Source organism: Pseudomonas sp. PAMC 26793, from assembly GCF_000313235.1.
GTDB lineage: Bacteria > Pseudomonadota > Gammaproteobacteria > Pseudomonadales > Pseudomonadaceae > Aquipseudomonas > Aquipseudomonas yamanorum.
Genome location: NZ_AMXG01000036.1, coordinates 227920 through 284679 on the forward strand (window position 1 = coordinate 227920; position 56760 = coordinate 284679).

General features: G+C 60.3%; 57 protein-coding genes (1 of these 57 only partly in view). 27 read left to right on the forward strand and 30 right to left on the reverse strand.

Annotation, left to right across the window (positions count from 1 at the left end; genetic code table 11):
- Positions 1–154, reverse strand: the start of a protein-coding gene (gene pgeF / locus D109_RS0116140; protein ID WP_017477794.1) for a peptidoglycan editing factor PgeF. Its footprint begins 572 nt before the window's first position; 154 of the gene's 726 nt are visible here — the first part of the coding sequence; it begins with the start codon at positions 152–154; its stop codon lies beyond the left edge, outside the window.
- Positions 151–1113, reverse strand: a complete 963-nt coding sequence (gene rluD / locus D109_RS0116145) for a 23S rRNA pseudouridine(1911/1915/1917) synthase RluD (RefSeq protein ID WP_003215899.1) — start codon at positions 1111–1113, stop codon at positions 151–153. The genes pgeF and rluD overlap by 4 nt, the downstream gene beginning before the upstream one ends.
- Positions 1114–1262: 149 nt before the next feature.
- On the opposite strand from rluD, the gene D109_RS0116150 reads away from it, so the two are divergent.
- Both D109_RS0116150 and D109_RS1000000132895 read left to right on the forward strand, forming a co-directional pair.
- Positions 1263–2288, forward strand: coding sequence for an outer membrane protein assembly factor BamD (locus D109_RS0116150; protein WP_017477796.1), 1026 nt, complete (start codon positions 1263–1265; stop codon positions 2286–2288).
- 124 nt (positions 2289–2412) lie between these two features.
- Positions 2413–2646, forward strand: a complete 234-nt coding sequence (locus D109_RS1000000132895; protein WP_026078011.1) for a PP0621 family protein — start codon at positions 2413–2415, stop codon at positions 2644–2646.
- Here the strand turns inward: D109_RS1000000132895 and thiO are convergent.
- The 5 genes from thiO to pilV all read right to left on the reverse strand — a co-directional run bounded on the left by thiO (position 2633) and on the right by pilV (position 5934).
- Positions 2633–3742, reverse strand: a complete 1110-nt coding sequence (gene thiO, locus D109_RS0116160; RefSeq protein ID WP_017477797.1) for a glycine oxidase ThiO — start codon at positions 3740–3742, stop codon at positions 2633–2635. The genes D109_RS1000000132895 and thiO overlap by 14 nt on opposite strands.
- A gap of 62 nt (positions 3743–3804) precedes the next feature.
- Positions 3805–4206 (reverse strand): type IV pilin protein, encoded by a 402-nt coding sequence (locus D109_RS0116165; RefSeq protein WP_017477798.1) that lies wholly within the window; start codon positions 4204–4206, stop codon positions 3805–3807.
- A 12-nt stretch (positions 4207–4218) separates the two neighbouring features.
- The gene (locus D109_RS0116170; RefSeq protein ID WP_017477799.1) at positions 4219–4746 is read right to left on the reverse strand and encodes a PilX N-terminal domain-containing pilus assembly protein; all 528 of its coding nucleotides are present in this window, start codon (positions 4744–4746) and stop codon (positions 4219–4221) included.
- A 7-nt stretch (positions 4747–4753) separates the two neighbouring features.
- Positions 4754–5461, reverse strand: a complete 708-nt coding sequence (locus D109_RS0116175; RefSeq protein WP_017477800.1) for a PilW family protein — start codon at positions 5459–5461, stop codon at positions 4754–4756.
- Positions 5458–5934, reverse strand: coding sequence for a type IV pilus modification protein PilV (pilV, locus tag D109_RS0116180; RefSeq protein WP_026078012.1), 477 nt, complete (start codon positions 5932–5934; stop codon positions 5458–5460). The genes D109_RS0116175 and pilV overlap by 4 nt, the downstream gene beginning before the upstream one ends.
- Positions 5935–6154: 220 nt before the next feature.
- Here pilV and D109_RS0116185 point away from each other — a divergent pair, with 220 nt between their 5' ends.
- A complete protein-coding gene (locus D109_RS0116185) occupies positions 6155–6736 on the forward strand; it encodes a GspH/FimT family pseudopilin (protein WP_017477802.1) in 582 nt (193 codons plus the stop codon).
- Here the strand turns inward: D109_RS0116185 and ispH are convergent.
- The 6 genes from ispH to murJ form a co-directional block, all read right to left on the reverse strand.
- Entirely contained in the window at positions 6690–7637 is a 948-nt protein-coding gene (gene ispH, locus D109_RS0116190; RefSeq protein ID WP_017477803.1) for a 4-hydroxy-3-methylbut-2-enyl diphosphate reductase, read from the reverse strand. The two genes, D109_RS0116185 and ispH, sit on opposite strands and share 47 nt — an antisense overlap.
- Positions 7638–7841: 204 nt before the next feature.
- Positions 7842–8279: an FKBP-type peptidyl-prolyl cis-trans isomerase gene (gene fkpB / locus D109_RS0116195; RefSeq protein ID WP_177325526.1), complete on the reverse strand. Its 438-nt coding sequence runs from the start codon at positions 8277–8279 to the stop codon at positions 7842–7844.
- Positions 8280–8286: 7 nt separating this feature from the next.
- On the reverse strand, positions 8287–8796 hold the full coding sequence (gene lspA, locus D109_RS0116200) for a signal peptidase II (RefSeq protein WP_003215877.1): 510 nt from the start codon (positions 8794–8796) through the stop codon (positions 8287–8289).
- Positions 8789–11620 carry an isoleucine--tRNA ligase gene (gene ileS / locus D109_RS0116205; RefSeq protein WP_017477805.1) on the reverse strand — a complete coding sequence of 944 codons (2832 nt, stop codon included), beginning with the start codon at positions 11618–11620 and terminating at the stop codon, positions 8789–8791. The genes lspA and ileS overlap by 8 nt, the downstream gene beginning before the upstream one ends.
- A 13-nt stretch (positions 11621–11633) precedes the next feature.
- A complete protein-coding gene (gene ribF, locus D109_RS0116210) occupies positions 11634–12572 on the reverse strand; it encodes a bifunctional riboflavin kinase/FAD synthetase (RefSeq protein WP_017477806.1) in 939 nt (312 codons plus the stop codon).
- A gap of 118 nt (positions 12573–12690) precedes the next feature.
- The gene (gene murJ, locus D109_RS0116215) at positions 12691–14229 is read right to left on the reverse strand and encodes a murein biosynthesis integral membrane protein MurJ (protein WP_017477807.1); all 1539 of its coding nucleotides are present in this window, start codon (positions 14227–14229) and stop codon (positions 12691–12693) included.
- Positions 14230–14483: 254 nt separating this feature from the next.
- On the opposite strand from murJ, the gene rpsT reads away from it, so the two are divergent.
- Complete coding sequence (rpsT, locus tag D109_RS0116220; protein ID WP_003215870.1) at positions 14484–14762, forward strand: 30S ribosomal protein S20; 279 nt, start codon at positions 14484–14486, stop codon at positions 14760–14762.
- Between the two features lie 100 nt (positions 14763–14862).
- Here the strand turns inward: rpsT and D109_RS0116225 are convergent, their stop codons facing one another.
- The 5 genes from D109_RS0116225 to rplU form a co-directional block, all read right to left on the reverse strand.
- Entirely contained in the window at positions 14863–15327 is a 465-nt protein-coding gene (locus tag D109_RS0116225) for a CreA family protein (RefSeq protein ID WP_017477808.1), read from the reverse strand.
- Positions 15328–15344: 17 nt separating this feature from the next.
- Positions 15345–16463, reverse strand: coding sequence for a glutamate 5-kinase (gene proB / locus D109_RS0116230; protein ID WP_017477809.1), 1119 nt, complete (start codon positions 16461–16463; stop codon positions 15345–15347).
- A 123-nt stretch (positions 16464–16586) separates the two neighbouring features.
- Positions 16587–17810, reverse strand: a complete 1224-nt coding sequence (gene cgtA / locus D109_RS0116235; protein WP_003215864.1) for an Obg family GTPase CgtA — start codon at positions 17808–17810, stop codon at positions 16587–16589.
- 193 nt (positions 17811–18003) lie between these two features.
- Positions 18004–18279 carry a 50S ribosomal protein L27 gene (gene rpmA / locus D109_RS0116240; RefSeq protein WP_003215862.1) on the reverse strand — a complete coding sequence of 92 codons (276 nt, stop codon included), beginning with the start codon at positions 18277–18279 and terminating at the stop codon, positions 18004–18006.
- A gap of 34 nt (positions 18280–18313) precedes the next feature.
- Positions 18314–18628, reverse strand: a complete 315-nt coding sequence (gene rplU / locus D109_RS0116245) for a 50S ribosomal protein L21 (protein WP_003176051.1) — start codon at positions 18626–18628, stop codon at positions 18314–18316.
- A 239-nt stretch (positions 18629–18867) separates the two neighbouring features.
- On the opposite strand from rplU, the gene D109_RS0116250 reads away from it, so the two are divergent.
- The 3 genes from D109_RS0116250 to D109_RS0116260 all read left to right on the forward strand — a co-directional run bounded on the left by D109_RS0116250 (position 18868) and on the right by D109_RS0116260 (position 20821).
- A complete protein-coding gene (locus D109_RS0116250) occupies positions 18868–19836 on the forward strand; it encodes a polyprenyl synthetase family protein (RefSeq protein ID WP_003215860.1) in 969 nt (322 codons plus the stop codon).
- 187 nt (positions 19837–20023) lie between these two features.
- Positions 20024–20365 carry a zinc ribbon domain-containing protein YjdM gene (locus tag D109_RS0116255; RefSeq protein WP_017477810.1) on the forward strand — a complete coding sequence of 114 codons (342 nt, stop codon included), beginning with the start codon at positions 20024–20026 and terminating at the stop codon, positions 20363–20365.
- A 198-nt stretch (positions 20366–20563) separates the two neighbouring features.
- Positions 20564–20821 carry a hypothetical protein gene (locus D109_RS0116260; protein ID WP_003215856.1) on the forward strand — a complete coding sequence of 86 codons (258 nt, stop codon included), beginning with the start codon at positions 20564–20566 and terminating at the stop codon, positions 20819–20821.
- A 54-nt stretch (positions 20822–20875) separates the two neighbouring features.
- Here D109_RS0116260 and D109_RS0116265 read toward each other — a convergent pair whose 3' ends face one another.
- On the reverse strand, positions 20876–21493 hold the full coding sequence (locus D109_RS0116265) for an FKBP-type peptidyl-prolyl cis-trans isomerase (RefSeq protein WP_017477811.1): 618 nt from the start codon (positions 21491–21493) through the stop codon (positions 20876–20878).
- Between the two features lie 121 nt (positions 21494–21614).
- Positions 21615–22103, reverse strand: a complete 489-nt coding sequence (locus tag D109_RS0116270) for a TIGR00645 family protein (RefSeq protein ID WP_003215853.1) — start codon at positions 22101–22103, stop codon at positions 21615–21617.
- Between the two features lie 166 nt (positions 22104–22269).
- Between D109_RS0116270 and D109_RS0116275 the strand changes: the two genes are divergently transcribed.
- The gene (locus D109_RS0116275) at positions 22270–24105 is read left to right on the forward strand and encodes a hypothetical protein (RefSeq protein ID WP_017477812.1); all 1836 of its coding nucleotides are present in this window, start codon (positions 22270–22272) and stop codon (positions 24103–24105) included.
- Position 24106: 1 nt separating this feature from the next.
- Here the strand turns inward: D109_RS0116275 and D109_RS0116280 are convergent, their stop codons facing one another.
- Both D109_RS0116280 and D109_RS0116285 read right to left on the reverse strand, forming a co-directional pair.
- The gene (locus D109_RS0116280; RefSeq protein WP_017477813.1) at positions 24107–24436 is read right to left on the reverse strand and encodes a hypothetical protein; all 330 of its coding nucleotides are present in this window, start codon (positions 24434–24436) and stop codon (positions 24107–24109) included.
- Positions 24437–24636: 200 nt separating this feature from the next.
- The gene (locus D109_RS0116285) at positions 24637–27075 is read right to left on the reverse strand and encodes a Lon protease family protein (RefSeq protein ID WP_017477814.1); all 2439 of its coding nucleotides are present in this window, start codon (positions 27073–27075) and stop codon (positions 24637–24639) included.
- Between the two features lie 267 nt (positions 27076–27342).
- Here D109_RS0116285 and D109_RS0116290 point away from each other — a divergent pair, with 267 nt between their 5' ends.
- From D109_RS0116290 to D109_RS0116310, 5 genes are all read left to right on the forward strand, one after another.
- Complete coding sequence (locus D109_RS0116290) at positions 27343–27831, forward strand: DUF3015 domain-containing protein (RefSeq protein ID WP_017477815.1); 489 nt, start codon at positions 27343–27345, stop codon at positions 27829–27831.
- A gap of 93 nt (positions 27832–27924) precedes the next feature.
- Positions 27925–29778: a DUF4105 domain-containing protein gene (locus tag D109_RS0116295; RefSeq protein WP_017477816.1), complete on the forward strand. Its 1854-nt coding sequence runs from the start codon at positions 27925–27927 to the stop codon at positions 29776–29778.
- 149 nt (positions 29779–29927) lie between these two features.
- Positions 29928–30224 (forward strand): chorismate mutase, encoded by a 297-nt coding sequence (locus D109_RS0116300; protein WP_017477817.1) that lies wholly within the window; start codon positions 29928–29930, stop codon positions 30222–30224.
- Positions 30225–30453: 229 nt separating this feature from the next.
- On the forward strand, positions 30454–30810 hold the full coding sequence (locus D109_RS0116305) for a hypothetical protein (protein WP_017477818.1): 357 nt from the start codon (positions 30454–30456) through the stop codon (positions 30808–30810).
- A gap of 70 nt (positions 30811–30880) precedes the next feature.
- Positions 30881–31378: a GreA/GreB family elongation factor gene (locus tag D109_RS0116310; protein ID WP_017477819.1), complete on the forward strand. Its 498-nt coding sequence runs from the start codon at positions 30881–30883 to the stop codon at positions 31376–31378.
- On the opposite strand, the gene gdhA is transcribed toward D109_RS0116310, so the two are convergent.
- The 3 genes from gdhA to D109_RS0116325 all read right to left on the reverse strand — a co-directional run bounded on the left by gdhA (position 31375) and on the right by D109_RS0116325 (position 36042).
- Complete coding sequence (gdhA, locus tag D109_RS0116315) at positions 31375–32712, reverse strand: NADP-specific glutamate dehydrogenase (RefSeq protein ID WP_017477820.1); 1338 nt, start codon at positions 32710–32712, stop codon at positions 31375–31377. The two genes, D109_RS0116310 and gdhA, sit on opposite strands and share 4 nt — an antisense overlap.
- 349 nt (positions 32713–33061) lie before the next feature.
- The gene (gene ettA, locus D109_RS0116320) at positions 33062–34726 is read right to left on the reverse strand and encodes an energy-dependent translational throttle protein EttA (protein ID WP_026078014.1); all 1665 of its coding nucleotides are present in this window, start codon (positions 34724–34726) and stop codon (positions 33062–33064) included.
- A 119-nt stretch (positions 34727–34845) separates the two neighbouring features.
- Entirely contained in the window at positions 34846–36042 is a 1197-nt protein-coding gene (locus D109_RS0116325) for a benzoate/H(+) symporter BenE family transporter (RefSeq protein WP_050555071.1), read from the reverse strand.
- 121 nt (positions 36043–36163) lie between these two features.
- On the opposite strand from D109_RS0116325, the gene D109_RS0116330 reads away from it, so the two are divergent.
- From D109_RS0116330 to glyA, 13 genes are all read left to right on the forward strand, one after another.
- Complete coding sequence (locus D109_RS0116330; RefSeq protein WP_371103572.1) at positions 36164–36841, forward strand: GntR family transcriptional regulator; 678 nt, start codon at positions 36164–36166, stop codon at positions 36839–36841.
- 30 nt (positions 36842–36871) lie between these two features.
- Complete coding sequence (locus D109_RS0116335) at positions 36872–37858, forward strand: trans-aconitate 2-methyltransferase (RefSeq protein ID WP_017477824.1); 987 nt, start codon at positions 36872–36874, stop codon at positions 37856–37858.
- 63 nt (positions 37859–37921) lie between these two features.
- Positions 37922–38722, forward strand: coding sequence for a hypothetical protein (locus D109_RS0116340; protein ID WP_017477825.1), 801 nt, complete (start codon positions 37922–37924; stop codon positions 38720–38722).
- A gap of 56 nt (positions 38723–38778) precedes the next feature.
- The gene (locus D109_RS0116345; RefSeq protein ID WP_017477826.1) at positions 38779–39009 is read left to right on the forward strand and encodes an acyl carrier protein; all 231 of its coding nucleotides are present in this window, start codon (positions 38779–38781) and stop codon (positions 39007–39009) included.
- Between the two features lie 10 nt (positions 39010–39019).
- The gene (locus tag D109_RS0116350; RefSeq protein ID WP_017477827.1) at positions 39020–39868 is read left to right on the forward strand and encodes an alpha/beta fold hydrolase; all 849 of its coding nucleotides are present in this window, start codon (positions 39020–39022) and stop codon (positions 39866–39868) included.
- Entirely contained in the window at positions 39865–41634 is a 1770-nt protein-coding gene (locus D109_RS0116355) for a non-ribosomal peptide synthetase (protein WP_017477828.1), read from the forward strand. The genes D109_RS0116350 and D109_RS0116355 overlap by 4 nt, the downstream gene beginning before the upstream one ends.
- Positions 41635–41642: 8 nt before the next feature.
- Positions 41643–42572: a chlorinating enzyme gene (locus D109_RS0116360; protein WP_017477829.1), complete on the forward strand. Its 930-nt coding sequence runs from the start codon at positions 41643–41645 to the stop codon at positions 42570–42572.
- Positions 42573–42581: 9 nt separating this feature from the next.
- Positions 42582–43004, forward strand: a complete 423-nt coding sequence (locus tag D109_RS0116365) for a VOC family protein (protein ID WP_017477830.1) — start codon at positions 42582–42584, stop codon at positions 43002–43004.
- Between the two features lie 9 nt (positions 43005–43013).
- Positions 43014–43775: a thioesterase II family protein gene (locus D109_RS0116370; protein WP_017477831.1), complete on the forward strand. Its 762-nt coding sequence runs from the start codon at positions 43014–43016 to the stop codon at positions 43773–43775.
- A gap of 5 nt (positions 43776–43780) precedes the next feature.
- The gene (locus tag D109_RS0116375; protein ID WP_017477832.1) at positions 43781–44419 is read left to right on the forward strand and encodes an alanyl-tRNA editing protein; all 639 of its coding nucleotides are present in this window, start codon (positions 43781–43783) and stop codon (positions 44417–44419) included.
- Positions 44420–44451: 32 nt separating this feature from the next.
- Positions 44452–45063, forward strand: coding sequence for a LysE family translocator (locus D109_RS0116380; protein WP_017477833.1), 612 nt, complete (start codon positions 44452–44454; stop codon positions 45061–45063).
- 115 nt (positions 45064–45178) lie between these two features.
- On the forward strand, positions 45179–49030 hold the full coding sequence (locus D109_RS0116385; RefSeq protein WP_026078016.1) for a bifunctional diguanylate cyclase/phosphodiesterase: 3852 nt from the start codon (positions 45179–45181) through the stop codon (positions 49028–49030).
- A gap of 241 nt (positions 49031–49271) precedes the next feature.
- Positions 49272–50525: a serine hydroxymethyltransferase gene (gene glyA / locus D109_RS0116390; protein ID WP_008432824.1), complete on the forward strand. Its 1254-nt coding sequence runs from the start codon at positions 49272–49274 to the stop codon at positions 50523–50525.
- Between the two features lie 197 nt (positions 50526–50722).
- Here glyA and yjiA read toward each other — a convergent pair whose 3' ends face one another.
- The 3 genes from yjiA to D109_RS0116405 all read right to left on the reverse strand — a co-directional run bounded on the left by yjiA (position 50723) and on the right by D109_RS0116405 (position 54118).
- On the reverse strand, positions 50723–51682 hold the full coding sequence (yjiA, locus tag D109_RS0116395) for a GTPase (RefSeq protein WP_017477835.1): 960 nt from the start codon (positions 51680–51682) through the stop codon (positions 50723–50725).
- Between the two features lie 156 nt (positions 51683–51838).
- Entirely contained in the window at positions 51839–52036 is a 198-nt protein-coding gene (locus D109_RS0116400) for a YbdD/YjiX family protein (RefSeq protein WP_003176208.1), read from the reverse strand.
- Between the two features lie 15 nt (positions 52037–52051).
- Positions 52052–54118, reverse strand: coding sequence for a carbon starvation CstA family protein (locus D109_RS0116405; RefSeq protein ID WP_017477836.1), 2067 nt, complete (start codon positions 54116–54118; stop codon positions 52052–52054).
- Between the two features lie 173 nt (positions 54119–54291).
- Between D109_RS0116405 and D109_RS0116410 the strand changes: the two genes are divergently transcribed.
- Complete coding sequence (locus D109_RS0116410; RefSeq protein WP_017477837.1) at positions 54292–54660, forward strand: PilZ domain-containing protein; 369 nt, start codon at positions 54292–54294, stop codon at positions 54658–54660.
- A 115-nt stretch (positions 54661–54775) separates the two neighbouring features.
- Here the strand turns inward: D109_RS0116410 and radA are convergent, their stop codons facing one another.
- Both radA and D109_RS0116420 read right to left on the reverse strand, forming a co-directional pair.
- Complete coding sequence (radA, locus tag D109_RS0116415) at positions 54776–56143, reverse strand: DNA repair protein RadA (RefSeq protein ID WP_003215821.1); 1368 nt, start codon at positions 56141–56143, stop codon at positions 54776–54778.
- 35 nt (positions 56144–56178) lie between these two features.
- Entirely contained in the window at positions 56179–56718 is a 540-nt protein-coding gene (locus tag D109_RS0116420; RefSeq protein ID WP_017477838.1) for an ankyrin repeat domain-containing protein, read from the reverse strand.
- Between the last annotated feature and the right edge of the window lie 42 nt (positions 56719–56760).

Genomic DNA, 56760 nt, shown 5'->3' on the forward strand with positions numbered 1-56760 from the left:
GACGATTTTCGAGAACGGCTTCGAGGCTGTCCTCGACATGATCGCCGAGATTGAGGCTGTCGAACGGCGCCAGACTGACGCCGCCCGCACGGGTGGTAACGCAGGCTTTCACTCCGGCCGGCGCGGGCCAGTCAGGAATCAGCCAGTCACTCATCCGATAAACGCCTCGCGATCCTGCTTGAGCAGCGACAACAACCAGACAAAATCGTCTGGAAGTGGCGATTCCCAGCTCATCCGCTTACCGCTCGTCGGATGGTCCAGTTCCAGGAAGCGTGCGTGCAGCGCCTGGCGCGGGAAGGTTTTCAGCGAATCAACCATGGTTGCACTGGCCGCTGGCGGAATACGGAAGCGACCACCGTAGGCCGGATCTCCGACCAACGGGAAGTTGATGTGCGCCATATGCACCCGAATCTGGTGGGTACGGCCGGTTTCCAGCTTGACCCGCACGTGGGTGTGGGAGCGGAAACGCTCGAGCACACGGTAGTGGCTGACCGCTTGTTTGCCGCCTTCCATTACCGCCATGCGCTGGCGCTGCTGGCCGTGGCGACCGATCGGGGCATTGATTTTGCCACCGGCGGTTACCACGCCGATCACGATACATTCATAGATCCGACTGACGCTGCGGCTCTGCAGTTGTGTGACCAACTGCGTCTGCGCCTGAATGGTCTTGGCCACCACCATGAGGCCGGTCGTGTCCTTGTCCAAGCGGTGCACGATGCCGCAACGCGGGACATTGATGATGTCCGGCACGTGGTGCAACAAGGCGTTGAGCAGGGTGCCATCAGCGTGCCCGGCGGCCGGGTGCACCACCAGGCCTGCGGGTTTATTGATCACCAGGATGTCGTCGTCTTCATAGACGATGTCCAGTTCAATGTCCTGGGCGATCCATTCTCCCTGGGCTTCCTGCTCGGCAGTCAGCTCAAGAATCGCACCACCATGAACTATGTCTCGCGGGCGGATAACCGCTCCATCCACAGTCAGGCGGCCGTCTTTGATCCAGGCGGAAAGGCGCGAGCGCGAGTGCTCAGCGAATAATTGTGCGGCGACTTGATCGAGGCGTTGGCCGCCCAATTCGGACGGCACCTCTGCGCGAAGTTCAATTTTATCGGACATGCTCAGACTAGGCGTGGCACAGCCTTTGGTTTCGGCTGCGCGCTTGTGGTTAAATACGGCGTCTTTTGCCCCGAGGCTTTCCAAGGGGCGCTCATCATAACAGGACGGCCCCGCCCAAGACAGCGGCCGTCATAGGGACGCAAGCCGCCATGCAAGTGAAACACCTGCTGCTGATCGCCATCCTCGCCATGACTGCTGCTTGCTCGTCAACAAAGGAAGTCGTCGACGAAAACCTGAGCGAGGTCGAGCTGTACCAACAAGCTCAGACCGACCTGAACAACCACAGCTACACCAGCGCCACGGCAAAGCTGAAGGCACTGGAGTCGCGGTATCCGTTCGGGCGCTACGCCGACCAGGCCCAGCTCGAGCTGATCTACGCCAACTACAAGAACGCCGAGCCGGAAGCTGCCAAGTCCGCCGCCGAGCGTTTTATCCGCCTGCACCCTCAGCACCCGAACGTCGACTACGCCTACTACCTCAAGGGCCTGACCTCGTTTGACCAGGACGTTGGCCTGTTGGCGCGCTTCCTGCCGCTGGACATGACCAAGCGTGACCCGGGCGCTGCCCGCGACTCCTACAACGAGTTCGCCCAGCTGACCAGCCGCTACCCCAACAGCCGCTACGCGCCGGACGCCAAGCAGCGCATGATCTACCTGCGCAACCTGCTGGCTTCCTACGAGATCCACGTAGCCCACTACTACCTGACCCGTCAGGCCTATGTCGCTGCCGCCAACCGTGGCCGCTACGTAGTGGAAAACTTCCAGGAAACCCCATCGGTGGGTGACGGCCTGGCCGTGATGACCGAGGCTTACCAGCGCCTGCACCTGGACGCCCTGGCGGCCACCAGCCTGGAAACCCTGAAGCTCAACTACCCGGACCACCCAAGCCTGAAGGACGGCCAGTTCGTGCCACAGGTTGCCGAAGCCGACAACCGTTCGTGGTTGAGCAAGTACACCCTGGGCCTGATCGAGTCCCGTCCACCGCTGCCGCCGGGCGAAACCCGCGCCAACCAGGACATCATCAAGCAATACCAGGACGCCAAGGATTCGATTCCATCGGACCTCAAGCCTCGTGACGAAAACGGCGACGTGATCGAAGAGCAAGGGCCTCAAGCCCTGGGCAACAACGAAGATCGCTCGTGGTTCAGCTACATGACTTTCGGTATCTTTGACTGATTGTTTAGCGCGATGCAAAAAGGGAGCTCTTGAGCTCCCTTTTTTATTGCGCTGCATAATTGCGCTGTGCGCCTGTCACGTCCTTGGCTAAACTGCCGAATCCCTTGTCGAGAAGCTGCCCACCATGGTTCGTCTACTGTTCTGGATCGCCGTTATTGCTGCCGCGGTATGGTTTTGGCGCAAATTCAAAAGTCCGGCCGCCAAACAGCAGCGGCCCAGCGAACAAGGCCCTATCCAGATGGTTCGTTGCGCCCACTGCGGCCTTCACCTACCACAGGATCGAGCCTTGAGCCTGCGCCAGGAATGGTATTGCACCCAGGCGCATCTGGAGCAAGGACCGAAATCTATCCAGCGTTGATCCGGCCTGCTGGCGCGTAAGGCGCCGGATCAATAATCGGCTTACGCCCCAGCAACAAATCGGCAAACAATTGGCAGGACGCCGGCGCCAGCACCAGACCGTTGCGATAATGCCCGCAGTTGAGCCATAGCCCGTCAAACTCTGGCACCTTGCCAATATAGGGAATGCCTTCCGGCGACCCGGGCCGCAAGCCGGCCCAATGCCCCACCACCTCGGCGTCGGCCAGTGCCGGGATCAATTCGGCGGCAGAGGCTTTCAGGCTTTCCAGGGCTGAATCGGTGGGGGTCTTGTCGAACCCCTCATGCTCCAGGGTGCTACCGATCAGAATGTGTCCGTCTCGCCGCGGAATCGCATACCGGCCCTTGGCCAGGACCATGCACGACAAAAAGTCCGACGCGCATTTGTACAAGATCATCTGTCCCTTGACCGGCTCCACGGGCAATACCAGCCCGAGGCTACCCAGCAACTCACCGCTCCAGGCTCCGGCAGCAAGCACTACCTGATCGCCACGGATCGGCCCGAGCACCGTACTCACCCCGACAACCTTACCGCCCTCTTGAATAAACCCGTCAACCGCGCACTGCTCGTGAATCGTCACGGCCGGCAGGGCCAACAAGGCTGCCTTGAGGGATTTGACCAAACGGGGATTACGCACATTGGCCACATCCGCCATATAGATCGCCCGGGAAAACCCGGCACCCAGCACCGGCACCGCGTCATGGGCAGCGCAAACATCCACCTTGCTCAGCGGGCGCCCTTCGCGGGCTGCCCAGGCAAGCGCCTCCGCCTCATCGTCCAGGTCCAGCCAATACAGGCCGGTGGTGTGGACTTCCGGGTCAACGCCAGTAGCCGCGAACAGACGCGCGGCCAGTTGCGGGTAAAAATCCTGGGACCAGTGCGCCAGGGCTGTCACCGCCGGGCTATAGCGCCATGGGTACAGCGGGGAAACAATACCGCCGCCAGCCCAGGAAGACTCCTGCCCGACCTCAGAGCGATCCAGCAACACAACCGCTTGCCCCTGGGACGCCAGATTGAACGCCGTCAACAAGCCAATTACCCCACCACCCACAACCACTACTTGCTGTTGCTTAGCCATTGTTCGATCCAGCCGATAAAAAGAAAAAGGCACGCCCGGAGCCCAATCATCCAGCTTCCTCATCATTGCCCCCAGCACGCCTTGCGCGTCATGTCAGGCGCGGCTCCCGGATTGCTTCGCGCACCGGCACTGGTGAGGCTGAAGGCTGCACAGGGATCGCCCGCCATCACCGAGTCAACTGCGGGCGTGGCAAGCAGAACGAAATCCTGAGGGTTCAATGCAGGGGTGATTCTATAGCGATCATTGCCGGCGATGACGCCAGTCGCATCAATAAAAGTGCCGTTCCTCGCGTAATAACGCTCCAGGTGCTGAGCTTGCTCGGTCAGCAACCCGGCAATTTCGGCGCGATAGACCTTTTTCATATGGCTCGTATAGCCGGGATAGGCGACGCTGACCAGAAGGCCGATGATCGCCACGGCGATCAATAATTCGATCAGGGTGAAACCAGTGCAATCCTTGCTCATCGTGCCGCTCACCTATTGAAGTTGTCGCCACATGATTCTTCGAAAACGCTCATCGGCGCCGCTGCCCACGCGCGCATACACCGTCTCCAGGACGGAACGCGAATGACCGCTGAGTCCCACCGACGTTACTCGATAAAGGGTGGCCTGGGTCTCTGCTGGGAGATGAGCCAAGCCCATCCCCGGCCCCAGGTTTTGAATTCCGTAAACGCCATCTGTCATCCCCACCCAAGTGACAGCCGACACGGGGTTCGTCCCTGGCCCCACTACCGAAGCCGACTCGGGAGGTGGCGCACACGCAGCAGTCGAGTGGCAAGGACGCAGGGCAAAACCAGGCGCCTGCACCACAGACTCTCCAAGCCTGAGGCCGCTTTCGGCCAGTTGAAACGACTGGTTGCGCTGTCGAACGCTGCCGGTCATTTTTTCTTGCGAGATGGCCCCCTGCATCGAAGACAATCCGAGGAGCGCCAACAACAGCAGGAATACCAGGCTGATCAGCAAAACCATACCTGCCTGCCTCGAACGAGAGCGGTAATAATCCATGGGCGAGCTACTCCAGACGATTACGTAGCGCTGCAACAACGCTGTAGGTCTGGTCTTTCACGAGCCCATTTGGGTCCTGAAGCGTCAGCAGAACCCGCACACTGCGTATAAGCGACTCGTCGCCGGGGCTGGGGCTGTATCGGGTGACAACCGTTGATCCCGCCTTCCCGGCCACCCCGAAACTGATATCGAAAGCCCCCACGTTATCCACCAGTACCGCCTTGCTCGGGGCTGCCAGTGTGCTGAGCTTCAATTGCCCGCCTTCAAAGGTGTAAGTCAGCTTGCGCAGTGGAAAGCGGATTTGCCCGGGCGCTGGTGTCGGTGGACTTCCCCCAAAAGCGTGGGCAGAACTGGTGCAATCGGAAAGCACCGTCCAGTCAGGTTTGCTGCCACCCTCTCCGACGTCAGCGGTCACCAGCGTCAGGGACCGGGAGTTGCCGCTGGCACTCCAGCCGATGGGGCGGTCGAACCCTGCGGGAGCGTTGCTGATTGATGCGGTGGACAGGCAACCAAACATGCCTGCCTGGCGTATTTCCTGAATCAGTTTGCCCAGGACAAACCGTGCATCATCCTGCAACAACGAGGCCGCACGCTGGCTGGCGTGAGTGTTTCGGGAGCTGAGCGCGATCTGGGTCACCCCCATGATCAGCAGCAGGCCGAGGGCCAATGCAAGCAGCAACTCCACCAGGCTGAAACCTCGAGCAACGCCGGTCATGGCAACCCCCTCGGGTCGACGGCGACCCGGCTGGTCAGGGTGAACGTTTCCCGGGCGCCTTGAGCCTTGGCTCCACGGGAGTCGTCCCAACTGATACTGATCGTCACTTCTCGCTGATTGACCGCAACCGAACCCTTGGCGCTCTCCCCCGCAAATCCTGCGATGTTGGCTTCAAAATCGTGCAGGTCCAGATCGCGGACACTCGCGACTGAAGTACTGGAAGGCGCACGCTCGCTCTGCCCCCAGGAGTAATCAGCGCCAGAGTTGGCGCGGATCCGGTCGAGCATGTCGTACGCGATGAAACTGGCCTGGCTGGTCATCCTGGAACTGTCGGTGTATTTCAGCGCATTGAGCTGAATCACCGCAGCCCCCAGCAGGCCGACGGCGAGGATCAGCACGGATACCAGGACCTCGATCAGGGTCATCCCGGCTTGGGTCGGTTGGGGGCCAAGTGTTACGGGGCAAGCGTTCATTACCATCGTCATCCGTGTCGAAGGTCATCAAAAGGCAGCGGAAAATCTGCAGTGCGAGGCAAGACTAGCGCCGGTCTCGCCTGAGCGCTGCACCCCGGAACAATGGGAAATACTTTGGACAGAGTGGCCATCATTCAACGCCCCGGCCTGGGCGCTATAACTATGTCTGCCATCCGGCACTGACTGAAAAAATCACACCGCGTCCACGGAGGGACGGCATATGAAACAACGAGGTTTCTCGCTGATTGAGCTAATTCTGGGCCTGTTCCTGAGCGGCATCCTGGCCAATCTGGCAGTGCCGAGCCTCAAGGGGTTGCTTGAGTCGCAACGGCGACAGAACGCCGCCGAATCCCTCGCCGGAGGGGTGCGTTACGCCCGCACGGAAGCCATCGCGCGCAATCGCACGGTGGTTATCCATGCACTGGATGATGACTGGAGCCGGGGATGGAGGGTAATACTGGACCTGAACGGTCGCGGCCATCTCGACGATCAGAACCCAGTGCTGCTGGAGCGCCAGGACAGTGGCCAGATACCGATTGTGGGGAATACGCCGGTGAGAACCCAGATACGCTTCAGCGGCCTGGGTGAACCATTGCTATCAGCAGGGGCTTTCAGCGCCGGCACCGTTCACGTGTGTGCGACGGACCAGCAACTGAGCCTGTATCAAATAGTGCTGGCGGCCAGCGGGCGCATCAGCCTGCGCAGTAACAAAACCGAGCAGGCGCTGTGCCGGGGCTACGCCGGCCCCTTGGGACTCAGAGCAGCGAACGAACCCGCAGCTCCTTGGGCATGGAGAAAGTGATGTTTTCTTCACGGCCGGCCAGTTCATCAGCGCCCTTGGCGCCCCAGGCCTGCAGTTGCTGAATAACCCCACGCACCAGCACTTCCGGGGCCGAGGCACCCGCCGTGATGCCGATGCGCTCGACGCCATCGAACCAGCCGCGCTGCATGTCTTCGGCACCATCGATCAGGTAAGCCGGGGTGGCCATGCGCTCGGCCAGTTCCCGCAGACGGTTGGAGTTGGAGCTGTTTGGGCTTCCCACCACCAGCACCACGTCGCATTCGTCGGCCAATTGCTTGACCGCATCCTGGCGGTTTTGCGTGGCGTAGCAGATGTCGTCCTTGCGCGGCCCGCCAATCGCGGGGAAGCGGGTACGCAACGCATCGATGACACGGCTGGTGTCATCCATCGACAGGGTGGTCTGGGTAACGAAGGCCAGCTTCTCCGGGTTGTGCACCTGCAACGCGGCGACGTCTTTTTCGTCTTCCACCAGGTAGATCGCGCCGCCATTGCTGGCGTCGTACTGGCCCATGGTGCCTTCGACTTCCGGGTGACCGGCGTGGCCGATCAGGATGCATTCACGACCATCACGGCTGTAGCGCGCGACCTCGATATGCACCTTGGTCACCAGCGGGCAGGTAGCATCGAACACCTTCAGGCCACGGCCAGCAGCTTCGGTGCGTACAGCCTGGGAAACACCGTGGGCGCTGAAAATGACGATAACGTCGTCCGGCACCTGGTCCAATTCTTCAACAAAGATGGCGCCGCGACTGCGCAGGTCTTCGACCACGAACTTGTTGTGGACGACTTCATGGCGCACGTAAATCGGCGGCCCGAAGACTTCCAGGGCGCGGTTGACGATTTCAATCGCCCGGTCCACGCCGGCGCAGAAGCCACGGGGGTTGGCGAGTTTGATTTGCATGCTGTGCCTCGTGTCTTGCCCTGTAGGAGCGAGCTTGTATGGCGAGGGAGCTTGCTCCCGCTGGGTTGCGAAGCAGCCCCAACCTGGGCAATCGAGACACATCAGGTGTATCTCGATGAACAGTTTGGGAGTGCTACGCACTCCAACGGGAGCAAGCTCCCTCGCCACAACAAGCTCGCCCCTACAGTAGGCCGATTTCGTTAGTTACAGCGCTTTAACGTCGATGATTTCGACATCAAAGGTCAAGGTTTTCCCGGCCAACGGGTGGTTGAAATCGATGGTCACTTGCGCGTCATCAAAGGCCTTCACCACACCCGGCAGTTCGGTATTCGCCGCATCGTTGAAGATCACCAGCAGGCCTTCCGACAGTTCCATGTCCTGGAACTGCGAACGCGGGATGATCTGCACGTTTTGCGGGTTGGGCTGGCCAAAGGCGCTTTCCGGCAGGATCTGCAGGTCGCGCTTATCGCCGGCCTTGAAACCGAACAGTGCCGCTTCGAAACCCGGCAGCAGGTTGCCGTCGCCGACCTTGAAGGTCGCCGGGGCCTTGTCGAACGTGCTGTCGACCGTGTCGCCATTCTCCAGGCGCAATGCGAAATGCAAGGTGACTTCCGTGTTCTGGCCGATGCGTTGCTCAGCCAATACCTGTTCAGTCATGAACGGTCTCTCCGGTTTTCTTACTTTTGAACATATCCAACGCCAGCATGATTGCACCGACGGTGATGGCGCTGTCGGCAAAGTTGAATGCCGGGAAGTACCAGCGGTTCTGCCAATGCACCAGAATAAAGTCGATCACATGGCCCAAGGCAATGCGGTCGTACAAGTTGCCCAATGCGCCACCCAGCACCAGCGCCAAAGCGACGGCCAGCCAGGTGTCATTGCGCCCCAGGCGCTTGAGCCAGACCACCAGCACGGCACTGACCACCACGGCGATCAGGGCAAACAGCCAGCGCTGCCAGCCGGAACTGTCAGCCAGGAAGCTGAACGCAGCGCCGGTGTTGTAGGCCAGGGTCCAGCTGAAATAGTCAGGAATCACCACGATCTGCTGGTACATCTCCAGGGCGCCTTCGAAGTGAGCCTTGCTGAGCTGGTCAATGACCAGCACCAGCACGCTCAACACGAGCAAGCCCAGGCGTCCAAAACGACTGGCTTCAGGCATAGTGACGAACCTCGCCAGCGCCAGAGATGTTGTCGACGCAACGACCGCAGATTTCCGGATGCTCAGGGTTCACGCCAACATCTTCACGGCAGTGCCAGCAACGGGCGCACTTGGCAAAGGAGGACTTGACCACTTTGAGCTTGAGGCCAGGGACTTCGGTCGCGACGGCATCCGCAGGCGCTTGGGCAAACGGCGCCAGGCTGGCGGTCGAGGTGATCAAGACAAAGCGCAGTTCGTTACTCAGCTTGGCCAGGTCGGCGGTCAGGCCTTCCTCGGCAAACAGCGTGACTTCGGCCTGCAGGTTGCCGCCTACGGCCTTCGCCGCGCGCTGCACTTCCAGTTCCTTGTTCACGGCAACCTTGACGGCCATCACGCCTTCCCAGTACTCGCGGCCCAGTTCGAAGTCAGCCGGCAATTCGGTCAGGCCTTCGTACCAGGTGTTGAGCATCACGGACTCGTTACGCTCGCCCGGCAGGTATTCCCACAGCTCATCGGCGGTGAACGCCAGGATCGGCGCGATCCAGCGCACCAGCGCCTCAGAGATGTGGTACAGCGCGGTTTGCGCCGAACGGCGGGCCTTGCTGTTGGCACCCGTGGTGTACTGGCGGTCCTTGATGATGTCGAGGTAGAAACCACCCAGCTCCTGCACGCAGAAGTTGTGGATCTTCGAGTAAACGTTCCAGAAGCGGTATTCGCCGTAGTGCTCTTGCAGCTCGCGCTGCAGCAACAGGGTACGGTCCACGGCCCAACGGTCCAGGGCGAGCATTTCCTCGGCCGGCAGGATGTCGGTGGCCGGGTTGAAACCGGTCAGGTTCGAGAGCATGAAACGTGCGGTATTTCGGATCCGGCGATAGGCATCGGCGCTGCGCTGCAGAATCTGCTCGGACACGGCCATCTCGCCCGAATAATCGGTAGAGGCAACCCACAGGCGCATGATGTCGGCGCCCAGGGTGTCGTTGACCTTTTGCGGCGCGATCACGTTGCCCAGGGACTTGGACATCTTGCGACCGTTCTCGTCGACGGTGAAACCGTGGGTCAGCAGCTCGCGGTAAGGGGCGTGATCGTCGATCGCGCAGCCGGTCAGCAACGAGGAGTGAAACCAGCCACGGTGCTGGTCGGAACCTTCCAGGTACAGATCGGCACGCGGGCCGGTCTCGTGGCCCATCGGGTGCGAACCACGCAATACGTGCCAGTGAGTGGTGCCGGAGTCGAACCACACGTCGAGGGTGTCGCTGATCTTGTCGTACAGTGGCGCTTCGTCGCCCAGCAGCTCGGCGGCGTCCAGCTTGAACCAGGCTTCGATGCCCTCTTGCTCAACACGCTGGGCAACCACTTCCATCAGCTCGACGGTACGTGGATGCAGCTCGCCGCTTTCCTTGTTCAGGAAGAACGGGATCGGCACGCCCCAGTTACGCTGGCGGGAGATGCACCAGTCCGGACGGTTGGCGATCATCGAGTGCAGGCGCGCCTGACCCCAGGCCGGAACGAAATTGGTGTCTTCGATCGCCTTGATCGCACGCTTGCGCAGGGTTTCGCCGCTGGTCGGCTCTTTGTCCATACCGATAAACCACTGCGCGGTGGCGCGGTAGATCAGCGGGGTCTTGTGACGCCAGCAGTGCATGTAGCTGTGGGTGATGGTTTCGGTGTGCAGCAGCGCACCGACCTCAGCCAGCTTGTCGACGATCGCCGGGTTGGCCTTGAAGATGAACTGGCCACCGAAGAATTCCAGGGACGGCGCGTACACGCCATTGCTTTGCACTGGATTGATGATGTCGTCGTTGACTAGGCCGTACTGCTTGCAGATCACGAAGTCGTCTACGCCATAGGCAGGCGAGCAGTGAACCACGCCGGTGCCAGCGCCCAGTTCAACGTACTCAGCCAGGTAGATTGGCGACAGACGGTCGTAAAACGGGTGACGGAAGTTGATCAGTTCCAGCGCGGAGCCGGTGGTGGTCGCGATCACCGAGCCTTGCAGGTTGTAGCGGGCAAGGCACGACTCGACCAGCTCTTCAGCCAGCACCAGCAGTTTGTCACCGACGTCCACCAGGGCGTAGGTGAATTCCGGGTGCACGTTCAGCGCCTGGTTGGCCGGGATGGTCCACGGAGTGGTGGTCCAGATCACGATGGAGGCTGGCTTGGCCAGGCTCGCCAGACCGAAGGCTTCAGCCAGTTTGGCTTCGTCGGCGATCGGGAAGGCGACGTCGATGGTCGAGGACTTTTTGTCTTCGTACTCGACTTCTGCTTCAGCCAGGGCCGAGCCGCAATCGAAGCACCAGTTCACGGGCTTGAGGCCCTTGAATACGAAACCGCCCTTGACGATTTCCGCCAAGGCGCGGATTTCACCGGCCTCGTTCTTGAAGTCCATGGTCTTGTACGGGTTGGCCCAGTCGCCCAATACACCCAGGCGGATGAATTCGGACTTCTGCCCTTCGATCTGCTCGGTGGCGTAGGCACGGCACAGTTCGCGGGTTTTGTCCGCGCCCAGGTTCTTGCCGTAGGTCACTTCGACTTTGTGTTCGATCGGCAGGCCGTGGCAGTCCCAGCCCGGCACATAAGGCGCGTCGAAGCCCGAAAGGGTTTTCGAGCGAACGATCATGTCCTTGAGAATCTTGTTCAGCGCATGACCGATATGAATCGTACCGTTGGCATAAGGAGGGCCGTCGTGCAGGACGAATTTCGGACGATCCTTGCCAATCTCGCGCAACTTTCCGTACAGGCCAATACTGTCCCAGCGCTGCAGGATCTGCGGTTCGCGCTGTGGCAGGCCGGCCTTCATTGGGAAGGCGGTGTCCGGAAGGTTTAGCGTGGCTTTATAGTCGGTCATTTAAGGCTCTTCATTAGCGATGGGCGCTAGGTGCGGCTAGTGCACGGGCGACGGCGACATCCGCATTGATCGCCGTTTTCAACGCCTCCAGGGAGGCGAAACGCTGCTCTTCACGCAGCTTTTGGTGGAAAGCCACCGTCAAACGCCGGTCATACAAATCACCGGCAAAATCCAAAAGGTGAACTTCCAGGTGGGCTTTGCCATCACCTGCAACCGTGGGCCTGACGCCTATATTGGCGACTCCGGGCCACGATTGGCCGTCGATGTCGACACTCACCAGGTAAACCCCGGTCAGCGGCACACGACGGCGCTTGAGCTGCACGTTGGCGGTTGGCGTGCCCAATTGGCGCGCCAGCTTCTGGCCATGCAGGACCCGCCCGGCAATCCGGAACGGGCGACCGAGCAAACGCTCGGCCAAGGCGAAGTCGGCAGCGGCCAGGGCGTTACGCACCTGGGTACTGCTCACGCGCAGGCCGTCCAGTTCGACGGTTTGCGCGGCTTCGACGGTAAAACCCTGGGTGACGCCGGCCTGTTGCAGGAAGTCGAAGTCCCCAACCCGGTCGCAACCGAAACGGAAGTCATCGCCGACCTCCAGGTGCTGCACGCCCAGGCCGTCCACCAGGATACGGTCGACAAACTCGGCGGCGCTGAGGCTGCGCAAGCGCTGGTTGAAAGCCAGGCAGAGGACACGGTCCACGCCTTCTTCAGCCAGCAATTGCAGCTTGTCCCGCAGTCGGGCCAGACGCGCCGGCGCCGTCTCCGGGGTAAAGAATTCACGGGGCTGTGGTTCAAAAATCACCACGCAGCTGGGCACGCCCAACTCAACCGCACGCTCACGCAGGCGGGCCAGGATAGCCTGGTGGCCACGGTGAACACCGTCAAAGTTGCCAATAGTGGCGACGCAGCCCCGATGCTGGGGGCGCAGGTTGTGGAGACCTCGAACCAGCTGCATAACGCGCTTCTTGCTCATAAAGTGGTCGATTATAACCACACCCGGCCCCGGACGACAGGCAACAGCGCAGGCCATTTGCGCGAATCGATAAAACAACCGCCTTATCGACGAAAAGTCTCTAGCTCAGCGACTTGCGATTGAAATCCCGTAAACGGAAGCCCATCAGCAGCAACATGCCGAAGTACACCACCACACCAGCGACCACCAATGCACCGAGGCGCATGAACCGCTCCAGCATATGGCCTTGATCCCAGGCGGGCAGGAAGTGCATCAGCCCCAGTAACACCGCAGCCATCGTACCCACCGCCACCACCAACTTGAGCCCAAACGAGCCCCAGCCTGCCTGAGGCTGGAACATTTTCTGTTTGCGCAGTTGATAAAACAGCAGCCCGGCATTGATGCAGGCACCCACACTAATTGCCAGCGCCAGCCCCGCGTGCTTCAGCGGACCGATAAACGCCAGGTTGAGCAGTTGTGTAACCACCAGGGTAAAGATCGCGATCTTTACCGGCGTACGAATGTTTTGCTGAGCATAAAAGCCGGGGGCCAGCACCTTGATCACGATAATGCCCAGCAGGCCGACGGAATAGGCGATCAGCGCACGTTGGGTCATCGAGGCGTCAAACGCGGTGAACTGGCCGTACTGGAACAGCGCAACCGTCAGCGGCTCGGCGAGCAAACCCAGGGCCACGGCGCACGGCAGCACCAGCACGAAGCACAGGCGCAGGCCCCAGTCGAGAATCCGCGAATATTCGTGGCGATCTTTGCTGGCATAGGTGCGCGACAGCGTTGGCAGCAGGATGGTGCCGAGTGCCACGCCGAGCACGCCGGATGGCAATTCCATCAGACGGTCAGCGTAGTACATCCACGACACCGAACCCGAGACCAGCAGCGAGGCGAAGGCGGTGTTGATGATCAGGGAAATCTGGCTGACGGAAACCCCGAGGATGGCCGGCAGCATGTTGCGCATCACCCGCCAGACGCCGGTGTCCTTGAGATTCAAACGCGGCAGCACGAGCATGCCGATTTTCTTCAAGTGCGGCAGCTGGTACAGCAGTTGTGCCAGGCCACCCGCCAAGACCGCCCAGCCGAGGGCCATCACAGGCGGATCGAAATACGGTGTCAGGAACAGCGCGAAAATAATCATGCTGACGTTAAGCAGGGTCGGCACGAAGGCCGGCACCGAGAAACGGTTCCAGGTATTGAGGATCGCCCCGGCCAGGGACGACAGGGAAATCAGCAATATATAAGGAAAGGTCACCCGCAACAGATCAGTGGTCAGGGCGAATTTTTCCGGTGTATTGGCAAAACCGGGGGCCGTGGCCCAGATCACCCAGGGCGCGGCGAGCATCCCGGCGATCGTCACCAGCGTCAGCACCAAGGTCAGTAAACCCGAGACATAGGCAATAAAGGTGCGGGTCGCCTCCTCGCCTTGCTGGGCCTTGTACTCCGCCAGAATCGGCACGAAGGCCTGGGAAAAAGCCCCCTCGGCGAAGATCCGCCGCAGCAGATTGGGCAGTTTAAAGGCAATAAAGAAGGCATCCGTGGCCATGCTGGCGCCAAAAATGCGTGCCAGCAGCGTGTCACGCACAAACCCCAGAACCCGGGAAATCATGGTGATAGAGCTGACAGCGGCCAACGATTTGAGCAGGTTCATTGAAAGAGTTTTTGCCTATAGATAAAGAGCAGGCGAACAAACGGCCCACATATGCGATACTCCGCGCCTGCAACAAGCACAGAGCCAAAGCTCGCGAGTTTACAGGTCAAGCGCCGGAAATAAATCACCCGCCTCTTAAGATCGACCACTCAGCAGTTCGCATCACACGCCCTTGACAAGACTTCAACTCATCGGCATGATTCGCGGCCTATTTTGTTTGCTATTTCCTAAAAAGTCTTTCGAGGAGCTCGACGGTGGCCAACACACCTTCCGCCAAAAAACGTGCAAAACAGGCTGAGAAGCGTCGCAGCCACAACGCCAGCCTGCGTTCCATGGTTCGTACCTACATCAAGAATGTAGTTAAAGCCATTGACGCAAAAGACGCTGAAAAAGCTCAAGCTGCTTACGTTCTGGCTGTGCCAGTTATCGACCGTATGGCCGATAAAGGCATCATCCACAAGAACAAGGCTGCTCGCCATAAAGGTCGTCTGAATGGCCACATCAAGGCTCTGAACCTTGCTGCTGCAGCCTAAGCGATAAGCTTGTTAAAAAACCGACCCCAGGGTCGGTTTTTTATTGCCTGCGATTTGGGAAAGCCAAAAAAAGAGCCGGCATGCCGGCTCTACTTCAGATTTATTGCGCTGCAGGCCACGGCAAGATCGGAATCGCCGTCACCGCATTCTGCGGGCTGCCTTCGATCAAGCGATCGCTGTAGACCAGATACACCAGGGTATTACGCTTCTTGTCGAGGAAACGCACCACCTGCATGGTCTTGAACACCAGGGACGTGCGCTCCTTGAACACCTCATCCCCGTCCTTCAGCTCACCCTTGAAGTGAATCGCGCCCACCTGACGACAGGCAATCGACGCCTCAGCGCGATCCTCAGCCAACCCCAGACCACCTTTCACCCCACCCGTCTTGGCACGGGACAGGTAGCAGGTCACGCCATCCACCTTCGGGTCATCAAAGGCTTCGACCACAATCCGGTCATTGGGGCCGACAAACTTGAACACTGTCGACACCTGGCCAATCTCTTCGGCCGATGCCAGCAACGGCATCGCCAGCAGCAAACCGAGCAACCCCTTCATCACGCGCATCGAGAATTCCTTTTTGCTTAAACCAGAATCAGGTTATCCCGGTGAACCAGCTCCGGCTCAGCCATATAACCCAACAAACCGACAATCGCATCAGACGATTGCCCGATGATTTTCTGCGCCTCAAGGGCACTGTAGTTGGCAAGGCCACGGGCGATCTCACGACCATCCGGCGCCACACACACCACCATTTCGCCACGGCGGAAGCTGCCCTGGACCAGCTTTACACCCACCGGCAACAAGCTTTTGTTGCCTTGGGACAACGCTGAAACCGCACCAGCATCCAACACCAGAGTACCGCGCGTCTGAAGATGCCCCGCCAGCCACTGCTTGCGCGCCGCCAGCATGCCGCGCTCAGGCGACAGCAGCGTACCGATGCGCTCGCCCGCCTTGAGACGATCCAGCACCCGCTCAATCCGACCGCCAACGATGATGGTATGCGCGCCGGAACGCGCCGCCAGCCGTGCCGCACGCAGCTTGGTCTGCATACCACCACGCCCCAGCGCACCACCGACACTGCCAGCCACCGCATCCAGCGCCGGATCATCGGCACGCGCCTCGTAAATCAGCTGCGCCTCAGGGTTATTGCGCGGATCAGCGTCGAACATGCCGTCGCGATCCGTGAGAATCACCAGCAAATCGGCCTCAACCAGGTTAGCCACCAAGGCCGCCAGGGTGTCGTTGTCGCCAAAGCGAATCTCGTCAGTCACCACGGTGTCGTTCTCATTGATCACCGGGATTACCTTGAGTTCCACCAGGGCACGCAGGGTGCTACGGGCATTCAGGTAGCGCTTGCGGTCGGACAAGTCGTCATGGGTCAGCAGAATCTGCGCCGTATGGCGACCGTGCTCGGCAAAGCTGGACTCCCAGGCCTGCACCAGGCCCATCTGACCAATGGCGGCAGCGGCTTGCAACTCGTGCATCGCGCTGGGTCGCGCGGTCCAGCCAAGGCGACTCATACCGGCGGCAACCGCCCCGGACGACACCAGCACCAACTCGACGCCAGCCTCATGCAAGGCCACCATCTGGTCCACCCAGACGCTCATGGCCGCACGATCCAGCCCTTTGCCATCCGCCGTCAGCAGCGCGCTACCGATCTTAACGACCCAACGCTGCGCACCTGTCACCTTGCTCCGCATCATCTTCAACCTTAGATAGAGGGCCGCGCGACCCAGCGCCGCCCATAACGTTATTCGTGACTACCGATTTCCAGATACCAAAACGCCGCTCGATTGAGCGGCGCTTAAGTTTACTGCAACGAATCAGTCGCGCACGTAAATGATTTCCGGACCGTCTTCATCATCCACGTCTTCTTCATCCCAATCGTCGTCACCGATGTCATGGACCGACTTGACGCCACTGCGACGCAGGGCACGCTGGTCATCCAGCGCCTGCAACTGGGCACGGGCTTCGTCTTCGATACGCTGATCCAGCTCGGCCAGCTCTGCCTTGTAGACAGGGTCGGCGGCCAAGCGGTCGGCACGATCTTCGAGGTAACGCATGATGTCGCGAGTCAGGCGCTCAGTGCCTTCTTTGGCAATGGCCGAGATCACGTACACAGGCCCCGTCCATTCCAGGCGATCAACGATTTCCTTGACGCGCTCTTCGTGCTCTTCCTCGAGGATCTGGTCGCACTTGTTCAGCACCAACCAACGATCACGCTCTGCCAGGGACGGGCTGAACTTGGTCAGCTCGCTGACAATCACTTCAGCGGCGTCCGGCGCACTGGTGTCATCCAGCGGCGCCATGTCAACGAGGTGCAGCAGCAAACGGGTACGGGACAAGTGCTTGAGGAAACGAATCCCCAGGCCCGCGCCGTCGGAAGCACCTTCGATCAGGCCCGGAATGTCCGCAACCACAAAGCTCTTCCAGCGATCGACGCTGACCACACCCAGGTTTGGCACCAAGGTGGTGAACGGGTAATCGGCGACTTTCGGCTTGGCAGCAGACACCGAGCGAATGAACGTACTTTTGCCGGCGTTCGGCAAGCCCAGCAGGCCCACGTCAGCCAGTACCTTCATTTCCAGCTTGAGGTCACGCTGTTCGCCAGGCTTGCCCGGCGTGGTCTGGCGTGGTGCACGGTTGGTACTGGATTTGAAACGGGTGTTGCCCAGACCGTGCCAGCCGCCATGAGCCACCAGCAGGCGCTGACCGGCTTTGGTCAGGTCGCCGATGACTTCCTGGGTTGCGGAGTCGATCACGGTGGTACCGACCGGAACCCGCAGCACCAACTCTTCGCCTTTTTTACCGGTGCAGTCAGTGCTGCCGCCGTTGGAGCCACGCTCGGCATCAAAGTGCCGGGTGTAACGGTAGTCCACCAGGGTGTTGAGGTTTTCGTCGGCGATCATGTAGACCGAGCCGCCATCACCGCCATCACCGCCGTTAGGACCACCGTTTTCGATGAATTTTTCCCGACGGAAACTCATGCAACCGTTACCGCCGTCGCCAGCTTTTACTCGGATCGAAACTTCATCAACAAACTTCATAACAAAACGCCTCTCGCCACACGGACGAGCTTAAGAAACCAAGACATAAGACTCTTGCAAAAATGAGCGCAGCGACCTCAAGCAACAACCGCAAATCCACTGCTTTCGCCCATCACAAACAGCTTTGCAAGAGACTCACCCCACAAACGAAAAAGCCCCGTCGCGAGACAGGGCTTTTCCAGCAACTACGTAATTATGCCGCGACGACTTCAGTCTTCGGGACAATGCTCACGTAACGGCGGTTGAAAGCGCCTTTTACTTCAAACTTGATCACGCCGTCGATTTTAGCGAACAGAGTGTGATCTTTACCCATGCCAACACCGTAACCGGCGTGGAATTGGGTGCCGCGCTGACGCACGATGATGTTGCCCGGAATGATAACCTGGCCGCCATACATCTTCACGCCAAGGCGTTTGGCTTCTGAGTCGCGACCGTTACGGGTACTACCACCAGCTTTTTTGTGTGCCATGAGTCAATTCTCCTAGTGAGGAATTAGGCTGAAATTAAGCCTGAATACCGGTGATTTTGATCTCGGTGTACCACTGGCGGTGGCCCATACGCTTCATGTGGTGCTTACGACGACGGAACTTGATGATGCGGACTTTATCGTGACGACCTTGGGAGATCACTTCAGCCACAACGGTAGCGCCTGCAACAACTGGAGCGCCGATGTTCACGTCATCGCCATTGGCGACCAACAGAACGCGATCAAAAGTAACGGATTCGCCAGTAGCGATTTCCAGCTTCTCGATCTTCAGGTATTCACCTGGGGCGACCTTGTATTGCTTGCCACCAGTAACAATTACTGCGTACGACATGGTATTTCTCCGATAATCCTGCTCACCCAGCGCTTTATAAGAAGAGGTATTGGCTGGCATGGCTGCATGGGATGGACGTCCCGAATGCAATTGCGTAAGGCAGGTGCTGCCCAGGAAGTTCAGGGTGCGCGATTGTACGCAAGCTATGGAGGTGTTGCAAGTGGCCGTCTATCGCGCCTTGACACTAGGGGACGCGGGTCCTAGCATGCCGCGCAACCCTTCTGGAGCGACTGTCGCTGATGCAACCCCAAGCTTTCTACCGCGCGGTGGCGGACGATTTTAGCGCCGTCGACGGCATCATCAAGAAGCAGCTGACTTCTAAAGTGCCGCTGGTCTCCAAAATTGGCGACTACATTACGTCGGCCGGCGGTAAACGCCTGCGTCCTTTATTAGTGTTGCTGTGTGGCAAGGCCCTGGGCCGCGAAGGCGATGACCTGCGCCTGCTGGCCGCAACCATCGAGTTCCTGCACACCGCCACCCTGCTGCATGACGACGTGGTCGACATGTCCGGCATGCGCCGTGGTCGCGAGACGGCCAACGCGATGTGGGGCAACGCGCCGAGCGTACTCGTGGGCGACTTCCTATACTCGCGCTCGTTCGAAATGATGGTCGAGCTGGGCTCGATGCCGGTGATGAAGATTCTTTCACAGGCCACGCGCATCATCGCCGAAGGCGAAGTGCTGCAACTGTCGAAGGTTCGCGACGCCAGCACCACCGAAGAAACCTACATGGAAGTGATTCGCGGCAAAACCGCGATGCTCTTCGAAGCCTCGACCCACAGCGCCGCGGCCCTGTGCGAAGCAACGCCCGAGCAAAGCGAAGCCCTGCGCACCTTCGGCGATCACTTGGGCGTGGCCTTCCAGTTGGTAGACGACCTGCTGGATTACCGCGGCGACGCCGAAACCCTGGGCAAGAACGTCGGTGACGACCTGGCCGAGGGCAAGCCGACCTTGCCGCTGATCTACACCATGCGCGAAGGCACGCCTGAACAGGCCGCCCTGGTGCGCAAGGCGATCCAGAAAGGCGGGATCGAAGACCTCGAAAGCATCCGCGAAGCCGTGGAAGCCTCGGGCTCCCTCGAATACACAGCGCAACTGGCCCGTGACTACGTCGCTCGCGCCATCCAATGCCTGGAAGCCCTTCCAGCCAGCGAATACCGGGATGCCCTGGTTGAGCTGAGTGAGTTTGCGGTCGCCCGCACGCACTGATTCTGATCTGCTTCATGTGGGAGCTGGCTTGCCTGCGATGCAGGCACTTCGGTTTGTCTGTCACACCGCGGTGATGCAATCGCAGGCAAGCCAGCTCCCACAGCGTTCTCTGGCGTTGCTGCACCCTGCCCGGCTAAAACCCTATATAATGTGCGCTTTTAGCCATCCTGAAACCAAAGGAGCTTTAGTGAGCACGTTGCCACCCTGCCCGAAATGCAATTCCGAATACACCTACGAAGACGGCGCCCAGCTGATTTGCCCGGAATGCGCCCATGAATGGACCATCGGTGGCGAAGCCGAGGCTGCCAGCGATGAATCCGTGAAGAAAGACTCTGTGGGCAACGTCCTGCAGGACGGCGACACCATCACCGTGATCAAAGACCTCAAGGTCAAAGGTACGTCGCTGGTGGTCAAGGTCGGCACCAAGGTCAAGAACATCCGCCTGTGCGACGGCGACCACGATATCGACTGCAAGATCGACGGTATCGGCCCGATGAAACTCAAGTCCGAGTTCGTCCGCAAGGTCTGAACCGGCGGCCTCCATCTCGTGCCCTGCACGGGATGGCGCTTCACCCTCCCCCGCGTCACTTCCGCACTGGCGGCAAAAGGCCAGGCCTTTTGATCAAAAACAATATCCACACAGAAAAGTCCGGAAATCGCCAATAGGCACTTGCTATTCTATGAATAAGAATTATTCTCATTGAAACCCATCAAGGAGATGCTTCCCATGACTTATTTGATCGATGCCTGGCTGGACCGTCCACACCCTTACCTGCGAATCCTCCATCGGGAAACCGGTGAAGTCTGCGCGGTACTGGAAGAAGAAGCGTTGAGCGAACTGCAGGATCAGGGCGACCTGGACGTCAATGGCCTGAGTTCCAGTGAACCTGGTGTGCTGAAGGAAGTGGTGAGAAATCTGTTTCTGTTCTGCTATGCCCGGGCGTTGCGCCCAGTGACGGATCTCAATGGCAAGTTTCATCCATGAGCAACCGCGCAAAACACTGCAGGAGCGAGCAGGCTCGCTCCTGCAGGTAAGGTCTTACAGAACGTCGAGCAGCTCGACGTCGAACACCAGAACGCTGTGCGGCGGGATGCTGCCAACGCCTTGAGCGCCGTAAGCCAGTTCGCTCGGCACGTACAGACGCCATTTGCTGCCGGCATTCATCAGTTGCAGGGCTTCGGTCCAGCCGGCGATCACGCCGCCAACCGGGAATTCTGCAGGCTGGCCGCGCTCATAGGAACTGTCGAACACAGTGCCGTCGATCAGGGTGCCGTGGTAGTGAGTGCGCACCTGATCTTCGCGGGTCGGCTTGGCACCGTCACCGGCAGTCAGCACTTCAAATTGCAGGCCGGAAGCCAGGGTGGTGATGCCGTCACGCTTGGCGTTTTCAGCCAGGAAAGCCAGGCCTTCGCCAGCAGCCGCTTCAGCCTTTGCAGCAGCTTCGGCTTGCATGATTTCGCGGATGACCTTGAAGCTTGCGGCCATTTGCTCTTGGTCCACACGGCTAGGCTTGCCGGCGAAAGCGTCGGTCAGGCCAGCCAGGATCGCGTCCAGGCTGACGCCCGGTGGCGGGTTGTCGCGCAGCTGGTCGCCCAACTGACGGCCAATGCCGTAGCTCACGCGGGTTTCGTCGGTGGACAGATTAACTTCGGACATGGAACGGCTCCGCTGTAGGACGGCACAGGTGTCGTCCAAACTAAAAGGGCGAGCAGACTAGCACACAAGCCACGCCCTTGATGAGCCCTGCACCCGGGCAACGGGGAGCGTCGGGCTGCAATTAATGCTTGGTGACTTTATCCAGGTAACCCATGGCAAACGCCGACACCACAAACGTCATGTGGATGATCACGTACCACTTCAAATGCTCGGGATCGACGTTCTTGGCATCCATGAAGACCCGCAGCAAATGAATCGACGAAATCGCCACGATGGACGCTGCGACCTTCATCTTCAGCGACGAAGAGTCCATGGTCCCCAGCCAGTTGAGCTTCTCTTTGCTTTCGTCGATGTCCAGCTGGGAGACGAAGTTCTCGTAGCCGCTGATCATCACCATCACCAGCAGGCCACCCACCAGCGCCATGTCGATCAACGACAGCAGCACCAGGATCACATCCGACTCACTCATGGTGAACACGATGGGAATCACATGGAACACTTCCTGGAAGAACTTCAACCCCAGTGCCAGCAGCCCCAGGGACAACCCGAAATAGATCGGCGCCAACAGCCAGCGTGAGGCATACATTGCATTTTCGATAAAGCGTTCCATTGAATCTCACACAGCTTGGCTAAAAATGGCGGCGAGTATACCAGCCGCACGCAAACGCCAGAAACCGTCGATAAAACTGATCTGTACGGCATCTGTAAAAGATTTTTTCTGCTAGTGTCGAGCTCATCAACTCGGCTCGATGATGTCGGACAGGAAAACTCAGATAATGGATGTGCGATCCCCTTTGGCCAGCATTGGCCTGTGCGCGGCGTTGCTGGTGGGCGGCGGTTGCTCCCCAAGCGATGAACACAAGCAAGCCAGCCTTGAAGAGAAAACCGCCAAGTTCGAACAGTCCCTGGACGCGATCCAGGACCCCAAGCTCAAGGACGCCGTGTCCGAGCTCGGTGGCTCGCTGCTGTTGCTGGAGCGGGCACGGGCCAAGCTCGCCACCAAGCCTATCGAGGCCGAGTACAGCGAAGACGCCCTGGCGCTGCTCAAGCATTACCCCACGCCCCAGGCCCTGGTGGACACCTACATCAATGGCCTGTTTGTCCTGCGCAAGGCGTCCCATTCGGACTACCTGACGGACCTGCAGCCGATCTTCCCGTTCAATTTCAACATGCCCGACCAGTTCCCCTTCCCCCACGGCCTGGAATGGCAGTCAGTGACCTTGAGCAACAACAAGGTCATCCCCTTCCAGCCGGAATGGTCGGAAACCGACCCGGGCATCCAACTGAGCCCCACCAGCTCCAACCTGACCAACCCCGATGACCTGACGGTGACCTACCCGTTCATCGAAGGCATCGAGACTGAGAACAAGAGCCAGCCGCAGCCCGTCACTCTCAAGGGCAAGGTGGAAGTCATCGCGCCGCGTAAAGTCTTCACCTTCGACCTGTCGAAAAAGGACGTGGGCCGCAAACGCACCGAAGAAAACGTCACGGTCACCCTGCTGACTCTCGAAAAGAACTACGCCGAAATCGAACTGACCAACAGCGCCCCGCTGGCACCGGAAGTCGTGGATGAATCGCCCAACCCGCTGCTGGTGCAGGCTCGCGACACCACCGGGAAATTTCTCTCGCGCTCGGGCTCAATCAACGAGAACGCCGCCCAACTGGCGTTTTACGAGAAACAACTGGCCGAAATGCAAAAGCAGAAGGCCTGGTCCGACGCCTTTGAAAAGCAGTTGGAAGACGAACAGAAAGCCTTCGAACACAAGCAGAACAGCCACTACACCAAGGTGTACTTCAATGGCCTGATCGACAACGTGCAAGTCAGCGTCCTCGACTTTTCCCAGGCCACGGTGACCCGCAAGGACCTCGACCTGCCCGTACGGCGCTTCGACAAGAACAGCCTGGAGAAGACCGTACAGCCGTTGCCGATGCCCGTCACCGTGTATGACGACCAGGCTTCGGACTGGCTCAAGGACGCCACGCTTTCCGAAGACCAGTTGAAGAAAAGCGTCACCATCAACCAATCGGTGGATGACGCCAGCGCAGCACACATCGAGTTCGATCACCCCTACACCTTCAACGACGACCTGCTGGGCGAAGACCGGGGCGGCGGCGATGCCCCCGTGACCTTCCTCACCGCCAACGACGAAGGCAAGCTCGGTGAGCCGATCGAGCTGCCCGCCGAAGCCTACGAGGTCGACCCGGGACGCGGCACCATCACCTATGACCTGAACCTGTTCCCCGAAAACCCTGGGTTTGCCGTCGGGTCAATGCCACTGTTCCTGGCCACCATCGAAAAAGGCAGCCTCACGGCCGGGCAACTGCCCAAGGGCCTGGAGCTGAAAGACAACGCGCTGATTGTCGACCAGAAGCTGTTCCCGTCCGATAGCTGGCGGTTCGATGCCAAGGACGCCAGCGGCAACTACCTGAAGGAAATTCTCGGCGTCAGCCACCGCGCCGAGGAATACGGCACGGCGCTGTTCGACGTGCATTACTTCTACGGCCAGCCAACCACATTGGAAACCTACCAGCGCACCGGTCTGGATACGGTGGAGTATGGGTTTGAGGTCCGGTTGGACAAGCCGCCCGAGGCCACCGCGCCGCAGAAATAGCCTATCGATGCATGTCTCCCACCACTTGCGGCCGCCCGCCATTGAGCTGTCGCAAGTGCGCCTGCAGGTGCAGGCACCAGATCTGCGGGTCGTCCGCCAGTTCGTACCCGTGCAGGGTCAGGCTTTCGACAATCGAATCAAGGATGGTTTGTGCCACGAAAGGTCCGTGAAACGGGCCTTGGGACTTGATGGTGGAAGGCTGTTCACCGGTCATTCCGGCGGCAAACAACAAGGTCCACATCCCGGTATCCCCCGCGAGAGGGCGAATGGAACATTCGATACGGGTGACCAGGCCCAGGCACTGGCGGGTAAGGCAGAGGTTGCGCGACATGGCGGCGACCCTCGGTAGATCCGGTATTCAGCCTCGCAGGGCAAGACTGTTTCTATCCAGCGACTCCTGTGGATATCCCTTGAGCTGAGAATAGAAGAAACCCGGTACAAACCAAGGCCGGGGGACCAACGGACGACTGCCGTCACGACGGCGTCAAAAATATGCCGAAGGGACCTGAATTCAGGCCCCTTCGGTCGTTATTACACCGGCTTGGCTTCTGCCAACGCTTCCTGCGCCAGCTCCTTCTCGGCTTCCTTCAGATCATCTTCACTGATCATCTCGGCAATCGCCCGCAGACGCTCCACCACCCGCGCATTGACACTGCCTTCGGGGAATTGCCCCTCCTCGTCGGGTGAACCCGCAGGCTCGCCCACCAGCAGGCTCAAGGCCTCGTCGGCCTGGCGCACGGCGTAGACGTGGAATTGCCCGTCGCGCACGGCTTGCAACACCTTCTCGTCGAGCATCAGCGTCGCGACGTTGGCCTGGGGAATGATCGCCCCCTGCTCGCCGGTCAGCCCACGGGCTTCACAGAGGCGGAAGAAGCCTTCGATCTTCTCGTTGACCCCGCCCACCGCCTGCACTTCGCCAAACTGGTTGATCGAGCCGGTGATGGCAAAGCACTGCTTGAGCGGCGTCTTCGACAGCGCCGAGATCAAGGTGCACGCCTCGCCCAGGGAAGCGCTGTCGCCGTCGACATACCCGTAGGACTGCTCCAGGGCAATACTCGCCGAGATCGCCAACGGGAATTCCTGGGCATACCGGCTGCCCAGGTAACCGGTGAGGATCATCACGCCCTTGGAGTGAATCGGCTGGCCGAGGTTAACTTCACGCTCGATATCCACAATGCCGCTGCCGCCCGGGTACACCGAGGCAGAGATCCGCGCCGGCACGCCGAATGCCGAGTCCCCCACTTCAAGCACTGTCAGACCGTTGCACTTGCCCACCGCCGCACCGGCGGTGTCGATCAGGATCACCCCGGCGAGCATGTCGTCGAGAATCCGCGCCGACACCCGCCCGGTGCGCGTGGCCTTGGCCTTGAGTGCACGCTCGATATGCCCGGAGTCGGTGCGCTCATCACCCGCCAGGTGACGAATGAAGTCCGCCTCGCTGACCAGTTGGAACAAATCACCGATACGCGCCGACAAGCGCCCCTGGTTCTCCGCCAGCCGCGCGCTGTAGGTCGCCAGCCGCGCGACCGCATCCGAGGTCAACGGCGCCATGCCTTCTTCCGACGTACGGGTTTTCAGCAACTGGGCGAACTGCTCCAGGCTTTCATCCACCATCGGGATGTCTTCGTCGAAGTCCACCAGCACCCGGAACATCTCCTGGAAGTCCGGGTCCGCGTCCTGCAACGCGTAGTACAGCTGGCGGGAACCAATGATGATGACCTTGAGCTGCAACGGGATCACTTGCGGGTTGAGGGTCACCGTGGCCAGGCGGCCCAGTTCGCCCAACGGTGATTCCATCTTCAGCTTGCGCGATTGCAGGGCACGCTTGAGGGCGTCCCACACAAACGGCTCGCTGAGCATCTTTTCGGCTTCAAGGATCAGGAAACCGCCATTGGCACGGTGCAACGCACCCGGTCGCAACTGGCGGTAAGTGGTGTAGAGCGCGCCCTGGTCGGTGCTGTATTCAATACGGCCGAACAGGTTGTCATAGGTCGGGTGCGGCTCGAACACCACCGGCGCACCACCGTTGACCGGGTGGCCCACCACCAGGCTCGGGCAATACTGCTCTTCCAGCAACTTGCGGGCCTGGGCGTCAGTCTTGGCGTCGTCCACCAACTGCTCGACCACGGTTTTCAGCAGGTAGACCTGCATCGCCTGCAGGTAGCCGCAGACTGCCGCGTTCTCCGCATACTTCTCGGACAACGGCGCCAACAGTGGCTGCAAGGCCAATGTGATGGTTTCTTCGTTGAACTGGCGCATCTGGTTGTTGGACTCGCGCTTCCACTGGGGCAGGCTGGCGAGTTCTTCGTTGAGGCGTTCTTCCAGTTCGGAAATATCGGTGTGGAAACGCTCGCGGTCAGCTTCCGGCAACTGCGAAAACTCGGCTTCGTCCAGGGCCTTGCCGTCGAGCATCGGGGTAAAGGCGATGTTGGTGCTGTCACGGTACAGCGCCACGTCCTTTTCCAGGGCCAGGCGCTCGATGACATCCAGGGCACGGTCGTAGCGCTGGTTGAAGGCACGGTCGATGGCGCTTTTGCGCTGTTGATAGGTCGGATGCTCAAACACGGCCGGAAACGTCGCGACCAGGTTATCGATCAGGCCGTTGATATCGGAGATGAACGCGGCAGCGCCGCCCGCAGGCAGCTCCAGCGCGCGGGGTTCGCGAGGCTCATCGAAGTTATTGACGTAGACCCAGTCGGCCGGGGTCTGCAGGCGCTTGCCTTCGGCCTTGAGGTAACGTTTGACGAACGAAAAGCGCCCGGTACCGGGCTCACCCATCACAAATACGTTGTAACCGGGGCGTGGCATGGCCACGCCGAACTGCAAGGCTTCGACCGCACGTTCCTGGCCAAGCACACCGCGAAAGGGCTCCAAATCATTGGTGGTCGAGAAGCTGAACTGTTCAGCGGAAAAAGGACGGGTCAGCGCTTCGGGCGCTAGACGCAAGCTGGCAGCAACAGGATCAGGCATCGGGCTTCCTTACATCAGGCGGGGCAGATGACGGCATTCTGGCGCCGGGTTGGGCCGGCTGGCAAGGACGGCTTGGGGAAAGCATAGACCCAGGTTTGAGGCTGTAAAAAAACCGAGTGTTTCCGGCTTGTTTCACAAAAAGTCACGGAACCCTTGGATCATGCCTAAACTCCAACCTGCTGCGGGTTGGACTAATAACCGACCCCTAGGGTGCTGTCAGGCACCTGAACCCTTGTCCATTGGTTTGCACACAAAGAGAACAAAGCTATGAAACGGATCCTTCTCGGTACTCTCTTCACCGTCGTCTCCCTCAATGCAATGGCTGAAGCGCCAGGTGGCCCGAACTGCGGTTGGGGCAACATGCTGTTCGAAGGCCAACGCGGCACTCCGGCGCACTTCCTGGCCTCCACCACCAACGGTACTTCGGGTAACGCCACTTTCGGCATGACCTCGGGCACCAACGGTTGCAACACCAACAGCAAGCTGACCTACGGTGGCAAATCGTGGATTGCCATGAATGGCATGATGAACGAGCTGTCCGAAGACATGGCCAAGGGTAACGGCGAAGCGCTGACTACCTACGCCGTGGTACTGGGCGTTGCTCCTGAAGACCGCGAGCACTTTGCCGCTGTGACTCACGAGCACTTCCAGCAAATCTTCAGCAAGGCTGACGTAACTGCTGATGACGTGCACAACAACACCCTGGCTGTACTGAAAAGCGACACCCGTCTGGCGAAATACGCTACCCAGGCTTAAGCTCGACCCGCCCGTGCCTTTCGGGGCACGGGTTTTATTATTTTTGGACCTGCCTCCCCTTTGGGTCTTTTTATCTCGACTTAAGTTGCCCACATGCTCAAACGCCTTGCCTACCTGGCACTCTTCGCCTGCGCCCCGCTATATGCGGCGCCGCACCTTGATGATCAACGTTTGCAGCAGCTGGCCAACGACCCGTTCTGGCTTTCGCTGGGGCATTACGAGTCCGGCAAGTTCAAAGGCTGGCGCAGTTATGTCAGCGACAAGAAATTCTTCCTCGCCCCCGATGGCGCCCACCATCCGGACCAGGAGCTGAAGGCCACGGTAGAGGCGCTGTATGCCCCGGCCAGCCTCGGCGAAAAGCACGCCCAATGCGTCTACCCGGCACGTACCCGTTGGCTCAAGGACCAGTTGCACCTGACGGACTTGCCGGCGCTGGACTGCAAGGAGTTCAAGCAATGGTTCAAGGACGTCGCCCCCCACAGCGCGGTGATGATCTTCCCGGCGGCCTACCTCAACAGCCCGTCGTCGATGTTTGGCCATACCCTGCTGCGTATCGACCAGGCTGACGTGCAGAGCAACAACACCGCGCTGCTCAGCTACGCGATCAACTTTGGCGCCTACATCGAAGGCTCGGACAACAGCATCCTCTACGCCTGGAAGGGCCTGATGGGCGGCTATCCCGGCCTGTTCGCGCTGGTGCCTTATCAGGAAAAGCTCTCGGAATACCGTAGCCTGGAGAACCGCGACCTGTGGGAATACCGCCTGAACCTGACCCAGGTCGAGACCGAGCGCATGGTCGAGCACGTGTGGGAACTCAAGCAGATCCAGTTCGACTACTTCTTCTTCGACGAAAACTGCTCTTATCGCCTGCTGGAACTGCTGCAAGTGGCCCGCCCAAGCCTGCGGTTGACCGAACAATTCCCGCTGACCGCCATTCCTACCGACACAGTAAAAGCCGTGAAAGAAGCCGGCCTGGTGGAGAAAATCGATTACCGCCCTTCCCGTGAGCGCGAATTGCTGGAACGCGCCAAGCCACTGGACAGTGACGAGCAGCAATGGGTGCTGAAGATCAGCGACGATCAGAAACAACTGCAAGACCCGGCCTTCAAGGCCATCGCCAAAGACCGCCAGGCCTTGATCATCGACGCCGCCTACCGCCTCGGCCGCTACCGCGCCAACGGGCTGGAGCGCGACACCGAACGCTCTCAGCGCAGCTTCGAACTGCTGCGGGCGATCAACCAGAACCCGGCGCCGGACCTGAAGATCGAACGCCCCGGCCTGCCCGAAGACGGCCACGAATCCCGCACCTGGCAAGCCGGTATCGGCACCCGGGGCGACAAGGCCTTCGGCGAATACGGCCTGCGCATGGCCTACCACGACCTGAATGACAACGCTGAAGGCTTCCCCTTGGGCGCGCAGATCGAAATCCTGCAAATGAAACTGCGCCAGTACGAAGGCAACCACTGGCAGTTACAGCAACTGGACCTGGCGACCATTCGCTCACTGACCCCGCGCAACGAACTGCTGCAACCCTGGTCATGGCAAGTCACCGGCGGCCTGGAGCGCGTACCGGGCAAGCATGACGACGAGACCCTGGTCAGCCACGTCAATGGCGGCGCCGGCGGCACCTGGCAACTGCGCGACGACATGCTCGGCTTCGCCCTTGGCACCGTGCGCGTGGAACACAACAGCGACTTCGGTGAGGCTATCTCCCCGGCTGCCGGGTTCAACACCGGCGTGCTGTGGCGAAACCCGCTGGGCAACCTGAGCCTGGAAGCCAAGGGTGACTTCTTCACCAACGGCGAGGTGCGGCGCAGTATCAGCCTGAATCAACAGTGGGAATTGTCCCGCAACCTGGGGCTGAGACTGAGTGCGCAACGGGAATACAGCCACCTCGCGACACCGGTGAACGAAGTGATGCTGGAAGTGAAGTGGTATCACTACTAATCCCTGAGCCGTAGATCGTCCCCACGCTCCGCGTGGGAACGCATCCTGTGACGCTCTGCGTCACGACCTTTAAAAGCGGACGCAGAGCGTCCAGGACGGCATGCCCACGCAGAGCGTGGGAACGATCACTAAAAGGAGCTTCAACCCACATGGCCGTTAATTGCACCAGCCTCGAGCAAGTCCGGGAAAACATCGACCGCCTTGATCACCAGATCGTTACGCTGCTGGCCGAACGGGGCGGCTTCGTTTCCCAGGCTGCGCGCTTCAAAAAAGACAGTGACGGCGTGAAAGCCCCGCAGCGGGTTGAGCAGGTGATTGCCAAGGTTCGCGATCTCTCTCACACCGTAGGCGCAAACCCGGACGTCACAGAGCACGTCTATCGGGCGATGATTGCAGCGTTCATCCAGCAAGAACTCGCAGAGCACGCCGCGCTGACACCAGACTGAACCACACAAAATAACCTTGTGGCGAGGGAGCTTGCTCCCGCTGGGCTGCGCAGCAGCCCCAAAACCAGACACCTCACCCTCTCTGGAATATCTCAATACCCTGAACAGGGGACGCGTGATCGCCCGAAGAAGCAGCGTCACACAGATTTCTCACATCCGTTTCACATACCCCGAACGAATCCACTCCTACACTTCCCCCATAAGCCGTTCAACGGCCAGGGAGCAAGCGATGTGGCGGTACGCAGTAGTGCTGGGCCTGATGGCCCTGCTATCGGGTTGCCAATCAACCCATGAAGATTTGCTGGCCAAGGGTTACCCACCCGCCTTCGCCGACGGCTACGACGACGGTTGCAGCAGTGGCCGCCAGGCCGCCGGGGTGATCACAGGGGAATTCCGCAAGAACGTCCCCCGCTACCTGAAAGACCGTATCTATGCCGAAGGCTGGGATGATGGCTTCCGCCAGTGCAAGGCCATGCGCGAAAACGAAGACCTCAACGACTACAAGAATCGCCACTGGGACGACCGCGAGCGCGCCTGGCAGCAGGAAAAGGACCGCGACGCCGCACGGGCCTATCGCTCGCAATAGGTCGCTTTCAGACATCCAGCGAAACTTAACCCCTGCAACCATGGCCCAAACTCCATAGCAGGAGAACGCCATGAGTCGAGCTTTCGTCAACGAAGACAGCGCCGCTGCCCAGGCCAGCCAACCAGTGGAACGCCAGGTCAGCGAGCAGCCCAATCACCTCACTGCCCGTGGGCTTGCGCAGTTGCAGGCCAAGGTGGCGCAGTTACAAAGCGAGCACAGCGAAGAGTCCGCCAAGGGCGAACAGGCCGATAAACAGCGCCAGGCCGACCTTGAGCGGGATTTGCGCTACTTCAACCAGCGCCTGCAAAGCGCGCAGGTGGTGGCGCCAGCGACGTCCACCGAGAAGGTGATGATCGGCAGTTGGGTGACTTTCGCCAATGAACAGGACGAGGAGCAGCGCATTCAACTGGTGGGTGAAGACCAGGCCGATGCCACGGTGGGCCTGATCAACTGGGGTTCGCCCTTAGGTCGGGCGCTGTTGGGCGCGCAGGTAGGTGACGAGGTGCTGTGGAAGCGCCCCGTCGGTGATCAGTTGATCGAGATCCTGCGCATCGAGCCCGAGGCTTAAACGACGCCTTGGGCGAGCATCGCGTCCGCGACTTTCACGAAGCCTGCGATGTTGGCGCCCTTCACGTAGTTGACCCGACCGTTTTCTTCGCCGTAATGCACGCAGGCATGGTGGATCGACTGCATGATGTTGTGCAGCTTGCTGTCTACTTCGCCAGCGGTCCACAGCAGGCGCATGGCGTTCTGCGACATCTCCAGCCCGCTCACCGCCACACCGCCGGCATTGGACGCCTTGCCCGGCGCGAACAGGATGCCGGCGTCGATAAAGATATCCACAGCCTCCAGGGTGGTGGGCATGTTGGCGCCTTCGGCCACGCACACGCAGCCATTGCGCAACAGGGTGCGCGCCGCTTCGGCGTCCAGTTCATTCTGGGTGGCGCAGGGCAGTGCGATGTCGCAGGCCAGTTCCCACGGTGCTTTGCCGGCACGGAATTCCAGGCCGAAACGTGCAGCCAGTTCGCTGATGCGCCCGCGCTGTACGTTTTTCAGCTCCAGCAGCGCCGACCATTGCTCTTCGGTCAAACCGCTTTCGCAGTAGAGGGTGCCTTCGGAGTCGGACAGGGAAATCACCTTGCCGCCCAGGTCCATGACCTTGCGTGCCGCGTACTGGGCGACGTTGCCGGAACCGGAGATCGCCACGCGCTTGCCTTCGACACGCTGGCCGTTGCGCTTGAGCATCTCTTCAGCGAAGTAGACGCAGCCAAAACCGGTGGCTTCCGGGCGGATCAAGCTGCCGCCGTAGCTCATGCCCTTGCCGGTCAGCACCGAGGTGAACTGGTTGCTCAGGCGCTTGTACTGGCCGAACAGGAAGCCGATCTCTCGGGCGCCCACGCCGATATCACCGGCGGGCACGTCCACGTCCGAACCGATGTGGCGATACAGCTCGCTCATGAACGCCTGGCAGAAGCGCATCACCTCGGCGTCGCTCTTGCCTTTGGGATCGAAGTCCGAGCCGCCCTTGCCGCCGCCCATGGGCAGTGAGGTCAGGGAATTCTTGAAGGTCTGTTCGAAGGCGAGGAATTTCAGCACGCCCAGGTTTACCGAGGGGTGGAAGCGCAGGCCACCCTTATACGGGCCGATGGCGCTGTTCATCTGGATCCGGAACCCGCGGTTGACCCGTACCTTGCCCTGGTCATCTTCCCACGACACCCGGAACACAATCGCACGCTCCGGCTCGCAGATGCGCTCCAGGATGCCCGAGGTCAGGTAACGGGGATTGGCTTCAAGAAACGGCCACAAGCTGCGCAGGACTTCTTCCACGGCCTGGTGGAATTCCGGCTGGTCGGGATCGCGTTTCTTGAGGCGGGCAAGGAAGGATTCAACGGATTCGATCATGAAAAGTCTCGGCAAATTTATTGTCGTTAAAGGAGATTTGTCCCGGACTTTATCAATTCATGTCGCACCGCGACAGGGCAAAATGTCGCTTTTGTGAATTTAAATGGTGCATTGGATATAAATGTAGGCGGTTTTTGCACCTTAATGAGGATTTCAATCCAGGCCTTGCACCAACAGTTAACCCGCTATCGCGAGCAAGTCGAATCGTCGCACCGCCGCTCCCACATTTGGAATGCATTTCAAAGGTGGGAGCGGGCTTGCTCGCGAATGAATCCACCTCGGTCCACCTGAAAATGCGCAAAAAAAAGCGGAACCCGAAGGCTCCGCTTTTTCAAACCACCAACCCGAATCAGGCCAGTTTTTTGTGCCGTACACGATGCGGCTGGGCAGCAGCTTCGCCGAGGCGTTTCTTGCGATCGGCTTCGTATTCGGTGTAGTTGCCTTCGAAGAACACCGCTTGCGAGTCGTCTTCGTACGCCAGGATGTGCGTGGCCACGCGGTCAAGGAACCACCGATCGTGAGAGATCACAATGGCGGCGCCCGGGAAGTCCAGCAGGGCTTCTTCCAGGGAACGCAGGGTTTCGACGTCGAGGTCGTTTGACGGTTCGTCGAGCAACAGAACGTTGCCGCCTTCTTTCAAGGTCAGGGCCAGGTGCAAGCGACCGCGCTCACCACCGGACAGGTCCTTGACGAACTTCTGCTGGTCGCCGCCCTTGAAGTTGAAGCGGCCCACATAGGTGCGCGACGGGATTTCGTAGTTGCCGATACGGATCTGATCGGAACCGTCGGAAATCTGCTGGAACACCGTCTTGCTGCCGTCGAGGTCTTCGCGGCTCTGGTCCACACAGGCCAGTTGCACGGTTTCGCCGACTTCGATGGTGCCCGAGTCCGGTTGTTCCTTGCCCATCAGCATGCGGAACAGGGTGGATTTACCCGCACCGTTACCGCCGATCACGCCAACGATGGCGCCTTTAGGCATGGAGAACGACAGGTTGTCGATCAACACGCGATCGCCGTAGCCCTTGCAGACGTTCTTGAACTCGATGACCTTGTCACCCAGGCGCGGACCGGCCGGAATGTAGATCTCGTTGGTCTCGGAACGCTTCTGGAATTCCTGGGACTGCATTTCTTCGAAACGCGCCAGACGGGCCTTGGATTTCGACTGACGTGCCTTGGCGCCTTTACGCACCCATTCCAGCTCGTCTTTCATGGCCTTTTCATGGGCCGACTGTTGCTTGGATTCGGCGGCCAGACGGTCGGACTTGGCTTCCAGCCAACCGGAGTAGTTGCCCTCATAAGGGATACCGGCACCACGGTCGAGCTCGAGGATCCAGCCGGCAACGTTGTCCAGGAAGTACCGGTCGTGCGTGATCGCAACCACGGTACCCGGGAAATCGTGGAGGAAGTGCTCCAGCCAGGCGACGGAATCGGCGTCCAGGTGGTTGGTGGGTTCGTCGAGCAGCAGCATGTCGGGGGCCGACAGCAGCAGGCGGCACAGGGCCACACGACGCTTCTCACCACCGGACAGGTGTTCAACCTTGGCGTCCCACGCCGGCAGGCGCAGCGCGTCGGCGGCGACTTCCAGCTGGCGGTCCAGGTTGTGACCGTCGGCGGCTTGCAGGATGGCTTCGAGCTTGGCCTGTTCTGCCGCCAGTTTGTCGAAGTCGGCATCTTCTTCAGCGTAGGCCGCGTAGACCTCGTCCAGGCGGGCCTGGGCGTTCTTGATCACGCTGACCGCTTCCTCGACCACTTCACGCACGGTCTTGGTCGGGTCCAGGATCGGCTCTTGTGGCAGGTAGCCGATGTTCAGGTCGGGCATCGGGCGGGCTTCGCCGTCGAACTCGGTGTCGACGCCGGCCATGATTTTCAACAGGGTGGATTTACCCGAACCGTTGAGGCCGAGCACGCCGATCTTGGCGCCCGGGAAGAACGACAGAGAAATGTTTTTCAGGATTTCCCGCTTCGGCGGAACAACTTTTCCCAGCCGATGCATGGTGAAGACGTATTGAGCCAAAATGTGGACCTCGTGGAAATGTGAGAACAGGCCTACGTAGCGTCATGGCGCTGTACATAGCATTCGTAATCCTCAAGGTTAACCTAACTGAGGCGCGGCGGGCAGATTGACAGGTGCTTTCACCTCAGCTTTTTCTTGCTGTAGACCAGATAAAACAGGGTGCCCAGCAACAATCCCCAGAATGATGACGACACGTGGAAGAAGTTCGGGAAATACACGGTAATCATCAGCGTCGCCACGGCCGGGTAATACAGGTCGGCCTTGAGCGAGTCCCGCAACGCATCCGCCAGGGTGCTGAACAGGGCCAACGCCGCCAGCGCGAGGATGACCTGCGACGGAATCACCGACAGCAGGCTCACCAGGCCGACCGCAAACCACGCCATTACCAGGTAGCTCACCCCCGCGACGCAACTGGCCACGTAGCGCAGGGATTTGTCACGTGACGCCAGCGGGCCGGCGCACATGGCTGCGGTCAGCGCCGCCAGGTTGAGGTTGTGGCAACCGAACAACGACGCACATGAGGTGGCCAGCCCGGTGACGAATAAGGTGCCGGGAAAATGAGTGGCGTAGCCGTTGTTGCGCAAAATCAGATAACCCGGGATGTTTTGCGAAAACAAAGTGACCACGAACAACGGGATCGACAGGTTGATAAAGGATGAGAGGGTAAATACCGGTGCGACAAATTCCACACCGTGGGCCGGCGCCGCAGCCATCGGTTGCAGCGCCGGCTGGAACAGGAAATAGGCGAACAGCACACCGAGAGCCACCGGCAAGGCGACCAACGGCTTGTAGATAAACAGCAGCAACCAGATGCCGGTTACCAACCCGACGATCAGCGGGTAGGTCTCAAACGCTGGCACAAAGGATTTGGCCAGTGACAGCAAGACCCCCGCCAGCATCGCCGACGACAGGCTGGCGGGTATTTTCTCGATGTAGCGGGCAATACGTGGCACCACGGCCAGGGCCAGCATCAACGCCCCCGACATGCAAAAAGCCCCTACGGCTTCATCGAACCCGCCCAGCGGCTGGTTATAACTGAGCAAAATGGCCGACCCCGGCGTCGACCAGGCAAAGGCATAGGGTTTTCTAGTGGACAGGGAGAACCCTATCCCCATCACGCCCTGGAACAGGCACAACATCGCCAAGGCACTCACCGCCTGGGAGGGGGTGGCGCCCACGTTATAGAAACCCTGCAAAACGATAAAGAATGTACTGATAAAGCCGATCAGCGCGGCACTCGTGCCCGTGCTGACCAGGCTCCACAACTCGCCGGGCACCTGGCCTCCTGCGACGCCGGTCTTACTCAAAGCACTCATGCCGCCACCTCGCTCGTCGGATTTGCGACGAAAGAAAAGGGCCAATCTTGCAATCCAAAAAACTCGGTGCTACAACCAATATCCATTGGATATTGGATATGTTGTCCAATAGTAGTGAGAAGTGGATTTGAAAAGCAAACTGCTCAGCGACCTCGGAGAGATTCAACACAGGACTGCCAGCGAGCAGATTGAACAGGTGTTAAAACAGGCCATTCTGGAGGGCCGTCTTCCTCCAGGGGAGGTCTTGCGCCAGGAAGAGCTGGCGCAAACCTTCAACGTCAGCCGGATGCCGGTTCGCGAGGCCCTGAAGAAGCTGGAAGCGCAAGCACTGGTGGACTTCGTACCCTATAAGGGCGCGATCGTGACGCAGATTTCCAAAGCCGATGGCCTCGATAACTACGCCATCCGCCTGGCACTGGAACCGGCCGCCATTCGGTATTCGATTCCTTTTTTGACCCGTGACGATCTGCAGCTGGCTCGGGATTTGATCCAGCAAATGCATGACGAAACGGAAATGGACCAACTGGGTGTACTGAACAAACGTTTTCACATGTGCCTGTACGGCAAGACGCCCCATGCGAAGTTGTTGCAACTGGTGGAGAAACAGCTGTCGGTGGAGGATCGATACCTGCGCTTTCATCTGTCGGCCATGGGACGCGAGCACATGTCACAAGATGAACACCTGGCGATGGTTGAGGCTGCAACCCACCAGGACCTTGATCGCGCCGAAGCGTTGGTGCGCAAACATTTGATTAAGGCAGCCATTGCACTGGAAAACTTTTTCGACCGAAAAACCTGAGCGCACGCTCATCACACACGGAGGTGGATCATGACCCAGGTCATGTCAGCAACAGCCATCGACTCTGCGCAAAACCTGGCAGGCAAGTCGATTTTCCTGGAGATGGGCGCACGCCTGGGGGTCGTCGAACTGCTGATGCAGGGCGAGCCGTTCGAGGCCGGGCAAGTGGTGCGTATCAGCGGCGCCAAACAGCATTTCGTCGAGTCTTACCTCAAGGCGCTGTGCAAGCTGGGGCTGGCGACCGAGCGCGCTGGCCACTACACCGGCACTGCCGAGCTGCCGGTGGCGGTCAATAACTGCGGCTACCTGCTCTGGGCCCTACAGTCCTGTGCACCGCTGATCGAACACCCGGTGCAGTTCGCCAACGACTTGCCCGGTTCGATCGATACCTACGTGCGCAACGGCGAACACGTGGCCAGGACGTCCAAGTGGATGGGGGCAACCGACTTTTATCCCCATGCCGAAAAGGAAATCCTGAAGGCCACCCCCAAGAAGATCATCGACTTCGGCTCCGGTACCTGCGGGTTATTGATCCGCCTGCTGGAGCAACTGCCCCACGCCACCGCCATTGGCATCGACCTGAGCGCCAGCGCCTGCGAGAAGGCCCGGGAAATTATCGAGGGCAAAGGCCTGAGCCAGCGGATTCAAGTGATCCACGCACCGGTGGAAAGCCTGATCACCGACCCGAGCCTGCTCAAGGATGTCGATGTCATTCACGCAGGCTTCGTGTTCCACGACCTCAACCCCACCCAGAGCCAAGTCCTGCCGCGCCTGCTGGCCGCCATCAAGGCCGCCTCGCCCCAGGCCAAGCTGGTGATAGCCGACGCCATCCCCGATGACGCGCCCTGGGAAAACAACGCCTACTCGCTGGCATTCACGTTTTTGCACACCCACTTCATGGACCGCAAATTCCCGACGGAAGACGGCTGGCGCGCACTCCTTGAAAAAGCCGGGTTCAGCGACGTGACCATCAGCAAACCCGGCCTTTCCGGCAGTCGCCTGATCGTCGGTCACTAGAGCAACACCCAACCTCAAGCAGTAAGAAATCCTATGCAGTAACCACTCATCGGGAGATCGATCATGCGTATAGAAAACCTTGTGGACCGTGTCAAAACCCATCGTTGCTACAGCCATCCCATTTTCCAGAACTGGGCGCGGGTCAACCCCGGCACCGAGGCCATCGGCGCCCTCTTCCACCATATCCGCAGTTTTTGCGACGCCACCCGCCCCGGCTGGAAACTGCCCCAGGGCTTGAAGCAGATCGGCCTGTCCACGGAAAGCCACCTGCTCCAGGAGATCGTCGACAGCGAGGAAAACCACGGCCCGGAACTGGCCATGATGGCCGGGCATATCATCAACCGCTCGGTGCCCGGCAAGCCGGTTTTCGACGACCTGACCGACCAGATCCACATCGAGTCCATGCTCAAGCGCTGCTCCGACGAACTGCTCGGCCAACTGCCCGGGTATGACTTCAGCACTGGCCTGATGCCCCAGACCAAAAAAGCCATCCAGACCTTCGAAGCGCGCAAGTCCACGGCCGCCCAGGACGTGTACAAAAGCCTCGGTACGGCCTTGGCTCTGGAGATCATTTCCAACCGGCAACTGATTCCCGGCGAAAAGGCCTGCCTGATCGATAGTGGTCTGTACCGCGCCAGTTTCGACGAACCGGCGATGCATTACCTGGTGGAGCACTACGGCGAAACCGGTGCCGAATGCCAGCACGAACAAAACGCTATCGAGGCCGTGGGCTCGGTGCTCAACCCCGACAACAGCGCGGCGATCGTGCAGGGCGCCGATGACTTCCTCAACAACCTCGAAGCCCTGTGGGACTTGCTTGATGCCACCCTGCTGCAGGCCGAGGGCGACCGCGTCGCGGCGTGAACCTTACCGTCGGGCCGGGCAACCGGCCCCCTTAATGACAACAAGGCAGGTAGACCATGAGCTCAGCAAAACTCGACAAGATCTTCGAAGCCATCTTCCAGCGCCCGGTGGGCGACCATGAGGACATCTTCGACCTGGGGGCCAACTCCCTCACAGCGATCCAGTTGATCGGCCAGGTCAACGAGGCGTTCGGCGCCAACATCAACATGGAGCAGTTTTTCCGCATGCCCTGCAAACAAACGGTTCTTGCGCAGTTGCAAGGCACCCACACAGCACACACGGCCTGAGAGGGTTGCCATGCACAGCCTGTTCACACTGACCCTGAATCTGGAACGTGCTGGCAAGGTGATCTGTGTCCAGAGCCTGCCGTTCGACCCCGCACGGGCAACCCTGTTGTTGCTGTCGCCGGTGGGCACCCAGTGCTTCTACATGAAGAACGCAGCGCTGTTTCTGATCAGCCGCTTCAACCTGATCATCCTCGAAAGCGACGCCTTGCTGGCATACGCCGCGGCAGCCGACCTGGCGCCCGACGAAGGCGTCGCCGACTTTATTCGCCAGTTCTATGCAGCGCTGCCCAAGGCCGTGCATGTGGACGCGCTGGTGGGCTATTGCTCCTCGGCGCCCCTGGCGTTGCTGGCCGCCAGTCTGGGCGCTTGTAGCACCTTGCTGCTGCTCAATGGCGCGTACTTTCTCAAGAATGACGAGGTCAGCAAAAGCCAGTACGAGCGCGACGTGGAACGCATGATGCAGTCGATTCCCCAGGGCAATTGCGCCCAGGTGTACGAGGCCGTGAGCCTGTTGCACGCCAACAGCGCCTATACCCCCAGCGACTATCGCTACCAGCAGGTGCGCCCCCTGCGGGAATTGCCCGCGTTCCGCCAATACCTGACGTTCCTCAACAGCCTGGCAAGCCTGGAAGTGGCCAGGACGGCACAGGCCGTACAGGCGCCCACGCTGGTGTGGTGCGGCAGCCAGGACCGCTATACCGACACCGCGTCTTCCCGGTACATCGCCAAATGGCTGCCCCACAGTGAATTGGTGGAGGACCCCGACGGCCAGCACCACGACTTTGTCGACGGCCACAAACAGTTGTACCAGGCCATGACCCGTTTTCTGACCCATCACCAGCAGAGGGCCGTTCAATGAATGCCCACAACCCGCTGCCCACCAAAGCCTACCGCCGGTTCCAGTCGATCTGCACGCAAACGCCCAACGCAGTTGCCGTGGTCGACGAGGGACACTCGGTCACCTATCAACAGCTCCACACGCTGGTGCTGGAACGTTGCGAAGAACTGACGCGCCAAGGTTTGGCCGATCACCCTTACGTGCCGCTGATGGCCAGCCGGTGCATGGCCTATCTGGTGACAGTACTGGCCTGCTGCAAACTGGGCATTGCCTACGTCTGCATCGAACCGGGCACGCCAGGCAAACGCCTGATCGCCGTGCTGGAACAATTGGGCTGCAGCCATTTGCTGCTGCTCGGCCAGCCGGCAGACATGCGCCTTGACCCACGGCTGACCTGCTTTCGCCTGGATACCAGCGGCACCCTGAGCGCCGAAGGGCCGCCCTTGCGCCCGCCCATCCAGCGGCGTTTGGCTGACACGTCGGTGATCACTGTGATGTTCACCTCCGGCACCACAGGAGTTCCCAAGGGCGTGCGCATCAGCCATGGCGGCCTGCTGAACCTGGTGGACAACGTGCAGCGCCAGGTCCAGGGCAAGGCCCGCAGCTATGTGCATCATTCGTCCATCGGCTTCGACGCCGCCTTGTTTGAAGTCTGGGTGCCGCTGCTGACCGGCGCCCGCGTCACCCTGCAACCCGGTGCGTTCAATATCGACAGCCTCGCTCAATGCGTGCTCGCGGCCCGCTGCGATGTGCTGTTGCTGACGACCTCCCTGTTCCACCTGGTGGCGCAGCACCGGCTGTCGATGCTCGACTCGGTGCGTGTGCTCTACGTTGGCGGCGAAGTACTCAAGCCGGTGCATGCCCGCGCCCTGCTGGTGACCAACCCCGGCATTACCTTGGTGAATGGCTATGGCCCGACCGAGAACACGGTGTTCTCCACTTGGTACAGCCTGAACAAACCCCAGGACGCCGAGCGGGACGTGCTGCCCATCGGGCAATTGCTCAACCAGGTACACGGCAAAATCGTCGATGCCCAACTGCAAGAAGTCGACCCCGGCACGCCCGGCGAACTGCTGCTCGCGGGCGCCAACCTGGCCCTGGGTTACCTCGACGAGACGTTGACTGAGACCCGTTTTCTGCAACTGCCGGAGGGTACCTATTACCGCACCGGCGACTACGTGACCGAAGGCCCGCACGGATTGCTTTTTTACCAGGGCCGCATCGACGAACAGGTGAAAATCAGAGGCTACCGGGTAGAAATCGCCGAGGTCGAACACGCCCTGACCCAACTGCCCGGCATCGCCCAGGCCGTGGTGCTGACGCGCGCCATGAATGCACTGGAAAACAGCCTGCATGCCTTCATCGTGTTCCAGCATGGCTGGCCCAATACCGATGAAGGCAAGCTGATGAGCCTGCTGGGCAGCCAACTGCCCCACTACATGGTGCCGACCCGGATCCACCACTTGCCGGAACTTCCGCTGACGGCCAACGGCAAGGTCGACAAGCGCCGCTTGCAAACGCTGGAGACAGCACCGGCGGCGTCACCCCGGCAGGCCGGTTCAGCAGTGCTCGAGGCCTGGTCCGGCATCCTCGGCACCCGCGACCTGCAGCTGGAAAACTCCATTTACGCCTATGGCGCCTCGTCCTTGAGTGTGGTCATGGCCCATAGCCGAATCAACCAGACCCTTGGCAGAAGAACCCCGTTCGACGAAGTCGCCAGGCTGAACACCTTGCAAGAGTGGGTGCAGTACTACGCAACGCATGAAAACCTCAGTAACTTCTCTTAGGAGCCGACATGGACATCACTGACTTTTCGTTGACGGAACAGGAACTTCAGCAATTCGACCGGGATGGGTTTATCGGTCCCTTCACGCTCTATGAGCCTGAAGAGATGAAACAGATGCACAAAACCGTCCGCGCGCAACTGTTCAACCGCACCCACGCGCCCTACGACGCACCGCTGGATGTGGCGATCACCAACTACGACCGCCACCTGGATGTGGACTTGCTGACCCGCCATGTGTTTCGGAAGGAAATCGTGCACCGCCTGCGCAGCATCCTCGGCCCGGACGTGATCTGCTGGCGCAGCGAGTTCATCCCCAAATACCCGGGCAACGAAGGCACCGACTGGCACCAGGCAGACACCTTCGGCCACGCTTCCGGCGAGCCGCAACTGGTATGGCCCGAGGACGAGTCGTTCGGCGGCGCCATCAATGTATGGACCGGCTTCACCGATGCCACCCAGGAAAACGGCTGCATGCTGTTTATCCCCGGCACCCACAAGCAAATGAACTACGACGAATCCATCGGCATGACCTTCGACCCGGTGGCCAACAAGGACCTGATCAAGGGCCAGTACGCACGCGGGTTCAACGGCTACGACTACAGCACCCTGCAAAAGGACAAGTCGTGGCAGCCGGATGAGGCGGCGGCGGTGCCGATTGTGATGAAGGCCGGCCAATTCGTGATCTTCCGCTCGATGCTCATGCACTGCTCGCTGCCCAACTCAACAACCGACAAGACCCGCCTGGGTTATGTGGCCCGCTACGTACCCGGACGGGTCAAGGTTTACCCCGATACCGATTACGTGAAGGAGTTTGGTGGCGAGTATCGCCTGGACCGGTTCGGCGTGGTGCAAGTGGCCGGTACCGCCACCGACCACAAGAACCGGGTGGCAGCCAAGAGCCTCAGCGGGCTGGATCTCAAGCCCCTGGCCACGAACTGAGGATTGACCATGGAACAGCCCTCTTACCTGGCCATTGACCACATCGCGTATGCCACCCGGTCCACGGAGAAAACTTCGGCGTTCTTCACGGCCCTGGGGTTCGAGGTGCTGTTCCATAAACAACCGATCGATACGTTTGGGGTGCTGATCACCAAGCTGCGTTCACCGGCGGGGGAAATCGTGGAAGTGGTCGAACCCTTTCGCCCCGACAGCGTCGTCAGCCGGTTGCTGGTGAGTGTGGAAGCATGCGTTTACCACGTGGCCTTCAGGGTTGGCGACATGCAGGCCACCCAAGCGTCCCTGGCGAGCCTCGGCGGCGTCACGGTGACCACGCCCATGGCCATTCCGTACCCGGCTACCGCGGAACATCGTTCGCTGACCACCTCGCACATGTTCCACCCGGCGGTGGGCCTGTTCGAGATCACCGGTTAAGGAGCCGCCATGGTCGCTGCCCTTTTGGCGCAACAGCGCTGGCTTGCACCGCTGCCCGGTGCCCTAGCAAACGCCGACCGCTTGCTGCTGTGCTTTCCCTATGGAGGTGGGGGTGCCTCGGCGTTCAATGACTTGAGCCGCTTGGGCGATATCGGTATCGCGGCGTGGGCCGTCAAGCTGCCCGGGCGCGAGGAACGCGGCCAGGAAGCATCAGCCACGCAGATCGCAATGCTGATTGAGGCCATTGTCGATGAACTGCAAGGCGTGAGCGTACCTTATGCGTTCTACGGCCACAGTTTCGGCGCCGGGCTGGCACTGGACGTCGCCCACGCGCTGGCCGAACGCGACCGACCGTTGCCGACGCAGTTGATCCTGTCCGGGCGCATGCCGCCCCATGCCGGCTACTCGCCGCTGCTGGGGGCAATGGACGACCATCAACTGTGGCAGCACGTGTGTTCAGAGAGCCCGTTGCCGCTGCCGACGGATGCTTCATGCAGTTTCGCCCGCCACGCCCTGGGCAAGCTCAAGGCCGACCTGGCGCTCAACGCGCAACTCACCTATCACTTTATCCGCCCGCTGCCGGTGCCTCTGCACATTCTCAATGGCCGGGACGACCCGTTGCTCGACCCCCTACGCCTGGACGAATGGCAGCGCTACACCAGTGCCGGCTTCCATAGCGAGTGCGTGCCCGGCGGGCATTTTTTCTTCAGCAGCGATTTTCAACGTTTGTATTCGCCCCTTTTAACCGCCCTCAATGAACAAGGCAGCTAAGCGTTATGGAACGTGCATTCTGGAACACCCCTTATCTCTCGTCCCTGGACGCTCGCGTGCTGAGCATCGAGGGGCGCGACGTGGTGATCAGCCCGACGATTTTCTTCGCCGAATCCGGCGGCCAGGAGTCGGATCAGGGCCGCATCAACCGGATCGACGTCAGCCAGGCCACGGTTGTCGATGAACGCATCATCTACCGCCTGGCCGAGGAGCCGGACTTTGCCGTGGGTGACCTGGTCAGCGTGGAGATCGACTGGCCCCGGAGGTATGCCCTGATGCGCCTGCATTTCGCCGCCGAAATTGTCCTGGAGTTGTTTTACAAGAAATTCCCGACCCTGGAAAAGATCGGCGCGCACATCGGCCAGAGCAAGGCGCGGATCGACTTTGCGCTGACGGGCAATATCAGCCAGTACTTCCCCGAGATCCTGCAGGATGTCGAGCAACTAGTGGCTGCCGACCTGCCGATTGAAAGTCGCTTTACCGACGCCGAGCGCTTGCGCCGTTGCTGGTACATCGAGGGGTTTTCAGAGGTGCCCTGTGGCGGCACACACCTGCGCACCACAGGCGAGGTCGGGCGTATTCGCCTCAAGCGCAACAACATTGGCGCGCACAAAGAACGCGTCGAAATCTACCTGGTGGATTGACCGCCCAGCAGCGGTTTCAGGAGACAACCATCATGCTCAACGTCATGTCTGCACTTGGGTTGCTGCTATTGATGCCGGGGCCGACCAATACGCTATTGCTGCGCTCCGGAGTGCTCAGCGGCTTCCGGCGTGCCTGGCCCCTGAGCCTGCTGGAGTGCCTGGCCTACCTGCTGCAGATTTCCTTCTGGGGCTACCTGCTCAGCCATATCGGCGACAGTGCGCCCTGGTGCCTGAAATGGGTGCAACTGGCGTCGGTGGCGTATCTGATCAAGACCTCCTACCGACTCTGGCGTCACCCCGACAACCCGCGCAATCCTCTTCCCGAGGCGCGGGTCTCGCGGCTGCATTTCTTTTTGCTCACCCTGATCAACCCCAAGGGTTTACTGGTGGTCTCGTTCATCGTGCCGGTACAGACGTTTGCGGATATCACGCTGTACCTGCATTTTGTCGCGCAATTCAGCGCGGTGGTGATCCCGGTCGGCTGCACCTGGGTGCTCTTCGGCGCACGCATCAGACGCAGCGGGCATGCCTGGCTGACGCCGCTGAATATCAACCGCACGGCCTCTGTGGTTATCGGCTGCTTCGCGGTGGCGATCCTTTCCCGGTTGGCAGACTCCCTGATCAATACCGGCGCGGCCCTGTAGTCCCGCCAAGCGGGGCTGGCACTTTGCCACAACACAAGGCATGCTAGCCGCCCTCCGGGCGTCCGGCTTATAGTGCACGTCGCGCGCCAGTCCAGCCAAACCGCAGGATCACAGTTTGTCCAACGTAACGCCGCCAACTCCCCTGCGCGCCGCTCATATAGCGCCGGGAGCGCCCCTGCACGGAACCCTGAAGGGCGCATTGGCGACGCTGGTCCTACTGCTGCTCGCGTTATTGTTCTGGCAACTGCTGGACCAACTGCAGCAAAACCAGAAAAACCAGCAGCAATACACCATCGACTACAGCGCCGACCTGGCCGAACAAATCAGCCTGAACATGGCCCTCAGTGCGCAGATCGCACTGAACCTGCTGCCGATCGTCGAGCCGCCGCGGGACACCGAACAGCAACAAATCCTGATGCGCACCCTGCAACGCTCCCTGCCGGAGTTGCGCAGCGTCGCCCTGCTCGCCCCCAGCGGCGCGATGATCAGTGACAGCGCCGGCGACAGCCAGGACAGCGCCTGGCTCGAAGAGCTGGTCAAACGCAGCCACGCCCAGTCCTACTACCTGAGCAACAACAACGACGGCACCGTCATCTACCTGCTGCTGCACCAGCCCAGCGGCGGCACCAAGATGTACTGGGCCTTGCGCCTGGCCCCCAATTACCTGGCCAACCTGACCCGCCAGGACAGCCAGGGCCAGCGCCCGATGTGGGTCATCGAAAACCGCCTCAACCACCGCGTGGTCAGCCGTGACAGCGGCATGCCGGCCCAATGGGCCTCGGCACTGACCCCGGACGAACTGAACAAAAGTGTGCTGGTCACGCCCCTGAGCAAAAGCGACTGGCAACTGCGTGGCCTGTTCGACCGCGCCGCCGTGCTGGAACAACTGCTGCCAGCGTTTATCGGCAAATGCCTGCTGGGCCTGGCCTTCTCGCTGATCCCGGTCATCGTGCTGTTGAACATGCGCCGCCGCCAGCGCCAGGTGCACGAGGGGCGCCGACGCTATCAGGATATTTTCGAAGGCACCGGCGTGGCCCTGTGCGTGCTCGACCTGTCGGGCCTGCGCGCGTTCTTCGACAAGACCCACTTGCAAACCTGCGAGCAACTGCAACAGTGGTTGCAAGACAACCCGGAGCAACGCCAGCAACTGCTCAAGGAGCTGCGCATCACCGAGGTCAATCAGGTGGCGGTGCGCCTGCTGAATGTCGCCTCTTGCGAACAAGCCTGGGAGCGCCTGATCGACGCTTGCCCGTCGAGCCCGACCGCCATCGGTAACCAGGTGATCGACGCGGTACTGACCCAACAAAAACAGCTCGAACTGGAAATCCAGCTCAGCGACGTTGAAGGCAACGACCAATACCTGTGGCTGGTGATGCGCCTGCCGGAGCAACAGGACGACTTCAAGGCGGTGATCCTGAGCATCAGCGACATCACCAGCCGCAAGCTGATCGAGCTGTCGCTGGTGGAGCGCGAGGGTTTCTGGTCGGACGTGGTGCGCACCGTGCCCGATCACCTGTATGTGCAGGATGTAATCAGCCAGCGGATGATTTTCAGCAACCACCATCTGGGCCACACCCTGGGCTACAACAAGCCCGAGTTGCAGCAGATGGGCGAGTACTTCTGGGAAATCCTGCTGCACCCCGAAGACGCCGAGCGTTACCACGACCTGCGCCTGCAACAGCGCCAGGCCGGCTACCTGAGCCAACTGCAGTGCCAGTTGCGCTTTCGTCACCGCAACAACCAATGGCGGCGCTTTGATATCCGCGAACAGGCCCTGGCCCGGGACAAGACCGACCAGGTCACCCGCATCATCGGTGTGGCCAAGGACATCACCGACCAGATCGAGGCCAGCGAATCCCTGCGCGACAGCGAACAGCGCTACCGCATGCTGGCCGAAAGCATCAGCGACGTCATCTTCTCCACCGACAGCAAGCTGGCCCTCAACTACGTCAGCCCTTCGGTGAACGCGGTGCTGGGCTACGACGTGGACTGGATCTTCGAAAACGGCTGGCAATCGACCATCGCCAACCCGCAGCAACTCACGGGCATCTACAGCCTGGTAGAGCAAGTCAGCCGCGCCCTGGACCAACCCGAATCCCTCGCGGCCTTGCGCAACGACGTGCAGACCCAGCTGTTCCTGTTCGACTGCCTGCGGGCCGACGGGCGCAAGGTTCCCATCGAACTGCGCCTGGTGCTGGTGTGGGACGAGCACGGCGCGTTCGAAGGCATCCTCGGCGTGGGTCGCGATATCAGCCAGCAACGCCGCGCGGAAAAAGACCTGCGCATGGCGGCCACGGTATTCGAACACTCGACTTCGGCGATCCTGATCACCGACCCGGCCGGCTATATCGTGCAGGCCAACGAGGCGTTCAGCCGGGTCAGCGGTTATGCGGTGGCGGACGTGCTCGACCAGTTGCCGAACATGCTCACCGTCGACGAACAGCAGGAAGCTCACCTGCGCTACGTGCTCAAGCAATTGCACCAGCACAGCACCTGGGAAGGCGAAGTGTGGCTCAAGCGCCGCAACGGCGAGCATTACCCGGCCTGGGTCGGGATTACCGCCGTCTTCGATGACGAAGGCGACCTGGCCAGCTACGTGTGCTTCTTCAGTGACATCAGCGAGCGCAAGGCCAGCGAACAGCGGATCCACCGCCTGGCCTACTACGACGCCCTGACCCACCTGCCCAACCGCACGCTGTTCCAGGACCGCCTGCACACCGCGTTGCAGTCGGCGGAACGGCAGAAGTCGTGGGTGGTGCTGATGTTCCTCGACCTCGACCGTTTCAAGCCGATCAACGACTCCCTGGGCCACGCCGCCGGCGACCGCATGCTCAAGGAAATGGCCACCCGCCTGCTGGGCTGCGTGGCCGAAGACGACACCGTGGCGCGCATGGGTGGCGACGAATTCACGTTGCTGCTGCAACCGCGGGTCAACCGTGAGATGGCGCTGAACCGCGCGATTCATGTGGCCGAGCAGATTCTCGCCAGCCTGGTGAAGCCATTCGTACTGGAAGGCCGTGAATTCTTCGTCACTGCCAGTATTGGCATCGCCCTGAGCCCGCAGGACGGCAACGAACTCAGCCAGTTGATGAAGAACGCCGACACCGCGATGTACCACGCCAAGGAGCGCGGCAAGAACAACTTCCAGTTCTACCAGGCCGACATGAACGCCAGCGCCCTGGAACGTCTGGAGCTGGAAAGCGACCTGCGCCACGCTCTGGAACAGAATGAATTCGTGCTGTATTACCAGCCGCAGTTCAGCGGCGACGGCAAACGCCTGACGGGCGCCGAAGCCCTGCTGCGCTGGCGCCATCCCCGTCGCGGGCTGGTGCCGCCGGGGGACTTTATCCCGGTGCTGGAGGAGTTGGGGCTGGTGGTGGACGTGGGCGACTGGGTAATCAGCGAAGCCTGCCGCCAACTCAAGACCTGGCACCAGAACAAGGTGCGGGTGCCCAAGGTCTCGGTGAACATCTCGGCCCGGCAGTTCTCCGACGGGCAACTGGGTGAGCGCATCGCCACCATCCTCAAGGACACGGGCCTGCCGCCGGCGTGCCTGGAGCTGGAACTGACCGAAAGTATCCTGATGCGCGAGGTCAACGAGGCGATGCAGATCCTCGCCAGCCTGAAAAACCTCGGCCTGAGCATTGCGGTAGACGACTTCGGCACCGGTTATTCATCGCTGAACTACCTCAAGCAATTCCCCATCGACGTGCTGAAGATCGACCGCACCTTTGTCGATGGCCTGCCGTCGGGTGAGCAGGATGCGCAGATTGCCCGGGCAATTATTGCCATGGCCCACAGCCTGAACCTGGCGGTGATCGCCGAGGGTGTGGAAACCCATGAGCAGCTGGACTTCCTGCGGGAGCATGGTTGCGATGAGGTGCAGGGCTACCTGTTTGGGCGACCGATGCCGGCGAGCCGGTTTGAGGCGCAGTTCAGCAATGATGCGCTGTTCATGTTCGACTGAAATCCTGCTGTGATGCTGATGGCCTCTTCGCGAGCAAGCCCGCTCCCACACTCGACCGCATTCCCCCTGAAGGAACCCGATTGAATGTGGGAGCGGGCTTGCTCGCGAAGGGGGCCGCACAAACACCACCCATCCCCAGATGAGCCCCGCTTGTCCGCGACATGATGTCCTTTCATATGCCATCTAAAACCCATTGGGTTAGAATGCGCTTCTTTTCTGCCCCCGATCCTTGAGGACCGCCATGTTCAGCCGTGATTTGACTATTGCCAAGTACGACGCCGATCTCTTTGCCGCCATGGAGCAAGAAGCTCAGCGCCAGGAAGAGCACATTGAGCTGATCGCTTCGGAAAACTACACCAGCCCCGCCGTGATGGAGGCTCAAGGTTCGGTTCTGACCAACAAGTACGCCGAAGGCTACCCGGGCAAGCGCTACTACGGTGGTTGCGAGTTCGTCGACATCGTTGAGCAGCTGGCCATCGACCGCGCCAAGGAACTGTTCGGCGCCGATTACGCCAACGTCCAGCCGCACGCCGGCTCCCAAGCCAACAGCGCCGTGTACCTGGCCCTGCTGCAAGCAGGCGACACCATCCTGGGCATGAGCCTGGCCCACGGCGGTCACCTGACCCACGGCGCCAGCGTTTCCTCCTCCGGCAAGCTGTACAACGCCGTTCAGTACGGCATCGACGGCAACGGCCTGATCGACTACGACGAAGTCGAGCGCCTGGCGGTTGAGCACAAGCCGAAAATGATCGTGGCCGGTTTCTCTGCCTACTCGCAGATCCTGGATTTCCCACGCTTCCGCGAAATCGCCGACAAGGTCGGTGCCTACCTGTTCGTCGACATGGCCCACGTTGCTGGCCTGGTTGCCGCTGGCGTGTACCCGAACCCGGTTCCGTTCGCTGACGTGGTGACCACCACCACCCACAAGACCCTGCGCGGTCCACGTGGCGGCCTGATCCTGGCTCGCGCCAACGCCGAGATCGAGAAGAAGCTGAACTCCGCCGTATTCCCAGGTGGCCAGGGCGGCCCGCTGGAGCACGTGATCGCCGCTAAAGCGATCTGCTTCAAGGAAGCGTTGCAGCCTGAGTTCAAGACCTACCAGCAGCAAGTGGTGAAAAACGCCAAGGCCATGGCCGGCGTGTTCATCGAGCGCGGTTTTGACGTGGTATCCGGCGGTACTGAGAACCACCTGTTCCTGCTCTCGCTGATCAAGCAAGACATCTCCGGTAAAGACGCTGACGCCGCGCTGGGCAAAGCCTTCATCACCGTGAACAAGAACTCGGTACCGAACGACCCACGTTCGCCGTTCGTCACCTCCGGCCTGCGCTTCGGCACCCCGGCTGTGACCACTCGTGGCTTCAAGGAAGCAGAGTGCAAGGAACTGGCTGGCTGGATCTGCGACATCCTGGCTGACCTGAACAACGAAGCAGTGATTGATGCTGTTCGTGAGAAGGTCAAGGCCATCTGCAAGAAGCTGCCGGTATACGGCGCTTGATTGCAGTTGCTTGAATGAAAAGCCCGGCCTTTGAGCCGGGCTTGTTCATGCCTGAAAACTCTGCTTTCTCAATTTGAAATGACATCAAATGTGGGAGCGGGCTTGCTCGCGAAAGCGGTGTGTCAGTTGATGCATGTGCTGACTGACACACCGCTTTCGCGAGCAAGCCCGCTCCCACATTTTGACTGCGTTTCAAGTCAGGATTGGTAAACCCGCGCAAAGCCTTCGCGAATCTTCGCTTCCGGCAATTCATCGGCAATAAACACAATCACACTTTCCCGCGTCTCGCCTTCGGCCCATTCGGTGTCCCAATCGAACCCGTAGAGCTTCAGCACGCCCTGGAACACCATGCGCCGGTCTTCCCCGGCAATGTTCAGCACGCCCTTGTAGCGCAGCAGTTGCTTGCCGTGGTCTTCCAGCAGTTCGTTCATGAACTCGCTGAGTTTGTCGATATCCAGTGGCTGGTCGGTGCGCAGCACCAGGCTGGAAATCCGGTCGATGGACGGCGCCTGGCTCACCGGGCGCAGGCTCATGCCGGCATTGAGGTTGAAGCCGCGCACATCCAGCAGTTCGGCGAGGTCGATCTTGCCGTGTTCCACCACGCGAATCGGTGCGCGGCGGTTGATACGGGTCAGGCGCTCGCTGAGGGCGTCAAAGGTGGCGTCGTCCACCAGGTCGCGCTTGCTCACCAGCAGGCGGTCGGCGAAACCGATCTGCGCCTGGGCGATGGTCTGGGTCAGGTGGTGCTCGGCGTGGGCCGCGTCCACCAACGTGATGATGCCGTCGAGGATATAGCGCTCGCGCAGTTCTTCATCTATGAAAAAGGTCTGGGCCACCGGGGCCGGGTCAGCCAGGCCGGTGCATTCGATCACCAGGCGGTCGAAGGCGATTTCACCACTGTCCAGGCGCTCCAGCAGCAGGTACAGGGCTTTGGTCAGGTCGGTGTGGATGGTGCAGCACACGCAGCCATTGGACAGGGTCATGACTTGCACCGGCTCGGTGCCCAGCAGTTGGGTGTCGATACCGGCGTCGCTGAATTCGTTTTCGATCACGGCGATTTTCAAGCCGTGTTCAGCCTTGAGCAGGTGGCGCAACAAGGTGGTCTTGCCGGCGCCGAGGAAGCCGCTGAGGACGGTGACGGGAATGGGAGAGGACAAAGACAGTTCTCCTTATAACTGAAGGTACACAAAACAAATGTGGGAGCGGGCTTGCTCGCGAAGGCGGCGTGTCAGTCAGCACAGGCATCACTGAAAGACCGCCTTCGCGAGCAAGCCCGCTCCCACAAGGGATCACCGCAACCCGTACTTACCGGGCTAGCAGCATTTGGGCCCACCCTTGCCGCCGTAACGGGCTTCCTGGCGTTCACGGAAGAACGCCTTGTAGTCCATCATCGGCTTGTCCGGGTGTTTGGTTTGCATATGCTCGACGTAAGTGTCGTAGTCGGGCATGCCGACCATCAGGCGTGCGGCCTGACCGAGGTATTTACCGAGGCGACTGATGTCATTGAACATGATTGCAATCCTCTATCAAGCGTCCGGGATGGCCTGGAATGGCGCTTCTTTATCCGTACGTTCCTTTTTACCCCAGGCGGCGATGCCGACCTTGAGCGCATAGAACAGGATGCTGAAGACCACGAACAGGAACAGCGCCGTCAGCGTTGCGTTGGTGTAGGCGTTCCAGATCACGTGTTGCATCTGGTCGATGCTCTTGGCCGGTGCGAGGATCTGGCCGGCGGCCAGGGCATCGCTGTACTTCTTGGCCAGGGACAGGAAGCCGATCGCCGGATTGGCGTCGAACAGCTTGATGAAGCCTGCGGTCACGGTGCAGATCAGCAGCCAGACAGCCGGCAGCATGGTCACCCAGATATAGCGCTGGCGTTTCATTTTGATCAGCACAACCGTGGCGAGCATCAGCGCGATACCGGCCAGCATCTGGTTGGAGATACCGAACAGCGGCCACAAGGTGTTGATGCCGCCCAGTGGGTCGATCACGCCTTGGTACAGCAGGTAACCCCACATCGCCACACAACCTGCGGTGGCAATCAGGTTGGCGGTCCAGGACTCGGTACGCTTGAGCGCCGGCACAAAGGAGCCGAGCAGATCCTGAAGCATGAAGCGACCGGCACGGGTACCGGCGTCGACTGCCGTCAGGATGAACAGCGCTTCGAACAGGATCGCAAAGTGGTACCAGAACGCCATGGTGTTTTCACCCGGCAGGACACTGTGCAGGATCTGCGCGATACCGACCGCCAGGGTCGGCGCACCGCCGGCACGGGCCAGGATGGTGGACTCACCTATGTCATGGGCCACCGCCTGCAACGCTTCCGGGGTAATTGCAAAACCCCAGCTGCTGACGGTTTGCGCAACGGTCACCACGTCAGCACCGACAATGGCGGCCGGGCTGTTCATGGCGAAGTACACGCCTGGCTCGATCACCGAAGCGGCAACCATCGCCATGATGGCCACGAACGACTCCATCAACATGCCGCCGTAGCCGATGTAACGGGCGTGCCCTTCATTGGCCAGCAACTTGGGCGTGGTGCCCGAGGAGATCAGTGCGTGGAAACCCGAGACCGCGCCACAGGCGATGGTGATGAACAGGAACGGGAACAGGCCGCCCTTCCACACCGGGCCAGTGCCATCGATGAATTGGGTCAGCGCCGGCATTTTCAGGTCGGGCATGGTCACCAGGATGCCAATTGCCAACGCGATGATGGTGCCGATTTTCAGGAAAGTAGACAGGTAGTCACGTGGCGCAAGGATCAGCCACACCGGTAACACGGCGGCCACAAAGCCATAACCCACCAACATCCAGGTGATCTGGATCCCGGTAAAGCTGAAGGCCTTGGCCCACACCGGGTCCGCGGCAATCTGCCCGCCCAGCCAGATCGAGCCCAGCAGCAACAGCACGCCGACAATCGAGATCTCGCCGATGCGGCCCGGGCGGATGTAGCGCATGTAGATGCCCATGAACATCGCGATCGGGATGGTTGCCATCACCGTGAAGATGCCCCACGGGCTTTCGGCCAGGGCCTTGACCACGATCAGCGCCAGCACCGCGAGGATGATGATCATGATCAGGAAGCAGCCAAACAGCGCAATGGTCCCGGGCACGCGGCCCATTTCTTCGCGGACCATATCCCCCAGGGAACGGCCGTTGCGACGGGTGGACAGGAACAGGACCATGAAGTCCTGCACCGCCCCCGCCAGCACCACGCCGGCGATCAGCCACAAGGTGCCGGGCAGGTACCCCATCTGCGCGGCCAGGACCGGGCCGACCAAAGGCCCTGCGCCAGCGATTGCCGCAAAGTGGTGACCGAAAAGGATGTGTTTGTTGGTCGGCACATAGTCCAGACCGTCGTTGTTGAGCACAGCGGGGGTCGCCCGCAATGGATCGAGCTGCATCACATGGTTAGCGATGAACAGACTGTAGTAACGGTAAGCAACCAGATAAATGGCCACTGCTGCGACCACAATCCACAAGGCGTTGATCGCCTCGCCGCGGCGCAAGGCCACTACGCCCAGGGCGCACGCTCCTACGATTGCCAGCAGCAGCCAGGGTAGATGGCGTAGCAGGCTATTATTATTTTTCATTTTTATATTCCAGCCAGGGTGGACAGAAAGACAGCCATCCCGAGTTTAGCGCTACTGGCCTCAAAGGCCACCCCCCTACGTTGGTCTAGAGCCTTGCCGGGGCGAAAAAAGCAGAAAAAACTGCCCGATGATGGCGCACGGCTACAATTCGTTTATCCACAGAGGGTTTCACCATGAGCGAACAGCCTTCAGACCGACGCCGTTTCCGACGCATCGCCTTCGATGCCAGGACCGAGCTCACGCAAGACGGCCATGTCTGGTCGGTGCAATTGGTAGATTTGTCGCTCAAGGGCTTGCTGGTGCAACGGCCGCAGGACTGGCAAGGCCATCGCTATGAGTCGTTCGACGTGGACATTCATCTGGACGCCGCGACCGACGTGAAGATGCAGGTGCGGCTGACCCATGACGATCATGGGCAGCTCGGTTTTGTGTGCGAGCACATCGACCTCGACTCCATCAGCCACCTGCGGCGGATAATCGAGTTGAACCTCGGCGATCAGGCAGAGCTGGAGCGGGAGTTCGCGGCCTTGCTGGAGATCTGAACATGTGGGAGCTGGCTTGCCTGCGATGGCGGTGTGTCAGTTTGCATATCAATCAGCTGATACACCGCCATCGTGGGCAAGCCCGGCTCCTACAGGGGTGATGGGTGGCTGGCGACTATTCGAACAGGGCATCCAGCGCCTGCTCCAGGCGCGTCACCCCGATCACTTGCAGCCCCGGTGGCATTTCTTTCGGCGCATTGCCCTTGGGCACGATGGCGCGCTTGAAGCCGTGCTTGGCCGCTTCCTTCAGGCGCTCCTGGCCGCTGGGCACCGGGCGCACTTCACCCGACAGCCCCACCTCGCCGAACACCAGCAAGTCGTGGGGCAACGGGCGGTTGCGCAGGCTGGACATCACTGCCGCCATCAACGCCAGGTCGGACGCGGTTTCCAGCACCTTGACCCCGCCGACCACGTTTAGGAACACGTCTTGGTCATGGGTAGGAATGCCGCCGTGGCGGTGCAATACCGCCAGCAACATCGCCAGGCGGTTCTGATCCAGGCCCAAGGTGACCCGGCGCGGGTTGGCCAAGTGGCTGTCGTCCACCAGCGCCTGCACTTCCACCAGCATCGGCCGGGTGCCTTCCCACGTCGCCATCACCACACTGCCCGGGACTTCTTCCTGGGCGCGGGTAAGAAAAATTGCCGACGGGTTGGAGACTTCTTTCAAGCCCCGGTCAGTCATGGCGAACACTCCGAGCTCGTTGACCGCGCCAAAACGGTTCTTCACCGCCCGCAACAAACGCAACCGCCCGTCGGACTCGCCTTCGAAATACAGCACGGTGTCGACCATGTGTTCCAGCACCCGCGGCCCGGCCAGCGCGCCTTCCTTGGTCACGTGGCCCACCAGGAAAATCGCCGTGCCGCTCTGTTTCGCATAGCGCACCAGCAGCGCAGCACTTTCCCGCACCTGGGACACGCCACCCGGTGCTGATTGCAGTTGTTCGGTGAAAATCGTCTGGATCGAGTCGATCACCATCACCTTGGGCTTTTCCAGACGCGCGGTGGCGATGATGCTTTCGATGCAGGTTTCGGTCATCACCCGCAATTGATCCTGGGGCAAGCCCAACCGGCGCGCACGCATGGCCACCTGCTGCTGGGATTCTTCGCCGGTGACATACAGCGCCGGCATGCGGCTGGCGATGCTGCACAGGGTTTGCAGCAGGATCGTGGATTTACCGATCCCCGGGTCACCGCCAATCAGCACCACCGAGCCGTCCACCAGGCCGCCGCCCAACACGCGATCCAGCTCACCGGAGGCCGTGGAGAAACGCGGAATTTCTTCGACGCTGACTTCCGCCAGGGTCTTGATCTGGGTTTGCTGCCCGGTCCAGCCGGAACGACCGCTGGGGGCCACGGCGCCACCGCTCTCGATCATGGTTTCGGTCAGGGTGTTCCACGCACCGCATTCCGTGCACTGGCCGGCCCACTTGGGAAAGGTCGCGCCGCACTCCGTGCAGCCATACATGCGCTTGGCCTTTGCCATTTGAGAACCTCCAACCGAAAAACCGCGATGATAGCTCAGCGCGGCGCCGGGGTACGGATTTCACCGCTGGCCAAACGTGAAGCGCTGTTACCGATCGGGTCTTCGGCATTCAGATCGGCGCCCTTGGCTTTCAGCTCATCCAGCAATTCCAAACGCTTGAACAGCCCGGCATACATGGCCGCCGTTTGTCCGGCGCCGTTGCGCTGGTCGGGGTTGCAGTCGGTGGCCAGCAGGCGCTGGGCGATTTTCAGCTCCCCCTTGAAGATCGCGCCCATCAAGGCGGTGTTGCCGCGCTTGTCCTGTACACAGGCGTCGGCACCGGCGGCGAGCAATCGGTCCACGTAGGCCCCCTCGCCGTGATAGGCGGCAAGAATCAGCGCGGTGTAACCTTTTTCATCCTGGGTATTCAGCGAATAACCGGATTCGATGAAGGTGTTGAGCATGTCCACGTCGCCACGGCGGGCGGCATCGAAGTAATAATCCTGTAGCTGTGCCTGGACCGCTTGCGGGTCAGGCGACTCGGCATGGGCGGTGAGGGCCAGTAAGGCGGTGAATAACGCGATGTAGATACGCATGGGGTTTCTCCTGCCAGGGTGTCGGCGCCCGCTCGGGCGCCG

Bases quoted from the DNA above. Each gene is read 5' to 3' on its own strand.
- thiO (WP_017477797.1), bottom strand. From the start codon at position 3,742: ATGGCTAAGCAACAGCAAGTAGTGGTTGTGGGTGGTGGGGTAATTGGC.
- D109_RS0116310 (WP_017477819.1), top strand. From the start codon at position 30,881: ATGAGTCGAGCTTTCGTCAACGAAGACAGCGCCGCTGCCCAGGCCAGC.
- D109_RS0116355 (WP_017477828.1), top strand. From the start codon at position 39,865: ATGAATGCCCACAACCCGCTGCCCACCAAAGCCTACCGCCGGTTCCAG.
- D109_RS0116290 (WP_017477815.1), top strand. From the start codon at position 27,343: ATGAAACGGATCCTTCTCGGTACTCTCTTCACCGTCGTCTCCCTCAAT.
- D109_RS0116405 (WP_017477836.1), bottom strand. From the start codon at position 54,118: ATGAAAAATAATAATAGCCTGCTACGCCATCTACCCTGGCTGCTGCTG.
- murJ (WP_017477807.1), bottom strand. From the start codon at position 14,229: ATGAACCTGCTCAAATCGTTGGCCGCTGTCAGCTCTATCACCATGATT.
- D109_RS0116380 (WP_017477833.1), top strand. From the start codon at position 44,452: ATGCTCAACGTCATGTCTGCACTTGGGTTGCTGCTATTGATGCCGGGG.
- D109_RS0116250 (WP_003215860.1), top strand. From the start codon at position 18,868: ATGCAACCCCAAGCTTTCTACCGCGCGGTGGCGGACGATTTTAGCGCC.
- D109_RS0116370 (WP_017477831.1), top strand. From the start codon at position 43,014: ATGGTCGCTGCCCTTTTGGCGCAACAGCGCTGGCTTGCACCGCTGCCC.
- D109_RS0116225 (WP_017477808.1), bottom strand. From the start codon at position 15,327: ATGCGCGTGATGAAGGGGTTGCTCGGTTTGCTGCTGGCGATGCCGTTG.
- D109_RS0116300 (WP_017477817.1), top strand. From the start codon at position 29,928: ATGGCCGTTAATTGCACCAGCCTCGAGCAAGTCCGGGAAAACATCGAC.
- D109_RS0116340 (WP_017477825.1), top strand. From the start codon at position 37,922: ATGCGTATAGAAAACCTTGTGGACCGTGTCAAAACCCATCGTTGCTAC.
- D109_RS0116350 (WP_017477827.1), top strand. From the start codon at position 39,020: ATGCACAGCCTGTTCACACTGACCCTGAATCTGGAACGTGCTGGCAAG.
- D109_RS0116325 (WP_050555071.1), bottom strand. From the start codon at position 36,042: ATGAGTGCTTTGAGTAAGACCGGCGTCGCAGGAGGCCAGGTGCCCGGC.
- rplU (WP_003176051.1), bottom strand. From the start codon at position 18,628: ATGTCGTACGCAGTAATTGTTACTGGTGGCAAGCAATACAAGGTCGCC.
- D109_RS0116420 (WP_017477838.1), bottom strand. From the start codon at position 56,718: ATGCGTATCTACATCGCGTTATTCACCGCCTTACTGGCCCTCACCGCC.
- D109_RS0116305 (WP_017477818.1), top strand. From the start codon at position 30,454: ATGTGGCGGTACGCAGTAGTGCTGGGCCTGATGGCCCTGCTATCGGGT.
- rpmA (WP_003215862.1), bottom strand. From the start codon at position 18,279: ATGGCACACAAAAAAGCTGGTGGTAGTACCCGTAACGGTCGCGACTCA.
- D109_RS0116270 (WP_003215853.1), bottom strand. From the start codon at position 22,103: ATGGAACGCTTTATCGAAAATGCAATGTATGCCTCACGCTGGCTGTTG.
- D109_RS0116365 (WP_017477830.1), top strand. From the start codon at position 42,582: ATGGAACAGCCCTCTTACCTGGCCATTGACCACATCGCGTATGCCACC.
- ileS (WP_017477805.1), bottom strand. From the start codon at position 11,620: ATGACCGACTATAAAGCCACGCTAAACCTTCCGGACACCGCCTTCCCA.
- D109_RS0116165 (WP_017477798.1), bottom strand. From the start codon at position 4,206: ATGAGCAAGGATTGCACTGGTTTCACCCTGATCGAATTATTGATCGCC.
- D109_RS0116170 (WP_017477799.1), bottom strand. From the start codon at position 4,746: ATGGATTATTACCGCTCTCGTTCGAGGCAGGCAGGTATGGTTTTGCTG.
- D109_RS0116345 (WP_017477826.1), top strand. From the start codon at position 38,779: ATGAGCTCAGCAAAACTCGACAAGATCTTCGAAGCCATCTTCCAGCGC.
- D109_RS0116150 (WP_017477796.1), top strand. From the start codon at position 1,263: ATGCAAGTGAAACACCTGCTGCTGATCGCCATCCTCGCCATGACTGCT.
- D109_RS0116260 (WP_003215856.1), top strand. From the start codon at position 20,564: ATGACTTATTTGATCGATGCCTGGCTGGACCGTCCACACCCTTACCTG.
- D109_RS0116375 (WP_017477832.1), top strand. From the start codon at position 43,781: ATGGAACGTGCATTCTGGAACACCCCTTATCTCTCGTCCCTGGACGCT.
- cgtA (WP_003215864.1), bottom strand. From the start codon at position 17,810: ATGAAGTTTGTTGATGAAGTTTCGATCCGAGTAAAAGCTGGCGACGGC.
- D109_RS0116285 (WP_017477814.1), bottom strand. From the start codon at position 27,075: ATGCCTGATCCTGTTGCTGCCAGCTTGCGTCTAGCGCCCGAAGCGCTG.
- D109_RS0116400 (WP_003176208.1), bottom strand. From the start codon at position 52,036: ATGTTCAATGACATCAGTCGCCTCGGTAAATACCTCGGTCAGGCCGCA.
- proB (WP_017477809.1), bottom strand. From the start codon at position 16,463: ATGCGGAGCAAGGTGACAGGTGCGCAGCGTTGGGTCGTTAAGATCGGT.
- D109_RS0116175 (WP_017477800.1), bottom strand. From the start codon at position 5,461: ATGACCGGCGTTGCTCGAGGTTTCAGCCTGGTGGAGTTGCTGCTTGCA.
- radA (WP_003215821.1), bottom strand. From the start codon at position 56,143: ATGGCAAAGGCCAAGCGCATGTATGGCTGCACGGAGTGCGGCGCGACC.
- D109_RS0116280 (WP_017477813.1), bottom strand. From the start codon at position 24,436: ATGTCGCGCAACCTCTGCCTTACCCGCCAGTGCCTGGGCCTGGTCACC.
- pilV (WP_026078012.1), bottom strand. From the start codon at position 5,934: ATGAACGCTTGCCCCGTAACACTTGGCCCCCAACCGACCCAAGCCGGG.
- D109_RS0116295 (WP_017477816.1), top strand. From the start codon at position 27,925: ATGCTCAAACGCCTTGCCTACCTGGCACTCTTCGCCTGCGCCCCGCTA.
- D109_RS0116275 (WP_017477812.1), top strand. From the start codon at position 22,270: ATGGATGTGCGATCCCCTTTGGCCAGCATTGGCCTGTGCGCGGCGTTG.
- D109_RS0116335 (WP_017477824.1), top strand. From the start codon at position 36,872: ATGACCCAGGTCATGTCAGCAACAGCCATCGACTCTGCGCAAAACCTG.
- D109_RS0116265 (WP_017477811.1), bottom strand. From the start codon at position 21,493: ATGTCCGAAGTTAATCTGTCCACCGACGAAACCCGCGTGAGCTACGGC.
- D109_RS0116185 (WP_017477802.1), top strand. From the start codon at position 6,155: ATGAAACAACGAGGTTTCTCGCTGATTGAGCTAATTCTGGGCCTGTTC.
- lspA (WP_003215877.1), bottom strand. From the start codon at position 8,796: ATGCCTGAAGCCAGTCGTTTTGGACGCCTGGGCTTGCTCGTGTTGAGC.
- D109_RS1000000132895 (WP_026078011.1), top strand. From the start codon at position 2,413: ATGGTTCGTCTACTGTTCTGGATCGCCGTTATTGCTGCCGCGGTATGG.
- rluD (WP_003215899.1), bottom strand. From the start codon at position 1,113: ATGTCCGATAAAATTGAACTTCGCGCAGAGGTGCCGTCCGAATTGGGC.
- D109_RS0116360 (WP_017477829.1), top strand. From the start codon at position 41,643: ATGGACATCACTGACTTTTCGTTGACGGAACAGGAACTTCAGCAATTC.
- ispH (WP_017477803.1), bottom strand. From the start codon at position 7,637: ATGCAAATCAAACTCGCCAACCCCCGTGGCTTCTGCGCCGGCGTGGAC.
- D109_RS0116410 (WP_017477837.1), top strand. From the start codon at position 54,292: ATGAGCGAACAGCCTTCAGACCGACGCCGTTTCCGACGCATCGCCTTC.
- gdhA (WP_017477820.1), bottom strand. From the start codon at position 32,712: ATGATCGAATCCGTTGAATCCTTCCTTGCCCGCCTCAAGAAACGCGAT.
- glyA (WP_008432824.1), top strand. From the start codon at position 49,272: ATGTTCAGCCGTGATTTGACTATTGCCAAGTACGACGCCGATCTCTTT.
- ribF (WP_017477806.1), bottom strand. From the start codon at position 12,572: ATGCAGCTGGTTCGAGGTCTCCACAACCTGCGCCCCCAGCATCGGGGC.